Annotated in this window: 56 protein-coding genes and 1 pseudogene (1 of these 57 cut by a window edge); 31 read left to right on the top strand and 26 right to left on the bottom strand. The window is 68.6% G+C overall.

Going from position 1 to position 55,953, the window contains the following annotated elements; translation table 11 throughout:
• Positions 1-22: 22 nt before the first annotated feature.
• From BJ970_RS29095 to BJ970_RS29075, 5 genes are all read left to right on the top strand, one after another.
• Positions 23-1,309 carry a DegT/DnrJ/EryC1/StrS aminotransferase family protein gene (locus tag BJ970_RS29095; protein WP_184730159.1) on the top strand — a complete coding sequence of 429 codons (1,287 nt, stop codon included), beginning with the start codon at positions 23-25 and terminating at the stop codon, positions 1,307-1,309.
• A 68-nt stretch (positions 1,310-1,377) separates the two neighbouring features.
• On the top strand, positions 1,378-2,067 hold the full coding sequence (locus tag BJ970_RS29090) for a methyltransferase (RefSeq protein ID WP_184730156.1): 690 nt from the start codon (positions 1,378-1,380) through the stop codon (positions 2,065-2,067).
• 46 nt (positions 2,068-2,113) lie between these two features.
• Positions 2,114-2,728 (top strand): GNAT family N-acetyltransferase, encoded by a 615-nt coding sequence (locus BJ970_RS29085; protein ID WP_184730154.1) that lies wholly within the window; start codon positions 2,114-2,116, stop codon positions 2,726-2,728.
• A gap of 19 nt (positions 2,729-2,747) precedes the next feature.
• On the top strand, positions 2,748-3,806 hold the full coding sequence (locus BJ970_RS29080) for a methyltransferase (protein WP_184730152.1): 1,059 nt from the start codon (positions 2,748-2,750) through the stop codon (positions 3,804-3,806).
• 111 nt (positions 3,807-3,917) lie between these two features.
• Positions 3,918-5,306: an MFS transporter gene (locus tag BJ970_RS29075; protein WP_184730150.1), complete on the top strand. Its 1,389-nt coding sequence runs from the start codon at positions 3,918-3,920 to the stop codon at positions 5,304-5,306.
• A 22-nt stretch (positions 5,307-5,328) separates the two neighbouring features.
• Here BJ970_RS29075 and BJ970_RS29070 read toward each other — a convergent pair whose 3' ends face one another.
• From BJ970_RS29070 to BJ970_RS29060, 3 genes are read right to left on the bottom strand one after another with little or no spacing between them, the layout of a single operon-like run.
• On the bottom strand, positions 5,329-7,149 hold the full coding sequence (locus BJ970_RS29070; RefSeq protein ID WP_184732399.1) for a choline/carnitine O-acyltransferase: 1,821 nt from the start codon (positions 7,147-7,149) through the stop codon (positions 5,329-5,331).
• 2 nt (positions 7,150-7,151) lie between these two features.
• Positions 7,152-7,976 carry a class I SAM-dependent methyltransferase gene (locus BJ970_RS29065; RefSeq protein WP_184730148.1) on the bottom strand — a complete coding sequence of 275 codons (825 nt, stop codon included), beginning with the start codon at positions 7,974-7,976 and terminating at the stop codon, positions 7,152-7,154.
• Positions 7,977-8,017: 41 nt separating this feature from the next.
• Positions 8,018-8,887 (bottom strand): HalD/BesD family halogenase, encoded by an 870-nt coding sequence (locus BJ970_RS29060; protein ID WP_184730146.1) that lies wholly within the window; start codon positions 8,885-8,887, stop codon positions 8,018-8,020.
• A 219-nt stretch (positions 8,888-9,106) separates the two neighbouring features.
• On the opposite strand from BJ970_RS29060, the gene BJ970_RS29055 reads away from it, so the two are divergent.
• The 4 genes from BJ970_RS29055 (at position 9,107) to BJ970_RS29040 (ending at position 11,793) form a co-directional block, all read left to right on the top strand.
• Positions 9,107-10,264 (top strand): glycoside hydrolase family 18 protein, encoded by a 1,158-nt coding sequence (locus tag BJ970_RS29055; RefSeq protein WP_184730144.1) that lies wholly within the window; start codon positions 9,107-9,109, stop codon positions 10,262-10,264.
• Between the two features lie 85 nt (positions 10,265-10,349).
• Positions 10,350-10,544 carry a hypothetical protein gene (locus BJ970_RS29050; protein WP_184730142.1) on the top strand — a complete coding sequence of 65 codons (195 nt, stop codon included), beginning with the start codon at positions 10,350-10,352 and terminating at the stop codon, positions 10,542-10,544.
• A 393-nt stretch (positions 10,545-10,937) separates the two neighbouring features.
• A complete protein-coding gene (locus tag BJ970_RS29045; RefSeq protein WP_312864523.1) occupies positions 10,938-11,270 on the top strand; it encodes a hypothetical protein in 333 nt (110 codons plus the stop codon).
• 70 nt (positions 11,271-11,340) lie between these two features.
• A complete protein-coding gene (locus BJ970_RS29040) occupies positions 11,341-11,793 on the top strand; it encodes a phosphatase domain-containing protein (RefSeq protein WP_184730140.1) in 453 nt (150 codons plus the stop codon).
• 38 nt (positions 11,794-11,831) lie between these two features.
• Here BJ970_RS29040 and BJ970_RS29035 read toward each other — a convergent pair whose 3' ends face one another.
• On the bottom strand, positions 11,832-12,101 hold the full coding sequence (locus BJ970_RS29035) for a hypothetical protein (RefSeq protein WP_184730138.1): 270 nt from the start codon (positions 12,099-12,101) through the stop codon (positions 11,832-11,834).
• A 494-nt stretch (positions 12,102-12,595) separates the two neighbouring features.
• Here BJ970_RS29035 and BJ970_RS29030 point away from each other — a divergent pair, with 494 nt between their 5' ends.
• Positions 12,596-13,252: a hypothetical protein gene (locus BJ970_RS29030; RefSeq protein WP_184730136.1), complete on the top strand. Its 657-nt coding sequence runs from the start codon at positions 12,596-12,598 to the stop codon at positions 13,250-13,252.
• Positions 13,253-13,598: 346 nt separating this feature from the next.
• Here BJ970_RS29030 and BJ970_RS29025 read toward each other — a convergent pair whose 3' ends face one another.
• Entirely contained in the window at positions 13,599-14,396 is a 798-nt protein-coding gene (locus BJ970_RS29025) for an HpcH/HpaI aldolase/citrate lyase family protein (protein ID WP_184730134.1), read from the bottom strand.
• The gene (locus BJ970_RS29020) at positions 14,393-15,238 is read right to left on the bottom strand and encodes an HTD2 family dehydratase (RefSeq protein WP_184730132.1); all 846 of its coding nucleotides are present in this window, start codon (positions 15,236-15,238) and stop codon (positions 14,393-14,395) included. Before BJ970_RS29020 ends, BJ970_RS29025 begins: the two co-directional genes overlap by 4 nt.
• A gap of 256 nt (positions 15,239-15,494) precedes the next feature.
• Between BJ970_RS29020 and BJ970_RS29015 the strand changes: the two genes are divergently transcribed.
• From BJ970_RS29015 to BJ970_RS29005, 3 genes are all read left to right on the top strand, one after another.
• The gene (locus tag BJ970_RS29015) at positions 15,495-16,694 is read left to right on the top strand and encodes an MmgE/PrpD family protein (protein ID WP_184730130.1); all 1,200 of its coding nucleotides are present in this window, start codon (positions 15,495-15,497) and stop codon (positions 16,692-16,694) included.
• A 28-nt stretch (positions 16,695-16,722) separates the two neighbouring features.
• Positions 16,723-17,889 carry an acyl-CoA dehydrogenase family protein gene (locus BJ970_RS29010; RefSeq protein WP_184730128.1) on the top strand — a complete coding sequence of 389 codons (1,167 nt, stop codon included), beginning with the start codon at positions 16,723-16,725 and terminating at the stop codon, positions 17,887-17,889.
• Between the two features lie 114 nt (positions 17,890-18,003).
• Complete coding sequence (locus tag BJ970_RS29005) at positions 18,004-18,753, top strand: GntR family transcriptional regulator (RefSeq protein ID WP_184730126.1); 750 nt, start codon at positions 18,004-18,006, stop codon at positions 18,751-18,753.
• Between the two features lie 14 nt (positions 18,754-18,767).
• On the opposite strand, the gene BJ970_RS29000 is transcribed toward BJ970_RS29005, so the two are convergent.
• Positions 18,768-19,706 (bottom strand): RluA family pseudouridine synthase, encoded by a 939-nt coding sequence (locus tag BJ970_RS29000; protein WP_184730124.1) that lies wholly within the window; start codon positions 19,704-19,706, stop codon positions 18,768-18,770.
• A 193-nt stretch (positions 19,707-19,899) separates the two neighbouring features.
• Here BJ970_RS29000 and BJ970_RS28995 point away from each other — a divergent pair, with 193 nt between their 5' ends.
• Complete coding sequence (locus BJ970_RS28995) at positions 19,900-21,063, top strand: MFS transporter (RefSeq protein WP_184730122.1); 1,164 nt, start codon at positions 19,900-19,902, stop codon at positions 21,061-21,063.
• Positions 21,064-21,218: 155 nt separating this feature from the next.
• On the opposite strand, the gene BJ970_RS28990 is transcribed toward BJ970_RS28995, so the two are convergent.
• The gene (locus BJ970_RS28990) at positions 21,219-21,386 is read right to left on the bottom strand and encodes a hypothetical protein (protein ID WP_184730120.1); all 168 of its coding nucleotides are present in this window, start codon (positions 21,384-21,386) and stop codon (positions 21,219-21,221) included.
• Between the two features lie 140 nt (positions 21,387-21,526).
• On the opposite strand from BJ970_RS28990, the gene BJ970_RS28985 reads away from it, so the two are divergent.
• A complete protein-coding gene (locus BJ970_RS28985; RefSeq protein WP_184732641.1) occupies positions 21,527-21,703 on the top strand; it encodes a hypothetical protein in 177 nt (58 codons plus the stop codon).
• A 30-nt stretch (positions 21,704-21,733) separates the two neighbouring features.
• Here BJ970_RS28985 and BJ970_RS28980 read toward each other — a convergent pair whose 3' ends face one another.
• The 4 genes from BJ970_RS28980 to BJ970_RS28965 form a co-directional block, all read right to left on the bottom strand.
• On the bottom strand, positions 21,734-22,153 hold the full coding sequence (locus BJ970_RS28980; protein WP_312864522.1) for a MarR family winged helix-turn-helix transcriptional regulator: 420 nt from the start codon (positions 22,151-22,153) through the stop codon (positions 21,734-21,736).
• 121 nt (positions 22,154-22,274) lie between these two features.
• Positions 22,275-23,744, bottom strand: coding sequence for an MFS transporter (locus tag BJ970_RS28975; RefSeq protein WP_184730118.1), 1,470 nt, complete (start codon positions 23,742-23,744; stop codon positions 22,275-22,277).
• A gap of 217 nt (positions 23,745-23,961) precedes the next feature.
• Positions 23,962-24,396, bottom strand: coding sequence for a universal stress protein (locus BJ970_RS28970; RefSeq protein WP_184730116.1), 435 nt, complete (start codon positions 24,394-24,396; stop codon positions 23,962-23,964).
• Positions 24,397-24,434: 38 nt separating this feature from the next.
• The gene (locus BJ970_RS28965; protein WP_184730114.1) at positions 24,435-25,268 is read right to left on the bottom strand and encodes an SDR family NAD(P)-dependent oxidoreductase; all 834 of its coding nucleotides are present in this window, start codon (positions 25,266-25,268) and stop codon (positions 24,435-24,437) included.
• Positions 25,269-25,538: 270 nt separating this feature from the next.
• Between BJ970_RS28965 and BJ970_RS28960 the strand changes: the two genes are divergently transcribed.
• On the top strand, positions 25,539-26,732 hold the full coding sequence (locus BJ970_RS28960) for a S8 family serine peptidase (RefSeq protein ID WP_184730112.1): 1,194 nt from the start codon (positions 25,539-25,541) through the stop codon (positions 26,730-26,732).
• Between the two features lie 21 nt (positions 26,733-26,753).
• On the opposite strand, the gene BJ970_RS28955 is transcribed toward BJ970_RS28960, so the two are convergent.
• The 7 genes from BJ970_RS28955 to paaI form a co-directional block, all read right to left on the bottom strand.
• Entirely contained in the window at positions 26,754-27,080 is a 327-nt protein-coding gene (locus tag BJ970_RS28955) for a hypothetical protein (protein ID WP_184730110.1), read from the bottom strand.
• A gap of 150 nt (positions 27,081-27,230) precedes the next feature.
• Positions 27,231-27,566 (bottom strand): plasmid stabilization protein, encoded by a 336-nt coding sequence (locus tag BJ970_RS28950; RefSeq protein ID WP_184732393.1) that lies wholly within the window; start codon positions 27,564-27,566, stop codon positions 27,231-27,233.
• A gap of 65 nt (positions 27,567-27,631) precedes the next feature.
• The gene (locus BJ970_RS28945; RefSeq protein ID WP_184730107.1) at positions 27,632-28,600 is read right to left on the bottom strand and encodes a phytoene/squalene synthase family protein; all 969 of its coding nucleotides are present in this window, start codon (positions 28,598-28,600) and stop codon (positions 27,632-27,634) included.
• Between the two features lie 90 nt (positions 28,601-28,690).
• The gene (locus BJ970_RS28940; protein WP_184730105.1) at positions 28,691-29,326 is read right to left on the bottom strand and encodes a hypothetical protein; all 636 of its coding nucleotides are present in this window, start codon (positions 29,324-29,326) and stop codon (positions 28,691-28,693) included.
• 445 nt (positions 29,327-29,771) lie between these two features.
• On the bottom strand, positions 29,772-30,392 hold the full coding sequence (locus BJ970_RS28935) for a TetR/AcrR family transcriptional regulator (RefSeq protein WP_184730102.1): 621 nt from the start codon (positions 30,390-30,392) through the stop codon (positions 29,772-29,774).
• A 13-nt stretch (positions 30,393-30,405) separates the two neighbouring features.
• Positions 30,406-31,755, bottom strand: coding sequence for a phenylacetate--CoA ligase PaaK (gene paaK, locus BJ970_RS28930; protein WP_184730100.1), 1,350 nt, complete (start codon positions 31,753-31,755; stop codon positions 30,406-30,408).
• Positions 31,752-32,195, bottom strand: a complete 444-nt coding sequence (gene paaI / locus BJ970_RS28925; protein WP_184730098.1) for a hydroxyphenylacetyl-CoA thioesterase PaaI — start codon at positions 32,193-32,195, stop codon at positions 31,752-31,754. The genes paaK and paaI overlap by 4 nt, the downstream gene beginning before the upstream one ends.
• Before the next feature lie 203 nt (positions 32,196-32,398).
• On the opposite strand from paaI, the gene paaZ reads away from it, so the two are divergent.
• Genes paaZ through paaE form a run of 6 tightly spaced genes read left to right on the top strand, consistent with a single transcriptional unit; the run spans position 32,399 to position 38,235 of the window.
• Positions 32,399-34,441 carry a phenylacetic acid degradation bifunctional protein PaaZ gene (gene paaZ / locus BJ970_RS28920; RefSeq protein WP_184730096.1) on the top strand — a complete coding sequence of 681 codons (2,043 nt, stop codon included), beginning with the start codon at positions 32,399-32,401 and terminating at the stop codon, positions 34,439-34,441.
• 2 nt (positions 34,442-34,443) lie between these two features.
• Positions 34,444-35,409, top strand: a complete 966-nt coding sequence (gene paaA / locus BJ970_RS28915) for a 1,2-phenylacetyl-CoA epoxidase subunit PaaA (RefSeq protein WP_184730094.1) — start codon at positions 34,444-34,446, stop codon at positions 35,407-35,409.
• The gene (gene paaB / locus BJ970_RS28910; RefSeq protein WP_184730092.1) at positions 35,406-35,717 is read left to right on the top strand and encodes a 1,2-phenylacetyl-CoA epoxidase subunit PaaB; all 312 of its coding nucleotides are present in this window, start codon (positions 35,406-35,408) and stop codon (positions 35,715-35,717) included. Before paaA ends, paaB begins: the two co-directional genes overlap by 4 nt.
• 10 nt (positions 35,718-35,727) lie before the next feature.
• The gene (gene paaC, locus BJ970_RS28905; RefSeq protein WP_184730090.1) at positions 35,728-36,618 is read left to right on the top strand and encodes a 1,2-phenylacetyl-CoA epoxidase subunit PaaC; all 891 of its coding nucleotides are present in this window, start codon (positions 35,728-35,730) and stop codon (positions 36,616-36,618) included.
• Complete coding sequence (paaD, locus tag BJ970_RS28900) at positions 36,612-37,130, top strand: 1,2-phenylacetyl-CoA epoxidase subunit PaaD (protein WP_184730088.1); 519 nt, start codon at positions 36,612-36,614, stop codon at positions 37,128-37,130. Before paaC ends, paaD begins: the two co-directional genes overlap by 7 nt.
• 1 nt (position 37,131) lies before the next feature.
• Positions 37,132-38,235 carry a 1,2-phenylacetyl-CoA epoxidase subunit PaaE gene (paaE, locus tag BJ970_RS28895; protein WP_184730086.1) on the top strand — a complete coding sequence of 368 codons (1,104 nt, stop codon included), beginning with the start codon at positions 37,132-37,134 and terminating at the stop codon, positions 38,233-38,235.
• Positions 38,236-38,345: 110 nt separating this feature from the next.
• On the opposite strand, the gene ku is transcribed toward paaE, so the two are convergent.
• From ku to BJ970_RS28870, 5 genes are all read right to left on the bottom strand, one after another.
• Complete coding sequence (gene ku / locus BJ970_RS28890) at positions 38,346-39,311, bottom strand: non-homologous end joining protein Ku (protein ID WP_184730084.1); 966 nt, start codon at positions 39,309-39,311, stop codon at positions 38,346-38,348.
• Positions 39,312-39,390: 79 nt separating this feature from the next.
• Positions 39,391-41,208: a selenocysteine-specific translation elongation factor gene (gene selB / locus BJ970_RS28885; protein WP_184730082.1), complete on the bottom strand. Its 1,818-nt coding sequence runs from the start codon at positions 41,206-41,208 to the stop codon at positions 39,391-39,393.
• A complete protein-coding gene (selA, locus tag BJ970_RS28880; RefSeq protein ID WP_184730080.1) occupies positions 41,208-42,497 on the bottom strand; it encodes an L-seryl-tRNA(Sec) selenium transferase in 1,290 nt (429 codons plus the stop codon). The genes selB and selA overlap by 1 nt, the downstream gene beginning before the upstream one ends.
• Before the next feature lie 163 nt (positions 42,498-42,660).
• Positions 42,661-42,861: a hypothetical protein gene (locus BJ970_RS28875; RefSeq protein ID WP_184730078.1), complete on the bottom strand. Its 201-nt coding sequence runs from the start codon at positions 42,859-42,861 to the stop codon at positions 42,661-42,663.
• A gap of 2 nt (positions 42,862-42,863) precedes the next feature.
• The gene (locus BJ970_RS28870) at positions 42,864-43,358 is read right to left on the bottom strand and encodes a DJ-1/PfpI family protein (protein WP_246472018.1); all 495 of its coding nucleotides are present in this window, start codon (positions 43,356-43,358) and stop codon (positions 42,864-42,866) included.
• Between BJ970_RS28870 and BJ970_RS28865 the strand changes: the two are divergent.
• A pseudogene (locus BJ970_RS28865) lies at positions 43,245-43,679 on the top strand (helix-turn-helix domain-containing protein); the annotation flags it as partial. The gene BJ970_RS28870 and the pseudogene BJ970_RS28865 sit on opposite strands and share 114 nt — an antisense overlap.
• Before the next feature lie 216 nt (positions 43,680-43,895).
• Here BJ970_RS28865 and BJ970_RS28860 read toward each other — a convergent pair.
• Positions 43,896-44,558 (bottom strand): TetR family transcriptional regulator, encoded by a 663-nt coding sequence (locus BJ970_RS28860; protein WP_184730076.1) that lies wholly within the window; start codon positions 44,556-44,558, stop codon positions 43,896-43,898.
• Positions 44,559-44,774: 216 nt separating this feature from the next.
• Here BJ970_RS28860 and fdh point away from each other — a divergent pair, with 216 nt between their 5' ends.
• From fdh to BJ970_RS28825, 7 genes are all read left to right on the top strand, one after another.
• Complete coding sequence (gene fdh / locus BJ970_RS28855) at positions 44,775-48,050, top strand: formate dehydrogenase (protein ID WP_184730074.1); 3,276 nt, start codon at positions 44,775-44,777, stop codon at positions 48,048-48,050.
• Positions 48,051-48,054: 4 nt separating this feature from the next.
• Positions 48,055-48,915, top strand: a complete 861-nt coding sequence (locus BJ970_RS28850; RefSeq protein WP_312864521.1) for a 4Fe-4S dicluster domain-containing protein — start codon at positions 48,055-48,057, stop codon at positions 48,913-48,915.
• A gap of 267 nt (positions 48,916-49,182) precedes the next feature.
• Entirely contained in the window at positions 49,183-50,034 is an 852-nt protein-coding gene (locus tag BJ970_RS28845) for a siderophore-interacting protein (protein ID WP_184730070.1), read from the top strand.
• A 476-nt stretch (positions 50,035-50,510) separates the two neighbouring features.
• Complete coding sequence (locus tag BJ970_RS28840; protein ID WP_184730068.1) at positions 50,511-51,149, top strand: LysM peptidoglycan-binding domain-containing protein; 639 nt, start codon at positions 50,511-50,513, stop codon at positions 51,147-51,149.
• 451 nt (positions 51,150-51,600) lie between these two features.
• A complete protein-coding gene (locus tag BJ970_RS28835; protein ID WP_184730065.1) occupies positions 51,601-51,891 on the top strand; it encodes a hypothetical protein in 291 nt (96 codons plus the stop codon).
• 62 nt (positions 51,892-51,953) lie between these two features.
• On the top strand, positions 51,954-53,297 hold the full coding sequence (locus BJ970_RS28830) for a Mur ligase family protein (protein ID WP_184730063.1): 1,344 nt from the start codon (positions 51,954-51,956) through the stop codon (positions 53,295-53,297).
• On the top strand, positions 53,294-54,019 hold the full coding sequence (locus tag BJ970_RS28825) for a type 1 glutamine amidotransferase (RefSeq protein WP_376775144.1): 726 nt from the start codon (positions 53,294-53,296) through the stop codon (positions 54,017-54,019). The genes BJ970_RS28830 and BJ970_RS28825 overlap by 4 nt, the downstream gene beginning before the upstream one ends.
• A 3-nt stretch (positions 54,020-54,022) precedes the next feature.
• Here the strand turns inward: BJ970_RS28825 and murJ are convergent, their stop codons facing one another.
• Positions 54,023-55,651 (bottom strand): murein biosynthesis integral membrane protein MurJ, encoded by a 1,629-nt coding sequence (gene murJ, locus BJ970_RS28820; protein WP_184730061.1) that lies wholly within the window; start codon positions 55,649-55,651, stop codon positions 54,023-54,025.
• A gap of 132 nt (positions 55,652-55,783) precedes the next feature.
• Between murJ and BJ970_RS28815 the strand changes: the two genes are divergently transcribed.
• Positions 55,784-55,953 carry the beginning of a YkvA family protein gene (locus tag BJ970_RS28815; protein ID WP_184730059.1) on the top strand. It continues 304 nt past the right edge of the window, so only the first 170 of its 474 coding nucleotides appear in the window; it begins with the start codon at positions 55,784-55,786; its stop codon lies beyond the right edge, outside the window.

Genomic DNA, 55,953 nt, shown 5'->3' with positions numbered 1-55,953 from the left:
GGCCATAGCGAAAGGACTGCCGATGACCGACGTCCGCGACGAACTTGCCCTGCTGGGGGGTCCCACGGCGATTTCCAAGCCCCGGCCTCACGAGATCTGGCCGCCCGATGCGGACGAGCCCGAGCTGATCGAGCTGGCCGACCAGCGCAACGACGACATCTCCATCCGCGGCAGCAGCGGCCCAATCCGCGCACTGGAGAACGACTTTCTGCGTTTCCTGGAGCACCGCGTCCAGTGGGCGGTCACCTTCAACTCTGGTACCAGTGCGCTGTTGGCTGCCTACTTCGCGCTCGGGGTCCGCGAGGACACGGAGGTGGTGGGCCCCGCATTGACCTACCACGCCGCGCTCAGCCCGGTTTTCGCGCTTCATGGCGAGGTCGTTCTCGCCGACATCGATCTGCGGACCAGGTGTATAGACCCGGCCGGCCTGGAGCGGGCGATCACCCCACGCTCGAAGGTGATCACTGCCGTCCACCAGTGGGGTCATCCGTGCGACATGGACGCCATCCTGGACATCGCCTCCCGCCACGACCTGCGGGTACTGGAAGACTGTTCACACGCCCACGGGAGCCGGTACAAGGGGCGCCTCTGCGGCACCTTCGGCGACGCCGCGGTTTTCTCCCTCCAAGCCAACAAAGCGATCTACGCCGGGGAAGGCGGCATCCTGGTCACAAACGACTCGGAGGTTCACGACCGGGCGACCCTGCTGGGGCACTATCGCGACCGCTGCCGCGAGGACCTGATCGACGGTCGACTGCGCGACTACTGGGTAACCGGGTTCGGGCTCAAGCTGCGCATGTCGCCCTTTAACGCGATCGTGGCCCGCCACTCGCTGGCGGCCTTCCCCACCCGCAAGGAGAACCGCCACAAATGCTTGCAGTACCTGGGTGAGCGGCTGAGCGAGGTGACCTACATCGAACCCGCGTACGTGGCCGACGACGTCGACATGGGCGCGTGGTACGGCTACAAGCCGCTGTACCTGCCGGACTCCCTGGACGCAATCACACGAGAAGTCTTGATCAAGGCGCTGCGAGCCGAGGGCATGGAAATAGGCGCACCCTCCGGCCCCGACCTGGCGACGCTGCCGTTGTACTCCGAAGCAGAGAGCCCGCTCTTCCCCGGCCTCCCGAAGGTCGCCAACGTACCCGCGGCAGATTCCAACGCCGCTCGGGTCCAGCGCCAAGCGCTTTCGCTGCCGACCTTCAACAACTGGCCGGAGGACAAGTCGTTGATCGACGACTACATCGTGGCGTTCCAAAAAATCTATCAAAACCATTCAGCACTCGTCGATTACGCCCGGAGCGCGTAGGGCATAGCGGCCTGAACGATCGCCCCGAGTGATCTGTGGTTGGGTCGGCACAACATCAAGGAGAAACCATGGCCATTCGCGAAGAACCGGAAGCCGCCGAGCAGGTTCTCACCCGAACGATGGACGAACCGGATTACCCCGACTCCTTCTTCCTGCTGGGACGGGAATGGGACCTGCACCGAGACGTGTTCCCGGGAACCATCACCGCCGCAACCGAGGTGATGGCGTCAATCCTGCCCTACCCACCGGGCGGCTCCTTCCTGGAGGTCGGCTCAGGAACCGGTGTCATCTCGGTGACCGCCGCGCTGTCCGGCTGCGCCCACGTCACGGCGGTGGACATCAACCCCCGGGCCGTCGCCAACACCGCGGCCAATGCACGGCGCCACGGGGTGGAGGACATCGTGCGCGCTTTGCACAGCGACCTATTCCAGGCACTTCAGCCGGCTGATCGCTACGACGCCATCTTCTGGAATGTCCCGTGGACCTATGTGGCAGAGGACTTCCCGATGTCCTCCGAACTCCACGGCGCCGTATTCGATCCCGGTTACAAGGGCCAGGAAGCCTACATCTCCGGCGCCCGATGCCACCTGGCCGAGGGCGGGCGGTTGCTGATCGGCACCGCCGACCTAGGCGACCGGCAGCTGCTCGACCAGTTCGCAGCGAAAGCCGGGATGCGCGTCGAGTTGTTACGCCGGGTTCGCCGGATCGAGGTGCAGCGCGTCATGGAATACCATCTCTTGGACCTCCACGAAAAGTGACCATAGACAGTACTCAGCAACACCCCTACAACCAAGGGAGTCCATTATGGATAACGAGGAAGTATCCGTGCGCCTAGCGACCCGGTCAGATCTCCCCGACTCGGTACGCACGCTTGCCCGCGCGTTCCGCGACTACCCCTACACCCGGCACACCCTCTCCGCCGACGACCACGAACGGCGCGTGGGGGAGGCCCAACAGCTGCTGGTAGACCGGATCGGCCTGGAACACGGCCAAGTCTGGATCGTCAACGACGGCGACGCGGTCGCGGTCTGGACTACCCCAGAAAGCACCGGAGTCGGCGCCGCCTTCGCCGAACTCGCGCCACGAATGGCCACGCTTGCCGGAGAACGAGCCGAGGCCGCACTCCAGGCAGAGCAGACCCTGGGGCCACATCGGCCGACCGAGCCTGTCTGGTTCCTGGCCACCGTAGGCGTCGACCCAGAGTTGCAGGGGCGTGGGCTGGGCAGCGCGGTCCTCCGCCCCGGTTTGGACCAGGCCGACCAGGCTGGAGTGCCCGCTTACCTGGAGACTTCCGACAAGCGCAACCTTGCCATCTACCGGCGCCTCGGCTTCGAGGTCACCGCTGAAGTCGCCTTGCCGGAAGGCGGGCCACTGACCTGGAGCATGGTGCGACAGCCTCAGCGCGGAGCGCGCTCGTGAGTGTGCGGAGGTTGGGGATTTGACCGAGACGAATAGGAGCGGGACGCAGTCTTCCCGTGACTTCACCAGCCACCGGACACTACTGGAGTTGACCTGGAGCTACATCAACTCCGAGCTCGTGGAGGTGATGATCGAGCTACGGCTGGCCGACCTGTTGGGCTCGACACCGCTGAGCAGTGCCGAGGTAGCGGCCCAGACGGATACGCACCCGCCCTCCATGCGCCGGTTGCTCCGGGCATTGACCGCAGTGGGCCTGCTCGTCGAGGCCGAGCCCGACCGGTTCTTCCTGACCCCGGCGGGAAAGCGACTGCGGACCGACACCCCAGACTCGCTGTATGCCTTCGTTGCCCAGGGCGGCGGGATCTTCCGACAGGCGTGGACACAGCTGCGCCACAGCTTGCGAACCGGAAGTCCCGCATTCGACCGCGTCTTCGGCGTGGACCTTTTTCACTACCTGACCGCCAGACCCGAGCTGTCGACCCTGTTCAACGAAGCCATGAGCCAGGGCACCCGGAGCCTGACCGCCGAGTTGGCCACGGAGTACGAGTTCTCCCGGTACTCGACCGTTGTCGATGTTGGAGGTGGCAACGGAACCCTGCTGGCCGGGGTCTTGAGCGCTCACCCAGGCATACGGGGCGTCCTCTTCGACACCGCCGAGGGCGTCAAGAACGCGAGGACGATTCTTAAGCAAGCCAATGTGGCGGAACGGTGCGAAATCCGGACCGGTGACTTCTTCGCCTCGATACCTGACGGCGGCGACCTTTACTTACTGAAAAGCATCATCCACGACTGGGACGACCAGCGCAGTGTCACGATTTTGGCCAACTGCCGCAAGGTCATGGGCGCTACCTCCAGGCTGCTGATCCTGGAGGTAGCTCTCCCGCCGACCGCAGAGGATCCCGCCGACGCGCTGCGACTGGCCTACCTGAGCGATCTTCACATGCTGGTGAGTTTCGGCGGAGCGGAGCGATCCCTGTCGGACTTCGAGACCCTGCTCTCTTCGGCGGATTTGCGACTCACCCGGTTGATAAGACCGGAAACGCTATGCCCATTCACGCTCATTGAGGCCGCTCCCTAGTATAACCGACGCATCAGGAAGCGTCCGGTTTTCCGCAGCAGTTAGGAGTTTCCGTACATGGGGGAGACACCAGAACCACATCGGTGGCGCGCTCTTGCGGTGCTCGGGGTCATGCAGTTCATGGTGTTGGTCGACACCACGATCGTGAACGTCGCCCTTCCCTCGATCCAACGGGACCTTGTCGCCACCGCCAGCCAGCTCACCTGGGTCGTCAACGGCTACCTGCTCGCGGGCGGCGGATTGCTGCTCCTCGGCGGCCGGGTGGCTGACCTCGCAGGTCGTCGCCGCGTATTCCTAATCGGAACCGCACTGTTCGCTCTTGGCTCTCTGGTCAGCGGTGCCGCCGTGAGCATCGAGATGCTCATCGCAGGCCGCCTCATTCAAGGCGCCGGCGAGGCATTCGCCTCCCCTGCGGCGCTGTCTTTGGTCGCCCTGCTGTTCACGGAGCCGACCGAGCGGGCCAAGGCGTTCGCGATCTGGGGCGGTCTGGCCGGTGTCGGCGCCACGGCCGGTGTCGTCCTTTCCGGCATCCTGACCAGTCTTATCCACTGGCGGTGGATCTTCTTCATCAACCTGCCGCTGGCATTCGTGCCGCTGATTCTGGTGCCCCGCCTGGTCGGAATGGGCCGAAGGGCAAGCGCGAAGCCCGGCAGCTCGCTCGACCTGGTCGGCGCTGTCCTGATCACCGGGGGCCTGGGCTGCGTGGTTTACGGGCTGGTTGAGGCCGGCCATCAGCCTTCGGGATCTCTCGGACCGATTCTCGTTGGTGTGACCGCTATTGCCGGTTTCGTCCTGGTCGAGTCACGGATCGCCGCACCGCTGGTCCCCCTGCGCTTTTTTGCCAATCCAGTGCGCCTCATGGGCAACTTCTCCGCGGCGTTCCTGGTTTCCACCACCACGGCGATGTTCTTCCTTGCCACCCTCCACATGCAACAGGTCCTGGGATACTCCCCGGTGGCTGCGGGCTTGGCGTATCTGCCTCTTTGCCTGATGATCCTGCCGGGCCTGGCGGCCTCGGCCAGGCTCACCACTCGCGTTGGCCCCCTGGCTGCCGCCTCGGCCGGGCTTGCCTGCTGCTGCCTGGGGGCGCTTCTGTACAGTCGGCTGAGCGTCGGTGGATCCTACGTAGCGGACCTGCTCCCAGCCATGATTCTTGTCGGGCTCGGAATGGGAATCACCAACCCCGCCATGCAAAACGCAATGCTGCACGGTGTCTCCGAACGGGATGCCGGGCTCGGTTCCGGCGTCGGCTACACCGTCGGGCAACTCAGTGGCGCACTGGGTGTAGCGATCCTGGCCACCCTGGCCATACGACGACAACAGACAGACCTCGCCACCGGCGTCGATAGCCTCATCGCACAAGTCAACGGTTACAAGCTCGGGTTCACCGTAGCCGCAGTCGCACTGGCCGCCAGTGCGATCCTGGTCGCCGTACTGGCCCTCCTACACAAACAGCGGCGGCAATCGACAGCCGCACATCACCCAGCCAGACCACTGTGATAGAGCCGAGAGCAGCGTCGAGTCACCGTGGCAAGCCCTCGGTGGACTCGGCGGCGAGGAGTTCTTGGAGTTCGCGGACCGCTTGGGTGAGGTTCGCGGCGAAGCCGAACATCTCGTCGGCCACCGGCCGTGGCGTGCTCAGGTAGAGGTTGAAGTGGTCCGGCAGCAGCACGTAGGCGACGCCGATGCACTGGCTGCTGGTCGAGCCGAAACCGAAGTACCGGATGTTGGTCGACGGTGCCGAGCTGGTGCTCAGGTAGTCGTTGCGCATCGTGAGCCAGCCCGGCGTCTCGTACAGATCGAGCGGCTCGCTAGCGCCCAGTTCCGCGCCGCGCCGCCGCTGGATCAGCTGTAGCTCCAACAAGTGCTGCTCGGGCGCTTGCCCCACCTGGCACTCTTTCACGCGCGCCACGTGCTTTTCCGCGGCGGCGCGAAACGCCGCGCGGCGAGTCGCCGCGTCCGCCTCGGGGTCATCCATGGCGGCCACGAAGCGCAGCACCTCGGGCGTGACGACACGCATCGCTTCCGTGCGTCCGTTCTGGTACTGGCGGGTCGCGATGGACTCGTAGGTGGCGCCCGTCAGGCCCTTGGTGCTCTTGTGCGCTAGCTGGAACGCCATCTGCACGAAAGCGTCAGGTGACATGCCCAGCTGCTTGATCCGGTTCGCCCCGAAGTCCTCGAACCATAGGGTAGTGGTGGCCGTTTCGTCGACGTGCTCCGCGAACGACGTGGCCGCTGCCTGGACATCCGCGCGCAGGTCGGCGTCGAGCGCGAATTCGATCGCATCCACGGCGGATAATCCCCGCGACTCGTGCCCGGCCTCGGGCGCATGGTGCAGCAGCGTGTCGACGAAGTTGAGGATCGTGGTCCCGTCCAGGCAACAGTGCTCCACATTGATACCGGCCGTGCCGTCTCCGAAGACGACCAGGGACACGGCCTTGTCGAACCACCGGTTGCCGCTGTCGCCGTGCAGCAGCCGGTCGCAAGCATCCTTGGTGTCCTTGGGCGAGAAATCCTCCAGGCACAGGCAGAACAGCGCGGTCTCGATCGCGTCGAGCGCGTCCGCGTTGCCGGGGTCGCAGGCTAGTAGCGCCTGCCGACTGGCGGCCCACTCCGCTCGGGCCTTGGTGGTCAGGTGGCCGACGGCCGTGTCCGTCGGGGCCCGCACCGCACCGGCCTTCATGATCGCGCGCAGGCCGCCCGTGAGATCGGCATGCGGGTTCGGTTGCCCGTCCGGGCCGAGTACCTCCATGCGGAACACGTTGCCTCGGAAGAAAACGGCGATGTGGCGGGCCGGGGACGGTCCTGGCCATTCCGCGGAGTACGGCGCGCGGACCGTGTCCTGCACCGGGCCGGGTATGCGGGTGGTGGAGAACAGGAACTTCTGTTGCTCCATCGAGTGCGGCTGTCCATGTTGGACGATCGGCGGGATGCGTTCCTCGTCGAGCAGTCGTTTGTAGTCGACCGCTGCGGCGACGAGTCCGGCCGCCCGTTCCACCTGCTCCTGCGCCGCTTCCTTGAACAGGAAGAAAAAGTTCGCGTTGAGTGCGATCCGGTCGCGGCGGCCCAGGTATCGGTACGGCCAGAAAGCGTCGAGCCAGCTGCGCACGCCCTCCTCGGCGTCGTACTGCTCCAGCGCTGCTTGCAGGGCGCGGGCCGGGCTGTCCGGGCGCAGAAACCTGGACACCGCGGCCTCTGTGGTGGCCAGCTCGTCCGCACTCAGCAGCGGCGCGCACCACTCGACGAACCGTTCGCAGCTGCGCTCCAAGGTCGGCAACGGCACGCGGGGCAGCCGGTCCTCGTTGCCGAAGGTGCGGGTGGACCACGCTTGAGTGCTGTTCACTGTCACCCTCGAATTCCATAACTTGCTGGTCGGTTTCGCGGGCGGGAGATGTGCAGCCTGGCGTAAAGCCAGCCGTCGGCTTCCAGGCCCCTCGGATCCACTCCGACGGCCGACAGCGTGTCCAGCACCAACGACTGCTCCTGCGGGGAGACGAAGCGGCGCTGCTTGAATAGGCCGACGGTCGGCCCGGTCTCGTATCCTAACTCTGCCAGTCGCCGTGCTATCGGGCCGAACGGGAACATCCGCAGCACGTAATGCGCCATCCACGGCTTATTGCTTGCGTCCGCGATTCTTGTGAGGGTTTTTTCGCCGACATAGCCGATGCAGCCCGTCGAGATGACCAGATCCACCTTGGCGAGCTGTTCGCGTTGCTGCTCGGTGGGGGCATGTTCTTCCAGGTCGGCGTGCACCGCATCGTCGATGAACCCGGCCGCGAGCGCGTACGAGAGGGCCGGTTTCGAGTTGTCGAGGCCGACGAACCGGATCCTTTTCGGCTGCCTGCGCGAACTGATCCAATCCCGGTCTCTGGCCAGCAGCCCACTGCGGTCCGGTGCGTCAGCGCCGCAGTAGTGCGCGTAGAGCTCGTCGATCGTCGCGTCGCATCGCAGCAGGGCGGCATTGATGCCGTAGGAACAGCCGATGTCCAGGACGGTCGGCACGTCGATCCCGGTGGCGTGCCGGTATTCCTGGATCAGCTTCAGGAAATGCGGTTTGGCGAGCTGCGGGATGCGGTATTCGAGTTCGCGCAAAGTACCGAAGTACGGGCGCGGGTCGGGTTGCGTGTAGATCTGTTCGAGCGAGACTTTGCCGGTGGCATCGAATTGCATGGACGGTGCTCCTCTCGGCTCTCTCGATCGGTCGAATGTCCTTAGTCCAGCAGCTGGTCGCCCCGCACCTCTCGTCCTTCGGCGGCCAGGTGCTCGGGCAGTACTCGGCCGAAGATCTGCTTGGTCCGCGCCACACTGCCGATCACGCCGGGGCGCTCGCTGTAGGCGAATATCGCTGAATGGCGCGCCGCACGGCCCTGCACGGTGGTCACCCGGTGCAGCGAGAAGCGGCCCTTGAAAAGCTGGAGGTCGCCGGGTCGCAGCGTGCGCCGCCGGATCAGGTGCTCGCCGCGACCGTCCAGCACCGCCCGGACGTCGGCGAAGTTCTCCGCCTGCGCGGACCGGATGTTGGGGCAGTACTCGAAGATCCCGTCCGCCTCCGGTTGCTGGGTGAGCATGCTGACCGCGAACTCGTTGGTGTCGAAGTGCCACGGGTGATCCATGCCGGGGCGCACCACGTTGAGGCAGAGCCCGGCCAGCGGATCGGCCAGCTCGTGTATCTCGGGCAGCTCGACGCAGTCGGCGACGAAGCGCTGGAAGAGCGGGCTGGTGTAGAGCCGCTGAATGATGCAGCGCTGCGGGATGTTGTCGCGGGCCACGAACGCGTTGCCGCGCGTCATCGTGGTGCGAGCGGGATGGTCGTCGGGCAGCACGGCATTCGTGTCGGTGTTGTAGACGTTGACGAGTTCGACGTCGTAATGCGCCAGCGGCGCGATTTCGGCACCTTCCCTGCGCAGGTCGTCCCGCCGGGACGAGCGGATGAAGCCGGACAGCACGCTGCATCCGTCCTGCCGGAGGGCGTGCCGGGCCTGGCGGACCGCAGCCTGCCGTGCGGCGCTGTCCGGATCCGACAGCGGGTAGCGCGCCGTGTCGACAACCTGCTCCAAGGACCGAGCTCCCAGTTCGCTCATGAAAGTCCTCTCGGTGCGGAGTTCTCGGGGCGGATTGGACGCCGCCCTTGCGCCCGCCGGTTCTACGGCCGTGACCTCTCGGTTCCTCCTCCACGCGTCGATGAATGCCGGATTACTTGACGCTGGCCATATTCGCGTGCTGCGCCGTTCGCGGCAATGGCGGAGAATCTGTGGCGCGGCGGGCGAACGGACGGCAGCTTGGGAGCTCGATGATCGGTCATGGTGGATCGGAGGCGACGACGCACCGTCGGGTACTTCACGTCGTGGGGCGTCTACGGGTCCGCCGACCGCCCCCGCTACACGGCGCGGGATGCGCGCATTAGCGGCACGGCGGCGCGCCTGGACCACCTGGTGTACTGCTTCGCCAACATCTCGGCGGGCCTCCGGGTCGTGCTCGGCGACCCATGGGCCGATGCGGAGATGCCGTTTCCGGCGGTCGATTCGGTGGACGGCGTCGCCGATGATCCGGGCCAGCCCTTGCGGGGCAACCTGAACCAGCTGCGGAAGCTGAAGGTCGCGTACCCGAGGCTGCGGATATCGGTGGCCATCGGCGGCCCCCACTGGTCGGGTCGGTTCCCGCAGGCAGCCACGGCGAAATCGCGAGACGAATTCATATCCTCCGCGATCGACTTGTTCCTGCGCGGCAACGTGCCGGGGCTCCCGGTCGGGGCCGCCGCCGGTATCTTCGACGGGATCGACCTGGACTGGGAGTTTCCCCAGGCCGCCGACGAGGCGAACCTGGCCGCGCTGGTGGCGGAATTCCGCTGCCGGCTGGACCTGCTGACCGCCGAGTCCGGGCGGCGGTTCCTCCTGACCGCATGGGTGCCCGCCGCCGAGGAGCTGGCGGCGCACTGGGACCGCACGCAACTGGGCGACTTCGACTTCGTCGTGGTGCAGGGCTACGACCTGCACGGCCCGTGGGAATCCACGACCAACTTCGCTTCAGCGCTGTCCTCCGACGCGCCGAACCGGACCTGGTTCACGTGCGACCGGGCCGTGGCCGCCTGGCGAGCCAAGCGCGCCCGGACTCGAAACCTATTGCTGGGCATCCCGTTCTACTGTCACGGGTGGACCGAGGTCGAGCCGGGTCGCTCCGGCGACGGCCTGTGGCAACCGGGTGTCGGCATCGGCGACCCGCCCACGTACCGTGGGCTGCGGAGCGTGCCCGGCCAGATGCATCGCAGGAGCGGTATGGGTGCCTGGAAGTACGACCCGGCCGGAAAGCGGTTCTTCTCCGTCGACGACACCGCGGTGATGGCCGAGAAGGCGGCCTGGGTCGCCACGCGCGGCCTCGGCGGTGTGGCCGCCTGGGAGCTCGGCGGCGACACACCCGATGGGGAACTGCTCGCCGCGTTGCGAAGTGGCCTTTCGGTCTAGCTTCGCGCCGCGCGCCACCCGATCGTGCGGAACTCGTCGGTAGCCGCGAGGATCTGTGGAACCGAGGAGGAAGGACGGAACCGGCATGGATGACGAGATCCGCCGGCGCCTGGCGGAGGTGCATTCGTTGGCCGAGGAGTTGCATCCCGAGCAGATCGAGGCCGAGATCGGCCGCGCGCGGGTCGAGGCGTACCAGGCGGGCATGCGGTTCGCCGCCGAGTACATCGAGCACGGACCGCGGGGCGGCAAGCGCATGGAGATCCCGATGCCCCGGACCTAACTGATCCACAGTGGACCGTTCGGTCACGATCCGCGCCGGACCGCGGGTGCGCCACGTTCTCGATGTCCCGGGTGGATGGGGAGCTAGCCGCCACCGCCGATGAGCACGACAGGTTCTGCGAACGGGAACTGATCGGCTCTGTCCCGCGGCCGCTGATCGCGGGCTACGACGACCGTCAACCTGATCGGACACGGAGTGCTCGCCTGGTGGCCGCTGAGTACCAATTTGATCAAGGGTGTCATTCCCTTGGAGTCGATCGGCCCGACGCGGGCGACCCGGTCACGGAACCGAGATCAGCGCCGCAGGGGCGCGGGGGTGGGGCATCCCCCACCCCGCATCCGGTGGTCCGGCACCGGCGGTTCGGGGGGAGTGCTCCATCGAGGACTGTCAGGGGTGCGCGGGAGCATTGCGGCATCGAGAAAACGCCGGGAAGCCGAGGGGGCGACCGACATGAACCCGCACCAGCACAGCACCGACGCCCGCGACGCGCTCGGCGCCATCGACACCGTCGCGGCCGGTGACCCGGTCGCCGTGCTCGCCGACCTCGCCGCGATCGCAGAGTTGGTCGGCCGCGTTGCCGAAAGGGCTCAACAGGACCTTGCCAGCTGGGCGACCGTCGGGCCACACCTGGCGCAGGCCCGGGACCAGGCCGCGTCGCTGGCCCGCAGCTTGCATCACGCGCGCGGCACCCTCGCGTACAACATGTCGCTGCAGGCAGCGGCCTGAAGCCGAACCTGAGGCATTTTCGCAGAATCGGGGGACCGTGCCGAGCGCTGCTGGTGCATAGGGTGGCGGCGTGAACGACTCGTGGGGCCTAGGCGGAGCCGGGGTGCTTCAACTGCCATCAGGACGTCGCGTCAGGGGACGTGCTTTGCGCAAGCCGCTTCCTCCCGGAGAGATTCCGACCTTCGCCGTCTACCTGCTCGGCAAGACGCCACCGAAGGTCGAGTGGGAGAACCGTTGGCTGCGCTGGCCTGACTTCCGGCTGCCCGCCGACCGGAGGTGCGCACGCGAAGTCCTGTATGAGGCGTGGAAACGTGCCGCAACCGAGCGCGTGGAGGTCGCTTGCGGCGGAGGCCGTGGCAGGACGGGAACGGCCCTGGCCTGCCTGGCGGTTATCGACGGAGTGCCGCCGGCTGGGGCGGTTGCCTTCATCCGGCGGCACTACGACCGGCACGCAGTCGAGACTCCCTGGCAGAAGCGCTACGTCGCCCGCTTCACCGCACCAGCCGAAGAGGGCCGACCGTGATTCGCCCGGCCGCACGGTATGAAAGGGATTCGGCGCCTTCAGATCTGGTTGCGGGCTTCGGCGATCAGCTTCTCGCAGAGTTCCAGTCCGACCCGGCGGACGTCGGCGGGCAGTTCGCCGCGGCCGGCGGCGAGGGCGAGTTCGTCGAGGAAGCCAACCAGCACGTAGCGGTCGCCCGGCACGATCGGTGCTCGGCCGATCGCGCTTTCGGCCTGTTGTCGGCGCGCGTGGCGGCGGACCGCTTCGGCGGCCAGCGCGATGAGATCGTGGTCGGCGCGGCGTTGGTGGAGCTGTCGTTGCGTGACCACGGTCCTCAGCCCTGCCGACGGTCGACGCAGCGGTGGCGACCGCGCCGAACGCGTGCGTAGCGGGTGAGCCGGGCGGGACCGGACGTGCGGGTGCGGCGCAAGTAAAGTTGCGCACGCAATAATTCGAACATGCGTGCTAGTCTGGCAAAGTCCGTCCTTGATCGCATCTGGTCAGTGACGTGCCGTTTTGCCTTTGTCAAGCCGATCTTTGCGGACTGGGACGAGTTGCCCCTTGTGCTGCTCACCGCCGGGAAGTCCGGCACGGCGTGAGGGGGCGTCCGGCCCGGTCGTCCGGCTCATGGTCGGGCGACACTGCACGCAGGGGGCGGCCATGTCGGATCACGCGGCAAGGCGAAGCGGCGGCGCGGCGTTGCAAGCCGTGCTTGTCGCGTTCGTCGTGCTGACGGCCGGATGGCTCGTAGTGGGCGCGTTGGCCGCCGTCACGGAAGTACTGGACGGGCTTCCACGAACTGCTCCTGCTGGCTAACAACCGCTTGGCCGACGGGCTGCTGGCCGGCGCCCAGCACAGCGTGCCCGCGGGCCAGGCGGTCCTGGACTACCTGCTGAGCGTGCTCAACCTGGTCGTGGCCGCCGCCTTGTGGTGGTCGGGGCGGCGGGACCTGTCCACCCGGCTGCTCACGATCGCGCTCGTGGCCACAGCGGGCGCGGTCAACCCCCAGGCGCACGCTTCGGTCGCCGCGGTGCAGGCCGCCTTTGACGTCAACATCAGCTGGTGGCATGTCCTGCTGCTGCACGGCGTCGGCGGTGTCGCCTACGCGTTGGCGCTCGTGCTGTTCCCGACCGGCAGGTGGGACCGGATCGGCCCGACATCGTGGCTGGCCCGGGTCGCGGTGGGCGTCGCCGTCGCCGGAGTGCTCGGCCTGCTGGCGCTGTCGACCGCCGACTACCCGCACACGATCAGCTTCGTCATCTTCTTCGGCGTGCTCGTGCCGATCGTCGGCTTCGTCGTGCAACGGCATCACTCCCGCGCCGGGCCCACGCCGGAAATGCGGCGGGAGTCCCGGTTGCTGTGCACGGCGCTGGCGGTGGCGTTGATCCCGTGCTGCTCGCCGATCACGGCCTGGCCGCGGCGTTGTCGGCCGAGTTCGGCGCGGAGTCCACTGTGGTGCTTCGGCTGGACGAGAACGTAGTGTGTCTGCTCCAGCTCGAACAGCAAGTCGGCGCGCCTGGGATCGGCAGCGGGAAGGTCCCGGACGGCGGCCTCCAGCGCTCTCAGCACCTCACGTGTCCGGCACATGTCCGCGGTGACCGGGATGTCCGCCCGCCGGAAGTCCGCGATCACGTGATATTGCTGGGCGAGCCGGTGGATCCGGACCGGCAGCGGCGCGGTCTCATCGCTCCCGGTCCGCTGCCGGGGCCCCGGCGGCCCGGTCTCGGCGATCAACACGGTGTCGGTGCTCGACACTGCCCGCTGAAAACCGCGTTGGACCATGTGCGCTTCGGAGCGCTGGAACCCGAAGCGCGGTTTGCCGACGGTCAGGACGGGATTTGGCCGAGGATGCGGCGGGCTCGGTCGACCACCGGCTTGTCGATCATCTGTCCGTCGAGCACCGCTACCGAGCCGTCCGCGGACGCGCGGAGGACTGCGTTGGCCCACTGAACCGTCTCAGCAGACGGGGTGAACGCCGCGCGTACCGTCGGCAATTGCTTGGGGTGAATGCACAGTTTGCCGGCGAAGCCGAGGCTCGCGGCGTGCGCGCTGTCGGCGATCAGCAGCGCTTCGTCATGCACCGCAGTCGTTACGCCGTCCAGCGGCGCTGCGAGCTCCGCCGCCGCTGCGGCCAACACCAAGGCCGAACGCGCGTGCAGCAGCGCCTGCCGGTCGGTGTGGTCGACGCCCAGTTCGGCGGCGAGGTCGACGCTGCCGAACGCCGGTCGCACCACACCTTCCACGCGGCAGATCTCGGCCGCGCCGAGCACCCCGGCGGCGGTTTCGATCAGCGGGATCACCGCCGGAACCTGCCGCGAGACCGCCGCGACCTGCGCCGGATCGGCCGCCTTCGGCAGCATGATCGCGCAGGAGTGCTGCCGGACCATCGCCAGGTCCTCGGCGTGCCATGGCGTGCCGACGCCGTTGATCCGCACCACGGCCGACCGCCCGCTGCCGAGGAATTCGGCGACGTGCTCGCGGGCCGTGTCCTTCTCCTCGACGCCGACCGCGTCCTCCAGGTCGAGGACGACGGCGTCGGCACCGGCGGCCGCCGCCTTGGCGAAGCGATCCGGCCGGTGGCCGGGCACGAACAGCAGGGTGCGGGCGTGGTCGAGTTCGGTCATCGGAACGTCACCTTCGCTTCGGCCATCACGTGGTCGGGGGCGGTCCGCACGGTCAGGTTCCCGTCCGGGCCACCGCAGACCAGCGCCGGATCCCCGGTGAACACCGGGCGCCGCAGCCGGTAGTCCACGCCCGCGATCTCCCGCTCCGGCGCCTGCTGCCGGGCCAGTTCGGTCATCAGCAACACCAGGATCGGGCCGTGTACCACGAGCCCCGGATACGACTCGGCCTCGCGCGCGTATGGAGCGTCGTAGTGGATGCGGTGCGCGTTCGCGGTCAGCGCGCTGAACCGGAAGAGCCGCACCGGGTCGCCGGTGAAGGCATGCTGCCACGGCGCGTCCGAGACGGGCGGTTCGGTGGGGCGCGGCGCATCGGGGCTCTTGGCCGAGTTCTCCCCGCTGCGGTAGACGTAATCCTGCTCCTCGACGAGCCTGACTTCGCCGTCCTGCCGGTACTCGCCGCGCACCGTCACGAACGCCATCTCGCCCGAACGGCCTTGCTTGATCGACACGTTGGTCAGCGACAACGTGCGCTCGGCCGGGATGCTCAGCCGCAGCGGACCGGTGATCGCGAGGCGGCCACCGGCGAACATCCGGCGCCGGTTCGGGATCGGCGGTAAGAAGTGACCGTGCGTCGGATGCCCGTCCGCGCCTAGCTCGCTGTGCCGTGGCCAGTGCAGGAAGTGCACCCAATGCCACAGCGGCGGGAGCGACGTGGTGTCGGCGAACTTCTCGGGCGTCTCCAGCACCGCGGCCAGTGCCTGCGAGGGCTCCGGGGACATCGCGTCCGCGTCCACCAGCGGCTCGGGGCGCCAGCCCTGCAAGTAGGTCTCAAGACCGGGCACTGGTCCTCCTTCCGGTCCGGGCCGGTGCCGGCCCGGACGACGCTCTGATTGGGCCGTACAAACTGGGGCAAGTCTGTGCTCATCGCCGCGAGGCGTCAACGGCGCACTGTCATTGCGGTCGGTGATCTCGCCAACACATGCGGATTTCTGGCGCAGTCGGAGGGGCTTGACCCGGCGGCACATTTGGCCGTACAAAGGTTGCGGCTGATCGGCGTGGCGACACCGCAGGAGGTGGCGCGCTGACGGAAAGGTACCCATGGCATCCATCGCTGACTCACTCGCGCAGTGGGCGGCCGAGCTCGACCCGGGCGAGGACGATCTCGCGCTCGCCCAGCTCTCACTCGTCGACACCGCCGCCGTCGCACTGGCCGCACGGGAGCACCCGCTAAGCGAGATCGCGGCCGGGCTTCCGGATGCGGCGCGCTGGGCCGCCGTCGGACACGTGCTGGACTTCGACGACCTGCACCTCGAGTCGACCACGCACATCAGCGTCGTGACGGTCCCGGCCGTGCTGGCCACCGGCGGTGACGCGCGGGCGTACCTGGCGGGTGCGGGGGTGATGGCGAGATTGGGCACCGCGTTGGGCTGGCCGCACTACCGCGCTGGCTGGCATGCGACGTGCACCGCCGGTGCACCAGCCGCCGCAGTCGCGGCCGGAACCGCGCTGGGCCTGTCCACCGAGCAGCTGGCAACCGCGATGGCGTTGGCCGTCCCCGCCGCCGGCGGCGTGCAGAACGCCTTCGGCACCTACGCAAAGTCGTTGCAGGTCGGGTTCGCGGCCCAGGCAGGAGTGCGCGCGGCCAGGCTGGCGCAGGCGGGGGCCACCGCGGACCCGAGCGCGCTGGACGCGTGGCTGGAGCTGGTGGGCGGCGCCGGCCAACTCGACCTGGCCGGTCCGGCGGTACCCGGCGGCCGGGCCATCAAGGTCTACCCCTGCTGCTACGCGATGCAGCGGCCGATCGCCGCGCTGCGCGACATCCGCCACGACATCCGGCGCGAGGTGCGTAGCGTGCGGGTCAGCACGCCGAAACCCACCGTCAAGCCACTGATCCACGACCGCCCCGGCACCGGCCTGGAAGGCAAGTTCAGCCTGCCCTACGCCGTGGCCACGGCGCTGCTTGACGACTATCCGGACTTCGCCGCGTTCACCGACGACGCCGTCAATCGCGAGCCCGCCCAGCGACTGCTGCGGCAGGTCGAGGTGACCTACACGCCGGGCGAGGAAGGACTGCTCACCGGCGAGGTGGAGATCGAGGTCGAGCACGGAGGTCCGGCTCTGCGGGTGCGGCTGGCGCAGCCTCCGGGGGCGCCATCGCGGCCGCCGACCGACGCCGAACTGCGCGAGAAGTTCGCGGCCTGCGGTGCGGACGTGCCCACCCTGCTGGCCGAGGCGGACTGGGAATCGGTCCGGGCACTACTAGGGCGGACGTTCCCCCGCACGGGGACAGTCGAGTGAGGATCTGGCACCGCAAGGGAGCAATGCATTGAGCACATTGGACATTCTCAGCGCCGACGAGAAGCTCGCCGTGGAGACGGTGCGCGACTTCGTCGACAAGTCCGTCAAGCCGGTGGTGCAGGAGCTGGAGCACTCCAACACCTATCCCGAGGCCCTCATCGAACAGATGAAGGAGCTGGGCATCTTCGGGCTGGCGATCCCGGAGGAGTACGACGGCACGCCGGTTTCGACGCCGTGCTACGTGCTGATCACCGAGGAACTCGCCCGCGGCTGGATGAGTCTGGCCGGCGCGATGGGCGGGCACACCGTGGTGTCGAAGCTGCTGCTGCATTTCGGCACCGAGGAGCAGAAGCGCAAGTACCTGCCGAAGATGGCCACCGGCGAGATCCGCGCGACGATGGCGCTGACCGAGCCCGGCGGCGGCTCCGACCTGCAAGCGATGACCACCCATGCCCGCCGGGACGGCGACGAGTACGTGGTCAACGGCGCGAAGACCTGGATCACCAACTCGCGACGGTCCCAGCTGATCGCGCTGATGTGCAAGACCGACCCGAGCGCGCGGCCGGGACACAAGGGCATCTCGATCCTGCTCGTCGAGCACGGTCCGGGGCTGACCGTCTCCCGCGACCTGCCCAAGCTCGGCTACAAGGGAGTGGAGAGCTGCGAGGTGTCCTTTGAGGACTACCGCGCGCCGGTCACCGCGTTGCTGGGCACCGAGGAGGGCGAGGGCTTCGCGCAGATGATGAAGGGCCTGGAGACCGGCCGCATCCAGGTCGCTTCCCGTGCGCTGGGTGTGGGAAAGGCCGCTCTGGAGGACGCGCTGCGCTACGCCCAGGAGCGGGAGAGCTTCGGCAAGCCGATCTGGAAACACCAGTCGGTGGGCAACTACCTGGCGGACATGGCCACCAAGCTCACCGCGGCACGCCAGCTGACCCTGCACGCCGCGCGCGAGTACGACGCGGGCCGCCGGGTGGACATGGAAGCCGGCATGGCCAAGCTGTTCGCCTCGGAGGTGGCGATGGAGATCGCGCTGAACGCGGTGCGCATTCACGGCGGCTACGGCTACTCCACGGAGTTCGACGTGGAGCGGTACTTCCGTGACGCGCCGCTGATGATCGTCGGCGAGGGCACCAACGAGATCCAGCGCAACGTCATCGCCGCCCAGCTGGTCAACCGCGGCGGCCTCGACGCCTGACCCGATGTCGGCGATTTCACTGGAAACGGCACGTCGATCTCCAGTGAAATCGCCCCCGTCAGGGCGCTGGAACGTTTCCGCTACGGTCGGAGGCGACAGCAGCGAGGTGGTGACGTGGCACAGCGGACCGATGGTCGGGAGAGCGCATACCTGCGATTGGCGCGGGAACTGCGGGCGGCGATCCTGCAGCACGACTATCCCGAGGGCAAACGCCTGCCCACCGAGGCCGAGCTCGCCGAGACGCACCGCGTCAGCCGGCAGACGGTGCGCCGCGCCTTCCAGGACCTCGTGGCCGAGGGCATGGTGTACCGGATCCCGGGGCGCGGCACCTTCGCCGCGCCGCGCGAGGAGCAGTACCTGCGCCAGTTCGGGTCCATCGACGACCTGATGGGGCTGTCGATCGATACGACCATGGAGCTGATCCGCCCGCTGCGCCAGCAGGTCGACCTCGACGCCGCAGGCCGACTGCGGCTGCTGTCCGACCGCGTGCACACGCTGGAATTCCGGCGGCTACACGAAGACGTCCCGTTCTGCGTGACGACCGTGTTCCTGCCCCCCGCGGTGGGCAAGCTCGTCGAGTCGGTGCCGGAGCTGACCGACGTCGGCGCGCGCAGCGGCGTGACCATCATCGGGCTGCTCGACGACCGGCTGACCGACCCCATCGCGGAGGCCGAGCAGAGCATCACCGTCGGCATGGCGACGCCGGAGATCGCCGGGCACCTCGGGTGCGAGCCGCAACGGCCCCTGCTGCGCATCGACCGCATGTACCAGTCGACGACGGGCCAACCGGTGGAACTGGCGGTCAGCCACTTCCTGCCGGAGCACTACTCGTACCGGGTCCGCCTCCGCCGCAACGTGCGCTGAGCTACGCCGCGCGGCTATCGGCCGGGCGCCGAGTGACCGTCCACTTCGGTCCAGGCCGACAGGGTGCGGCGGGATTCGAAGCGGCGTTGTCGCCCGCTGATCGGGTCGGTGAACTCCAGCGACCTGGCGAGCAGCTGCAAGGGATCGCTGAAGTCGTCGGCCGCGCGATCGCGCACGGTCGGGTAGAGGTCGTCGCCGAGGATCGGGATGCCGAGGCTGTTGAGGTGCACCCGCAGCTGGTGGGTTCGGCCGGTGCGCGGCACCAGCCGGTAGCGGCCGAGGCCGTCGCGGTGCTCGACCAGCTCGATGTGCGTTTCGCTGTTCGACTCGCCGGACTCTTCCCGGGCGGCGAGCACGCCGCGGGTCTTGACGATTCGGCTGCGCACCGTGCGCGGCATCGCGAGTCGGGGATCGAAGCGGGCGATGGCTTCGTATTCCTTGCGTACCAAGCGGTCGTGGAACAGGGTTTGATACGCGCCACGCCGCTCGGGCTTGAGCACGAACATGACCAGCCCGGCGGTCAGCCGGTCCAGCCGGTGCGCCGGGCTGAGCTTGGGCAGATCCAGGTCTCGCCGCAGCCGCACAAGCGCGGTCTCCACGACATGCCCGCCGCGCGGCGTAGTGGCCATGAAATGCGGTTTGTCCACGACCAGCAGGTCGTCATCGCGGTGCACGAGGTTCAGCGCGAACGGCACCGGCGTCTCCTCCGGCAGGTCACGGTGAAACCAGATGAACGCACCGGGCGTGAACGGCGCATCGGGCCGGAGTGGACCGTCGACCCCGACGATCCGGCCGTCGCGGAGCATCGCGTCGATTCGTTCCGGAGCGAGTTTCGGTATCCGGTCGACGAGGTGGTCCCGGACGGTCGCCCAGCGGCCGTCGACGGGCAGTCGCAACCGGACGGGGTCCAGGCCGTGCCGCTGGGGCAGCGGCGATGTGAGTTTGCGTCGCATCGCCCCTCCAGCGTAACCGGCGCTCAGAGCCGCAGTTTGAAGCCCTCGTGCGAGGCATCGAACGCGAAATCGGGGAACTGAATCCGGCATGGCATCGCATGCGCCGCTGATACTCCGGCGGGGTCCGGGAAACCACGAGCCGGGTGCCCCGGTTCTTGGCATGATCGTCGGGGCTCCGGGAGAAGGGCGGAAGATGTCCGAGGTCGCGGCGGTTCGCAAGCCGGTGGCGGCGCGGTTGGCGGTGGCCACGCTGTTCCTGGTGAACGGGGCGGGCTTCGCCAACGTCGTGCCCCGCTACCCGGAACTGAAGGATGGCCTCGCCCTGTCCAACGCCGCGCTGGGCACCACGGTCGCGGCGCTGGCGCTGGGGTCGCTGGTCGCCGGGGTGCTGGCCGCGCCGATCCTGGCCCGCTGGCGCTCGGCCGGTGTCGCGGTGTGCTGTTCGGTGGTGCTGGCCGCGGATCTCGTGGCGATCGGGCTGGCGGGGCAGTGGTGGCAGTTGGCCGCCATCCTGTTCGTCGCGGGCGCGATGGACGCGATCGTCGACGTGGCGATGAACGCGCACGGGCTACGGGTGCAGCGGCGCTACGGGCGGTCGATCGTGAACTCCTTCCACGGCGTGTGGAGCGTCGGTGCGATCATCGGCGGCTTGGCGGGCTCGCTGGCCGCCGGTGCGGCGCTGCCGGTGCCCCTGCACCTCGGCATCGCCGCCTTGGTGCTGGTCGCGGTCGTGATCACGAGCAGTCGGTTCCTGTTGCCAGGGCACGACAACGCCGAACGAGCGGGCCGGGCGCGGCGAACCCGACCGCCCTTCGCGATGCTGCTCGCCCTGCTGGCGCTCGGTCTGCTGTGCGCGGCGGCAGCGCTGGCCGAGGACACTGCGGCGTCGTGGGGCGCGGTGTACATGCGCGATTCGCTGGGCGCGGCCGCGGCAATGGCGGGTCTGGTGTTCGTGGCGCTGCAAGCCGCGCAGACGACCGGTCGGCTCTTTGGCGATCGGCTGGTGGAACGGTTCGGTAACCGGGCTGTGGCGCGCAGCGGCGGCATCATGGTGCTCGTGGGGGTGGGCATGGCGCTGGTATGGCCGTCCATCCCGGCCACACTCGTCGGGTTCGCGTTGGCCGGTTGGGGAGTCGCGACAGTTATCCCGGCCGGGTTTCACGCCGCCGACGAACTGCCCGGCCTGTCCTCCGGTGCCGGACTTGCTGTCGTCAGCTGGGTCTACCGGCTGGGCGTGCTGGCCGTACCGCCCGTGGTCGGGCTGCTAGCCGACGCGGTCAGCCTGCGCTTGGGCCTGGTGGTGGTGCCGTTCGCGGGTGCGCTGATCATTGTGCTGGCATCGCGATTGCCGCGCTGAGACGTCATGTCAAGGCAGGGCGTGCGCGTGCAAGGCGGGATTGTCGTTGGTACGCAGGCAAACCGGACGCAGTTCCCGAGATCGCGCGGGCCGCGCCGGCGGGTGAGGATCGGCGCGTGTTCCCGGTGCCGCAGGACTCCGGACCACAGGCCAGATCAGCCGAGCAGCTTGGCGAAGAACCAGCCGACCCGGCTCACCTTGCGCACTCGCGGGTTGCCGGCCACGCCGTGGATCTCCCACTGCTGACCGCACACGTCGCACCGCCACAAGCCGATCCGGGAGATGTCGGGTTCGCAGGGGTGGCCTCGGCGCCCTCGTCTCATGCACCGATCACACCACACCCCGTGCGCGCATTAGTCGGAATCGGGTCCCGAAGATCGGGTGAAACCGTGACTTTTGGCCTTACTCCGAGTGCACGTGCACGCGTTACCGTCGGCGGCGGTATGTGCACGGCGGGGAGGGGATGCAGGTGACACTGCGGGAATTGGTCGAGCAGATGGAACGGCGCTGGGAGGAGCTGATGACCCTGCGCGCGAGCCCGGACATGTACGGCAGTGAAAGCCTGGATGGCCAGCTCTCCGAACTGGAGCTGTGGCTGCTGCGGATGCACCGCCTGAGCGCGGGGACTCGCGCCGCATGAGGGATACCTCGTTCGCACAAGGTGTCCGGATCAGTTGACCAGTCGCCTGCGCGCGAGCTTGCCGAGAAGCCGGTGCAACTCGGTGCGCTCGGCCGGGGTGAGCCGTTCGAGTAGTTCAATGTCCACCGCGTCGGCAACCGGTGCGACCGCGCGCAGTTCGGCCCTGCCGACGTCGGTGAGTTGTAGGAGTCGGCGGCGCCGATCGGCGTCGTCGACCGTGCGGCGGATCAGGCCGCGCTGTTCCATGCGCATCAGCAGGGACGCCAGTGTCGCTTTGTCGATCGCCGCCCGATGTCCGAGTTGAGCCTGCTCGATGCCTGGTTGTTCCCGGATCGCGGTGAGCACCGCGTACTGCGGTTTGGTCAGGTGTGGCAGGTGGGACTGCCAGCTCGCGGTGTGCTCCTGCATGGCGCGGCGCATGAGGTGGAAGACGGCCTTGTCCAGCTCCACGTGGGCGTCACTTCCGTCGAGATGGGCGACTGAGGTGTGGGCATAGTAGTGCAAATGGCCCAAATACCACGACGATCTGCGCAGCCGTGACTACTCAAAGAGGCGCACGGAGCTGCGCTCGTCACGAGGTAGTGCCTTGACCTCGTTCGACGGCGCAAGTGCAAGGGTCCTGGCAGGCGTGGTTGAGGCCCGGCAGCGGGTAGGTGGTGACTTTCCGCGTGCGGTCGATCGTCAGCCAGGCCAGCACGCCCCCGGCCGCGCACATCGCTGCCGAGATGAGCATGGCCTGGCCGAAGCCCGGGCCGAGCGGGGCGCCCGCGCCGGTATGCGACAGCCCGGTGGCCACCGGAAGCACCGCGACCGCGAAAAGCCCGGCCAGGCGGGAGACCGCGTTGTTCACACCGGAGGCCAGACCGCCGTTGTCGGGGCTGACCGAAGCGAGCACCGCCGAGGTCAGCGGCGCAACCGTGATGGACAACCCGATTCCGAACACCAGCACCCCCGGCAGCACCCCGTTCAGATAGGTGCTGCCGGGCACCGCCCACGTCAGCAACGTCAGGCCGCCGGCGCAGATGACCGGTCCGATGGTCATCAATACGCGCGGGCCGGTGCGCTGGGCGAGCGCACCCACGCGACCGGACATCAGCAGCATGATGATCGTGATCGGCAGCGTCGCGATACCGGCGGCGAGGGCCGGGTAGCCCATCGACTGCTGTAGCTGCAAGGACAACAGGAACAACGCCCCGCTCAGCGCCGCGTAAACGGCGAACGTCGTGAGGTTCGCACCGGTAAACTGCGCGGACCGGAACAGCGACAACGGCAGCAGCGGCTCCGGGTGGCGCATCTCTATCAGCGGGAACGCCACCAGCGCGGCGACACCCACGACGGCCGCCACCGCGGTGAGCCCGTCCCACCCCTTCGTGGGGACCTCGATCAGGGCGTACACGGCACCGGCCAGGCCGATGGTCACGCTGATCGCGCCGAAGATGTCCAACCGACCGCCTGCGGTCGGGTTGCGGGTTTCCGGGACGTGCCGCAGCGCGAGCAGCGCTGCGGCCGCGATGGGAACGTTGATGAAGAACACCCATCGCCAGGACGCCGTGTCTACCAACCAGCCGCCCACGAACGGCCCGATCGCCGAGGACACGCCGGTCATTCCGGCCCACCGGCCGACCGCCTCCCCGCGGTCGTCGTGCCGGATGGACGAGTTGATCAGTGCCAGGCTGCCGGGCACCAGCAACGCGCCACCGATGCCTTGCAACAGTCGCGCGATGATCAGCGCCGCACCGTTGGGGGCAAGGCCGCAACCCAGCGACGCCAGGGTGAACAGCACCAGCCCGATCGTGTACACCCGGCGACGGCCGTAGCGGTCCCCGAGCGCGCCGCCCAACAGCAGCAACGCGCTGAGCGTGAGCAGGTAGGCGTCCAGCACCCACTGCAGGACGCTGAGGCCCCCGCCGATGTCACGGCCGATCGTCGGCAACGCGACGTTGACAACCGAGCCGTCGAGGAACGCCACCCCGGAGCCGAGGATCGTGGCAACCAGGATCCAGCGGCCCGATTGGGAACGCAGGGTTACAGCGGTGGTCATCTTCCGACCATAGAAGAACATCTCCAGTTCGGCGTCGGCGAGGCCACGCCCGTCCAGCTCGGCTCGGCGGTGGCCAGCGCGGTCATCACGCCGTCCGCTGTCCGCTTACTCTCGCCGCTGTGCGGATCTCCGTCAACACATCTCAACGCCCGCCCGAAGGTCCGAAGTGGACCCGGATGAAGTGGTCAAGCGCGCGAGTACTGCGGGATCTCGGGATTCAGCGGCGGACGATCACGACCGGGCAATGGGCGTGCTGGGCGCACCGCTGGCTCACCGAACCGAGCAGCGCGCCGTAGAAACTGCCGTGGCCGCGGCTGCCGACCACCAACAGGTCGGCGTCGGCGGAGGCGTCCAGCAGCGCCTGCGCCGCATGTCCGTGCGTCAGTACGCGCTGGACCGGTGTGATCGAAACGGTGTCGTGCTCGACCTCGTCGACCGATTCGTCGAGGCTCTTGCGCGCAGACTCCTCGAAGTCGTCCGGTGGCATCGGTCCGCCCTCCCAGCTGTAGAACGCGGGAAACTCCCAAGCGGTGACCACCTGCACCGAAGCTCCGGACAACGCCGCCTGTTTCAGCGCCCACCGCAGGGCGCACTTGGACGATTTTGAGCCGTCCACCCCGACGACGATCTTGCGTTGGGATCCGCTGTTCATGGCGCCAGCCTCCGGTTCCGCGTTCAGCTGTGGCGGGCTCAGTCGCGGGCCTGCTCGATGAGCTTGTCGGACAGGTCGCGCAGCTGTGCCCGGGCCTGCGCGTCATAGGCCTGTTCGAGCGCGCGGCACGGGCGGGTTCCATGGAAGTAGCCACCGGTGACCTCGTCCAGTCCCGGATCCGCGACCAGCCGCATCGTCGCGTCGACACCTTCGGCCACGGTGCTCACCGGGCTCACGCCGGCCTCGCGGACCATCGCGGTGTTCATGTAGGTCGCCGGGTGCAGCGCGTTGACCGATACCCCGCTGCCGCGCAACTGTTCGGCGAGGTCGAAGGTGAACATGATCTGGGCGAGCTTGCTCTGCGCGTAAGCCCGGGTGCCGAAGTAGTTTCCGACCAGCATCGGATCGTCGAAGTCGATCGGGTGCTGCCCGGCCGAGGCGACGTTGACCACCCGGGCCGGGGCCGAGGCGATCAGCAGCGACTGCAACAGGCGCGTCAGGTGGTAACCGGCCAGGTAGTTCACCGCGAACCGCAGCTCGATGCCGTCCGCGCTCTCCTCCCGCCCGGCGCCGGGCGCCCCGGAGCCGGTGCCCGCGTTGTTCACCAGCACGTCCAGCCGGTCGCAGCGCAGCCGGACGTCGTTGGCCAGCCGCGCGACTTGGCGTAGCTCGGTGAGGTCCGCGAGGACAGCGTCGAGACGATCGGATCCGGTGGCCGCCGCGATCTCCGCGCGGGTCTCCTCGGTTCGCTCCGCGCTGCGCCCGTGTATCAGGACCCGGGAGCCGGCCGCGGCGAGTCGGTGGGCCAGCGCCCGGCCGAGCCCGCTGGTCGCTCCGGTGACCAGGATGGTTCGCTCGCTGGGGGTGCGCACGGATCGCTCCGAACTGTCGAGTGGCGGTCACGACCAGTGTGCGGACGAGCGCCGGAAAATGTCATCCACCCGTACGTGTCGCGACCGATCTCCCCCGACGTGAGTACCCCGAAAGTGTTGTGCAGCAAGAAGTCTCTCGCGGATGACGGGATGGCTGGTACGGAATGTGCAGTCCTTACCCGGGTGGGTGCTTGTCACTGAGGGTGACCCGCGATACACCTGGGGTCGGTGTGGCGCCTCGCCACACCGAATCTGGCCGAGGGAGCGACCATGACCACCAACGAGGAGAGCTCCACCGGACGCTATCTGGTGCTGCTGGAAGACGACTCGACCATCATCGGTACCCGCGAGTTGACGCGGCTGACCGGGCTTCGCCTCGCGAACACCGCCGATGCCGCGGGCGCAGCGCCGGGGGAACTGTTCAGCGCTGCGAGCGGGATTGTGTTGCATCAGCTCGGCATCGCCTTGATCAGCGCCGACCCGGACCAGGCGTCGGCCCTGGAACGGGCGGCGCAGGAAACCGGTCCGATCGCGGCGTTCGAGCCCGAACGCCGGGTATTCGCCATCGACGAGGACTCGCCGGAGGCCGACATCGACGCGGACGCGCCGGAGGCCGACGGCGAGTTCACCTGGGGCCTGCATGCCGTCCGCGCCGACCGCACGAAGCCCACCGGCAAGGGCATCCGGGTCGCGGTGCTCGACACCGGCCTGGACCTCAAGCATCCCGACTTCGCCGACCGCGACATCGTCACCGGTTCCTTCGTGGAGGGCCAGGACGTGCAGGACGGCCACGGGCACGGCACGCACGTGATCGGCACTTCCTGCGGGCCGCGGATCTCGGAGGCCGGTCCCGGCTACGGGATCGCCTCGCAGGCCAGCATCTACGCGGGCAAGGTGCTCGGCGATGACGGCTCCGGCGGCGACATCGGCATCCTCTCCGGCATCGAGTGGGCGATCTCCAACGGCTGCGCCGTGGTGTCGATGTCGCTCGGTGCGCCGGTGCAGGCCGGCCAGGCGTTCTCCACGGCCTACGAGCGGGTCGCGCGGCGCGCGATGGCGCGTGGCACCCTGATCATCGCCGCCGCGGGCAACGAGAGTGAGCGTTCGTCCGGGCTGATTGCGCCGGTCGGGCACCCGGCGAACTGCCCGTCCATCATGGCCGTCGGCGCGGTCGATCAGCAGACTCAGATCGCGGATTTCTCCAGCGGCACGGTCGATGAGATCGGGCAGGTGGACCTGGTCGGCCCTGGTGTCGGCGTCTACTCGAGCTGGCCGGGAGCCGAGCGCTACCGCAAGCTCAGCGGCACCAGCATGGCCACTCCGCACGTCTCCGGTGTCGCGGCGCTCTATGCGCAGCAACACCGGGAACGGGCGTGGGGCCTGTGGGCGCGGTTGTCGCAGACGGCTCGTCGCCTGTTGCTGACCTCGACCGATGTCGGTGCGGGCCTGGTTCAGGCTCCGTAGCGGTCGAAGGCCGCCGCGCGGTCATTCGTCTCCATCGATGGCCTGCGCGGCGACCTTCGCGCAGTTGCCGAGGTCTTCGGCGGCGGCTGCTGCCTGGTCGAGCGCGACGTGCACCGTCGAGGGCTCGGCGACGTTCGACGATTCGTACGCGGATGCAAGCACGTCCAGTTGCCGGGCCAACCGGGCGCCTGCCGCGGTGACGACGAGCAACGCTTCCCGCGCCGCGGTGACTTCGACCGGCGTTTGACCCACACCGCGGGCACTGCCCTCCAATTTACGGCCTGCCTGCGCGATCATTTCGGCGGTCGCGTTGACGTCTTCCCAGCGCGATGGCGTTCCGCTCTCCATCTGGTCGCCCCCAACGAGCGCTGGTTGCGGCGCTCTCTCAGAGTTTCCGCCACGTTCCGTCGTCGGCGAAACCCCATACGTCATTGGTTCCACCCACCTGAATGGTGGAACTCCGCTATCCGTGCACACGTGGACGCGAAGTTCGCGCGGTCAGCGTTGCTGCAAGGCCCGCTCCAGGTCCGCCTTGGTCATCTTCGAGCGGCCCCTGATGCCTGCGCGCTGCGCATCCGCGTAGAGCTGCTGCTTGGTCCGGCCACCCGGTCCCGATCGGCTGCCGGAACGAAGTCCGCCGCGGCGTTGCGGCGGGATGTCCTGCGTGGCGGTCCGGCTCTGCTGCTGTGACTCGCCGCGCTGTGCGCGTGTCTTGTTGACCGTTCGCGCGGCAATCTCCTCGGCGCGATCCTCGCTGCTGCCGCGTTCCAAGGCCTGGTTCTTGATGTGTTCGTACTGCCGTTCTTCCTTCTCGGTCCAGCTCTGCTGTGGCAACGTCGGCCACCTCGCTTTCTGGTGGTAGGGCACGACGCGTATCGCATACCCGCTGAGCACGGTGGTCACACGTAGGAGCGGCGGGCGCGGAGGCGGGCGGCGACCACCGAGCCGAGCGCTGCGGCCGCGACACCCAGGCGGCGCGTGCCGGAGACCGCCAGCCGCCGCCGGAACACGTCGTACCCCGACTCCACGATGCGGTCCAAGATCTCGCCGTACAGCGTGAACGCCGTGGTCACGCACGGCCGGGACAAGGGGGCGAGCAGCGCTATCCCCGGCTCCGCGGCCCGGTACTGCGCGCGGGTGCGCGCCACCTGATCGGCCAGCGCCTGACGCACTCGGCGATCCGGTCGGCCGCCCCGGCACCAGGCCAGCCGGTCCCGGCCCACCCCGAACGCCGCCAGTTCCTCCATCGGCAGATAGACCCGGCCGCGGTCGAGGTCCTCGCCGACATCGCGCAGGAAGTTGGTGAGTTGGAAAGCCCCGCCCAGGGCCGCCGCGTAGGGCTCGGCCTCGGCGGCCGGGCACACCGTGCCGAGCACCGGGAGCAGTTGGAGGCCGATCACCGCCGCAGACCCGTAAATGTAGGCGTCCAGTGCCGCCCGGGTCGGATATTCGCGGACCGTCAGATCCATCCGCATCGAGGCCATGAAGTCGGTGAACATAGCGGGGTCGATGCGGTGCCGCGCAACGGTGTCGATGAGCGCGGCCAGGATCGGGTGATCGCTGCGCCCGGTGCGCAGGCAGGCACGCAAATCGCGGTCCAGTTGGTCCAATGCCTGCTGCCGGTCCCGCACCGTTCGCGGCTGTTCCGTGTCGTCGACGATGTCGTCGACCCACCGCGCGAAGCCGTAGAGCGCGTGCACCGAGGGCCGCTGCGCCGGGGTCAGAAGGCGCGTCGCGAGGAAGTAGGTGCGGCCGTGTGCGGCGTTGAGCATCCGGCACCGCTGGTAGGCGGCGCGCAACTGCGGTGCAACGCCCGCGGCATCGAGCTCGCGGCGCGACGCTGCCTGCAGCCTGGTGCCCGTGTCCATACCGGAAATCTCAGCACACGGAGCGCCTGCGCGTGCGTACGGTAGCCGCCGCGGTGAAGCCGGTCACTGCCCGAGTCCAATGGGGACTGCTCACTCCAGGCCGCTTTCGGCCAGGGCCTCGTCCAGGCCGTCGAGCAGGACCACGCCCAGTGTCTTCGCGACGGAGCCGGTGGCCAGTTCGGAGCGCAGCCGATAGGCAAGCGGTCGCACCCGGTGTGGGTCCGGGCGATCCTGCCGTGCGGCCTCGCACAGCCGCCGGGCGATCAGTTCGATCTCGACGGTGTCACCGTAGCGAGCGTGCACCGTCGGCAAGGCCAGCAACACGACCTTGGCCACCCGGGTCAGCCCGGTGAAGTCCGGGCCGGCTGGCGAGGTCGGCGCTGCCTGCGTGGGTACGACCGGGTGCGGTGGGCGCTCGTCCAGCACGGCGACCGATTGCGCTCGTGCCCAGGAACTGACGTCGCCGCCGTGCCGCCCGGCGCAGATCAATCCGGATCCGGTCAGGCCCGCGCGGGCGGGCGCACCCTGCTGACCGGTGCCGCTGGTGGCGATCAGCTCGTGCTCGCGCAGGTTCCGCAAGACGTCGGCGAGTTCGGCCCACGACGGTTGCAACGCGGCCGCTTCGGCCGCCGGGCTGTCGAAGAAGCCCGCGACCTCCGGTCGGAAGCGGTCGTCTTCGTAGAGGTAGCGGAGGAAGGCGCGAGCGATCGACTCAAGCCTTGACAATGTCGCCTCCAGATGACTCGTCCAGGGTTCAGGGCGAGAGGGAAGGCGGGCCCGGTACGGCTGAAGACGGCCAAGACATACCGGCTCGCGGCCGGTGCCAGAAGTTGGTGCCGCTGTCCCCAGAATCAGCGGATCCGCCCTTGCAACCGCCGGGTCCGGGGCGGTCACAACGAGTCAGACTAAGGGGACCGGGGTCGAGATCGCAGGAGTCTTTTGTCACCCACAAGTTGCTGATTTCGCCGCCGCGGCGGAACAGTCCGATGTGTTCAACGCCTGGTGGCGCCCGGATCGCCGCTAACGTCTGCATGGCAAGCGGCGCGGGCACTTGCGTCTTTCGTCACATGCGTAACTAGCGCCGCCCCGGATTCTCCTGCTTCATGGGCAGGCGGCGATCCGCCCACGGGAACCGAGCCTGGAACGGTAAGACAGCAGAACCGGGAATTCGTTACGCCTGTTTTCCCGGAATGGTGCGCAGCCCGTCGAAGGCGATCTTGGTGACGGCGTCGGCCACCTGCGCGGCCCGCAGACCGCGGCTCGGCTTGTACCACTCGATGACCGAGTTGACCATGCCGAACAGCAGCCTGCTGGTCAGCGCCGGATCGACATCCGGCCGGATGCTGCCCTCCGCCTCGGCCTGCTTGACCAGTTCGCTGACCACGTGATCGAATTCGCGGCGCCGGGTCAGCGCCTGCCGCTCGACCCTGGTGTTGCCCCGAACCCGCAGCAGCAGCGTGACGAACGGCAGCTCCTCGACCAACACCTCGATGCTGCGCCGGACCACGTGTTCCAGCCGGTCGATGGCCTTTCCGGTATTCGACGCCTCTTCCTCGGTGACCGCGAACAGCGCGTCCAGCGCCCGGTTGACGCTCAGCCGCAGCAGCTCGTCCTTGCTGGAGACGTGGTAGTAGATCGCCGATTTGGTGATGCCCAGCCGCTGGGAGAGGTCCTCCATGCTGGTGCCCTCGTAGCCGCGCTCGTTGAACACCCGGACGGTGACATCCAGCAGTCGGCCGAGGTCGTAGCCCGGCCGTCCTCGGCGGTTCGCACGCCCAGCGGTTTCCGACATGGCTTGCAGTATTTCAGTCCGCGGATCGGGATTCGCGCCGGTCCACGAGCCGGCGCAGCTTGCCGACCGAGCGCTCCAGCGTGTCCGGATCCACCACGGTGACCTCGGTGCTGATGCCGACGCCGTCCTTGATCGCGCGGACCAGTTCGATGCCGGCCGGTTCCCGGCGGCTGCCGGGGCAGTCGATGCGGGCCTCGACCCGCACGGTCATCTTGTCCATCCGGCCTTCGCGGGTGAGCACCAGCTGGAAGTGCGGCGACAGCCCCTCGGTGCGCAGCACCAGCTCCTCGATCTGGGTGGGGTAGACGTTCACGCCGCGCAGGATGATCATGTCGTCGCTGCGACCGGTGATCTTGGTCATCCGGCGCATCGGCCGAGCCGTGCCGGGCAGCAGCCTGGTCAGGTCCCGCGTGCGGTAGCGGATGATCGGCATCGCCTGTTTGGTCAGCGAGGTGAACACCAGCTCGCCCTCGACGCCGTCCGGCACCGCCTCTTCGGTGAGCGGATCGATCACCTCGGGGTAGAAGTGGTCCTCCCAGATGTGCAGCCCGTCCTTGGTCTCCACGCACTCATTGGCCACACCGGGGCCCATCACCTCGGACAGGCCGTAGATATCGACCGCGTCGATGTCCAACCGTTCTTCGATCTCCGCCCGCATCTGCTCGGTCCACGGCTCGGCGCCGAAGATGCCGATTCGCAGCGAGGTGCCGCGCGGGTCGATGCCCTGCCGCTCGAACTCGTCGATGAGGGTGAGCATGTACGACGGCGTGACCATGATGATCTCGGGCCGGAAGTCCTGGATGATCTGTACCTGCCGGGCGGTCATCCCGCCGGAGGCCGGGATCACGGTGCAACCAAGCCGCTCGGCCCCGTAGTGCGCGCCGAGCCCGCCGGTGAACAGGCCGTAGCCGTAGGAGACATGCACCTTGTGGCCCGGGCGCCCGCCGGCCGCGCGGATGGAGCGCGCCACCATGTCGGCCCAGACCTCCAGGTCCCGCTCGGTGTAGCCGACGACGGTCGGCTTGCCGGTCGTTCCGCTGGAGGCGTGCAGGCGGCGGACCTGCTGCATGGGCACCGCGAACATGCCGAAGGGGTAATTGTCCCGCAGGTCCTGCTTGGTGGTGTGCGGGAACTTCGCCAGGTCGGCCAGGCTGCGGCAGTCCTCCGGCCGGACGGCCGCGGCGTCGAACTTGTCACGGTAGAGCGCCACGTTGTCGTAGGCGTGGCGCAGGGTCCGTTGCAGGCGCTCCAACTGCACCGCGGCGAGCTCGTCGGCGGAATACCGCTCGGCGGCGTCGAGATCGGCCGGGTTTGGCGCGGCTCCGAGCCGGCGCGGCGAGGTCAGCGCCGTTCGCCCGGTCATGGTCTGGCCCCCTCGGGCTGATTGATCTGTTCGCCGTGCAGCGATCGGCTGTGGCCGCGGAATTCGGCGATCAGTTCGTCGCCGCGCTGCACGGATACGTCGTAGATCCCGCTGCGGCCGAACCGGGTTCGTTCCTCGGCGCGGGCGACCAGCAGGTCGCCGCCCCGCGCGGGACGGATGAAGGTGATGTCCGCGCGCGCCGCCACTGTCGTCGGGCCGTGGCTGTTGCAGGCGCAGGCGAAGGTCGTGTCGGCCAGCAGGAAGATGTAGCCCCCGTGAGCGATCCCGTGGCCGTTGACCATCGCGTCGGTGATCCGCATCCGGGTCCGGGCGAATCCGTTGCCGGTCTCGACGAGCTCGATGCCGAGGGCCTGCGAGGCGCGGTCGTCACCGAAGATGGCCCGCGCCGGGTCGTGCGTTCTCGCGCCGGTCTCCTGCACTGGTCCACCGCCTCGTAACCGAACGAATAGTCGGTAATTAAGACGCCGTTGCCGGGTGCTGTCAAGGGGGTCCGGTGCAGCCGTCCCAGCTGGCTCGGCAACGCGGAATTCCGGCGTGTCGGGTGATGCGCGGATGCGGCCGGAAGTGCTACTTTTTTGAACGAACGGTCAGTTAAAGAACCAGCCGGAGGAGGTCGGGGTGCATGGCTGCCCTGCGGAGCTACGTCAACGGTGCCTGGCACGCCCCATCGGACGACGGGGTGCCGCTGCGCGATGCCGTGACCGGTGAGGAGGTCGCGCGGGTTTCCTCGGCCGGGATCGACATGGCCGCGGTGCTGGCGCACGGGCGCGGCCGGGGCGGCCCGGCGCTGGCGGAGCTGACCTTCCACCAGCGAGCCGCGTTGCTGAAGAGCCTGGCGTCGTACCTGCGTGAGCATCGCGAGGAGCTGTACGCGCTGTCGGCTCGAACCGGTGCCACGCTCGGTGACTCCAAATTCGACATCGACGGCGGTATCGGGGTGCTGTTCGGCTACTCCAGCAAGGGCCGCCGGGAACTGCCCAACGACACCGTGTACGCCGATGGCGCGGTCGAGCCGCTGAGCAAGGGCGGCACGTTCGTCGGGCAGCACATCTGCACACCGTTGCGAGGCGTCGCGGTGCAGATCAACGCGTTCAACTTCCCGGTGTGGGGGCCGCTGGAAAAGTTCGCGCCCGCCTTTCTGGCCGGGGTGCCCAGCCTGATCAAGCCGGCCAGCCAGACCGCGTATCTCACGCACCGACTGGTGGAGCTGATGGTCGATTCGGGACTGTTGCCCGTGGGCTCGCTACAACTGATCTGCGGCGGCGTGGGCGACCTCTTCGAGCACCTGACGGACCAGGACCTGGTGTCGTTCACCGGCTCCGCCTCGACGGGCCAGCGGTTGCGCACCCATCCGGTGGTGGCGGCGAACTCGGTGCGGTTCAACGTGGAGGCCGATTCGCTGAACTGCTCGATCCTCGGTCCGGACGCCGCGCCCGGCACCGACGAGTTCGACCTGTTCGTCAAGCAGCTGGTCACCGAGATGACGGTCAAGGCCGGGCAGAAGTGCACCGCGATCCGGCGGGCGCTGGTGCCGGCGAACCGCATCGACGACGTGGTGGCGGCGGCCAAGGCGCGACTGGACAAGGTCGTCGTCGGCAATCCTTCCTCGCCGGAGGTGCGGATGGGCGCGCTGGCCAGCCTGGAGCAGCGCGAGGAGGTCCGGCGGTCGCTCAAGGCGTTGCTGGAGGCCGGGACCCTGGTGCACGGCGATCCCGAGCGGGTCGAGGTCGTCGACGCCGATCCGGAGCGCGGCGCGTTTCTGCCGCCGCTGCTGGTCCGCTGCGACGATCCGGACCAGCCGCAGCCGCACGAGGTCGAGGCGTTCGGCCCGGTCAGCACGGTGCTGCCGTACGAGACCACCGCGCAGGCCGTGGAGCTGGCCCGGCGCGGCAAGGGCAGTCTCGCCGGTTCCGTGGTGACCGCCGACCGGGAGTTCGCGCGCGACGTGGTGCTGGGCGCGGCGTCCCGGCACGGCCGGATGTTGGTGCTTAACCGGGACAACGCCGCGGAGAACACCGGGCACGGCTCGCCGCTGCCCGCATTGGTCCACGGTGGACCGGGCCGGGCCGGTGGCGGCGAGGAGATGGGCGGCGTGCGCGGCGTGCTGCACCACATGCAGCGGACCGCGGTACAGGCCGACCCGGCGACGCTGACCGCGATCACCGGACGGTGGGTGACCGGATCTCCGCGCAACGTCACCGAAAAGCACCCGTTCCGCAAGTACCTCGAGGAACTACGCATCGGCGACACGGTGGTCGCCGGGCCGCGCGCGGTGACTTTGCCGGACGTCGAGCACTTCGCCGACTTCACCGGCGACACCTTCTACGCGCACACCGACGAGGAAGCGGCGCGGGCCAACCCGTTCTTCGACGGCCGGGTCGCGCACGGCTACCTGGTGGTGTCCTTCGCCGCCGGGCTGTTCGTCGACCCGGACCCGGGTCCGGTGCTGGCCAACTACGGCCTGGAGAACCTCCGGTTCCTCACGCCGACCTACCCCGGTGACGAGATCACCGTGACGATGACCGCGAAGCAGATCACGCCGCGGGTCGGCGCCGAGCACGGCGAGGTTCGCTGGGATGTGGACGTGACCAACCAGGACGGCGCTTCGGTGGCCAAGTACGACGTGCTCACGCTGGTGGCCAAGCGGCCGGGGGAGCAGGAGTGACCATGACGAGCACGGTGGACCGCCTCGGCGACGCCGAGCTGCAGCGGCACTTCGAGGAGCGGATCGCGCACGACCAGCGCATCGAACCGCGCGACTGGATGCCCGAGGGCTACCGCAAGACCCTGGTGCGCCAGATCGCCCAGCACGCGCACTCCGAGATCATCGGCATGCAGCCGGAGGGCAACTGGCTGAGCAGGGCCCCGAGCCTGCGGCGCAAGGCGATCCTGCTGGCCAAGGTGCAGGACGAGGCAGGGCACGGGCTCTACCTGTACTCCGCGGCCGAAACGCTCGGCGTGGACCGGTCGGAGCTGACCGAGAAGCTCATCGAACGGCGGCAGAAGTACTCGTCGATCTTCAACTACCCGACGCTGACCTTCGCCGACATCGGCGTCATCGGCTGGCTGGTCGACGGGGCGGCGATCTGCAACCAGGTGCCGTTATGCCGCAGCTCCTTCGGGCCCTACGCGCGCGCCATGGTGCGGATCTGCAAAGAGGAGTCGTTCCACCAGCGGCAGGGCTATGAGCTGCTGCTCACGATGATGCGCGGCACCGACGAGCAGCGGGAGATGGTGCAGGAGGCGACGAATCGCTGGTGGTGGCCGTCGCTGATGATGTTCGGCCCGCCCGATGGCGACTCGCCCAATACCCAGCAGTCCATGGCGTGGCGGATCAAGCGGCACACTAATGACGAACTGCGGCAGCGGTTCGTCGACATGACCGTGCCGCAGGCCGAGGCGCTGGGCGTCACGCTGCCCGACCCGGCGCTGCGCTGGAATGACGGCCGCGGGCGCTACGACTTCGGGGAGCCGGACTGGTCCGAGCTCAAGCGGGTCATCGCCGGGCACGGGCCGTGCAACGAGGAGCGGCTCGCCCGCCGCCGGGCCGCGCACGAGGAAGGGCAGTGGGTGCGCGACGCGGCAGCCGCCTATGCCGAAAAGCAGACCGCACGCAAGGAGGTCGCGCGATGAGTTCGGACACCGAAGCTGGCGCGCCGCGGTCCTCGTGGCCGTTATTCGAGGTTTTCGTCCGCGGCAAGCGGGGTTTGAACCACGTGCACGTGGGCTCGCTGCACGCCGCGGACGAGGAGATGGCGCTGCACAACGCGCGCAATCTCTACACCCGCCGCAACGAGGGCGTGAGCATCTGGGTGGTGCGGGCGGATTCGATCACCGCGTCCAGCCCGGACGAGAAGGACCCGTTCTTCGCGCCCAGCGGCGACAAGGTGTACCGCCATCCCACGTTCTACCGCATCCCCGACGACGTTCCGCACATGTGAGGCCGGCCCCATGTCGTTCGACAACGCCTACGAGGCGCTGACCACCACCGAGCCCGGCGGCGAGTCCCGCTGGGCCTTCGGCACCGGCTTCGACGACCCGCTGTCCGGAGTGGACACCGCGCTGCCCGACGGCGTCGACGGCACGGCGCTCGCCCGGTACTGCCTGATGCTCGGCGACGATGCCCTGATCGCCTCGCAGCGGCTCACCGAGTGGGTCACCCGCTCGCCGGAGCTCGAGGACGAGCTGGCCCTTGCCAACATCGCGCTGGACCTGCTGGGGCAGGCGCGGTTGCTGCTGGCCCGCGCCGGGCAGTCCGATGGCAGCGGGCGCAGCGAGGACGAGCTGGCGTACTTCCGCGACGAGCGCGAGTTCCGCAACGTGCGACTGGTCGAGCCGCCCAACGGCGATTTCGCGCAGACCATCGCCCGGCTGCTGGTGTTCTCGACGTGGCGTCTCGCGCTGTTGGCCGGGCTGACCGAGTCGCGCGACCCGGTACTGGCGGCGATCGCGGCCAAGGGCGTCAAGGAGTTGGCGTACCACCGCGAGTACGCGGCACGGTGGACGGTTCGGCTCGGCGACGGCACGGCGGTGTCGCACGTGCGGATGCAGCACGGGCTCGACCAGGTGTGGCCGCTGGTCGACGAGCTGTTCGTGCCGAACGCGACCGACCGGGAGATGGTCGGGGCCGGTGTCGGCATCGACCCGGCGCAGACGCGCGCGGAGTTCGACGACGTCCTGGAACAGGTCTTTGCGGCGGCCACCCTGCGGCGGCCCGACAGATCGGGGCTCGCCGGTGTGGCGGGGCGAACCGGCCGGGACGGCATCCACACCGAGCATCTGGGCTTTCTGCTTGCCGAGTTGCAGAGCCTGGCCCGAGCGCACCCGGAGGCGACATGGTGACGAGTACCGAGCCGGACCTCCGGCACGCCCGCGCGGTCGCCGAGTCGGTCACCGACCCGGAGCTGCCGGTGCTGACGCTGGCCGACCTCGGGGTCCTGCGCGATGTCGAACTGGCCGGCCACGGCAAGGTGGTCGTGTCGATCACGCCCACCTACTCGGGCTGCCCGGCAATGCACGAGATGCGCACCGACCTCAGCCGCCGGCTGCACGCAGCGGGCTTTGGCGAGGTCGAGGTGCGTACGGTGCTGGACCCACCGTGGACCACCGATTGGATCAGCGCAGCCGGTCGGCGGAAGCTGGCGGAGTACGGCATCGCCCCGCCGGGCGCCGCCCCGCAGCGTGCATCCGGCCCCGTGCCGCTCACGCTGACCCCGCCGCGCGCCCGAGTTCACTGCCCCCAGTGCGGTTCACCGGACACCGAGCAGGTCTCGCAGTTCAGTTCGACCGCGTGCAAGGCGTTGCGCCGATGCCGCTCGTGTCGCGAACCTTTCGAGCACATCAAGGAGATCTGACGTGGTCCGTCCCGCCCCCGCGCCCGCACCGGCCGCGGTCCGCCGCCGTCGCACGTCGTTTCACGCATTGCGTGTCAGCCACGTGGAGCGGCTGTGCGAGGACGCGGTCGCGGTCAGCTTCGACGTCCCGCCAGAGCTGGCAGACGAGTTCGCCTTCCAACCGGGACAGTCGCTGACGCTGCGGCGACAGGTGGACGGCCGCGAGGAACGCCGGTCCTATTCGATCTGCGCGCCCTGGGGATCGGCGCCGCGGATCGGCGTGCGCCACGTACCCGGCGGGCTGCTCTCCAGCTGGTTGGTGCGGGAGGTGCGGCCCGGCGACGAGATCGAGGTGCTGCCGCCCAACGGTGGCTTCACCCCGAATCTGACCACCGACGAACGGCACGTGTGCATCGCCGCCGGGTCGGGGATCACGCCGGTGCTGTCCATCGTGGCTTCGGTCCTGCGTGAGACGGAGGCGACGGTCACGCTGCTCTACGGCAACCGGAGAAGTGACACGGTGATGTTCGCCGACGAGCTCGCCGACCTGAAGGACCGTTACCCGACGCGGCTGGAACTGGTGCACGTACTCTCGCGAGAACCGCGCGAGTCGGAGCTGTTCACCGGCCGATTGGACGCGGCGAAGCTCCGCGCGATCCTGTCCACAGTGCTCGAAGCGGCCGCGGTGGACCAATGGTGGCTGTGCGGACCGTTCGGCATGGTCAGCGACGCCCAAGACGTGCTGCACGAAAGCGGTGTCGCCACCGAACGGGTTCACCAGGAGCTGTTCTACGTCGAGGACGTGCCGCCGGAACCGGCGCGCCACGAGGAACCGGCGACCGAGGGCCCGACCAGTGAGGTCACGGTGGTGCTCGATGGTCGGTCGACGCCGATGTCGCTGCCCCGCGACGTCCCGGTCCTCGACGCGGCCCAGCGCATCCGCCCCGACCTGCCCTTCGCTTGCAAGGGCGGTGTATGCGGCACCTGCCGGGCGAAGGTCACTTGCGGCGAGGTCCGCATGCGCCGCAACTTCGCCCTGGAGGAATCGGAAGTGGCCGAGGGCTTCGTCCTGACCTGCCAATCGCTGCCGATCACCGACAACGTGACGGTCGACTTCGACGTCTGACCACCGCTGGCCACCCGGCGCCGGTGCGGAGTGGTCGAAGGCCCCGTTGGCCGGGTGACTTGACGCCGCACCCGGAGGGATCGTTGCCAGGGTGATCGGTCCCTTGTGGATCAGGACGCTCGGCGGGAGCGGCGGCCCGCGGTGCCGGTGGGTTTTTGGGTGGCGGCCGCGACGGCTTCTTCGAGTTCGGCTCGCTTCATTTTGGACCGGCCCTTGATCCCCAGCTGCTTGGCCCGGTCGTCGAGTTCGGCCTTGCTCAGCTCCGACAGGTCCTCTTCGGCGCGCTTGGGCTTGCGGCCCTTGCGGGCCTCGTCAACGCTGCGACGCAGCGCCTCGGTGAGATCGATGACGTCGGTCGGTTGCGGGGGTGCCTCCGCGGCCTTCACCTCGCCGCCGCGCGCCTTCTCCGCCAGCAACTCCTCGACCCTCGCGGCGTAGGTGTCCTCGTACTGCTCGGGCTCCCACGGCCCGCTCATCGACTCGATGATCGTGGTCGCCATCTGCAATTCCTTGTCCGACGGCGTCACCTGCTCGGGGCCCTCGCCAACCAGCTCGCGGGGGTCGCGAATTTCGTCCTCGAAGTAGAGCGTGTTCAGCGCCAGCACGTCGTCGTCGGCGCGCACCGCGGTGAGGTACTGCTTGCCGCGGAGCACGAAGGTCGCGATCCCCGCCTGGCTGGTTTCGCGCATCGCCTCGCGCAACAGGTTGTAGGGCCGGAAGTGCTCCTTGCTGTTGGGCGCCAGCCAGTAGGTCTTCTGGAAGAACACCGGGTCGATCTCGGAGATATCGACGAACGTGGCGATGTCGATCGTGCGGGAGCGGCCGGGGGCGATCTCGTCGAGTTCGGACGGCTCCACGGTGATGATCATGCCATCGGACTCGCGGCCCTTGACGATGTCGTTGTAGCCGACTTCCTTGCCGGTGCGCTCGTTGACCCGCTTGTAGCGGATCCGGTCGGCGGTCCCGCGCTCGTACTGGTGGAATTGGATGGTGTGGTCCTCGGTCGCGGCGTAGAGCCCGACCGGGATGGTGACCAGACCGAAGTTGATCGAGCCGGTCCAGATCTTCCGCGGCATGGCTGCCTCCCATCGCCCCGGCGCCCGGGCGCCAGGTGTTCACCATGCGGCGGTGGGCGCAAGATCGCAGAATTCCTGCTCATCGCCGTGGCGTCGGGTTGTCCTCGGTATTTCCCGGCGCTGGGGGTGGAGAAACAACGCGATGGGTGCCATCGGGTAGCCGCCGCGTGCGGCCGTGGCGAGCGAGCAGTTCAAGCAAGGGAACCGCAACGCGACGCGAAGTGTCCAGTGCCTGCCTGGCTTGGCTGAGGGTGAACGGCTCGGGCAGCAGCACCAGGCGCGCCACGGCGGACTCCTCGGCGTCCGGCAAGAGCACTAGGCCGGGCGCCAAGCGAAGAAGAGCTCCGGTGCGCGCGGCGGCGGCGAGTTCCTTGTCCCCGATGCCGAGTTCGGCGAGGTCCTCGGCGGTTGGGGCTTGGAACGGGTGGTCGATGAGTGCCCGCCGAATCGCCTCCACTGCGCGCTCCACGTGTTCGGGCAGCGCTGCGTGCCCCTTGTGGAGCCTTCCGTCCCGCATGGAAACCCCGGCGGCATGCGCGATCATGGGCAGCAGCGCGAGATCGGGTAGTTGCAGCGCGCGGCGCGCTGCTTCGGCGGGCATGCCGTTCGCTAGCGGGTGTGTCCGCTGATGTTGGTCCAGCAATCCCTTGAGCCGATTGCCGAGCTCGTCACGGTGCGCTTCGTCCACCAGCCACTGCCCGGGTCCCGGCGGTGTCGCGCCCATCGCACGCAATTCATCGGCCCTGATCAGCCGGCGTCGGCGAAGCTCGGCCACGCCGTCCGGCCGTCCGTCCATGGTGTCCAGTTCGGCTGCCCGCGCGCGGGCAGCGCCACGCCTGGCCAGCGGCGGTGGGCGGACGTCGAGCACCACCAGTCCACCGCAGACCCGCCGACTTCCCGGATCGCGGAGCAGCGCCCGGTCGCCGATGCGTAGGGGCAGCGGGGTGCGCAAGGTGAGTCGCGCGGTGTCGTGGCCGAGCGGCCGCACGCGCGCCTTGACCGCCGCCGCGCCGATGTGGAACATCAATTCCGCGGCGATTTCCATGGAAATCGCCGCGTTCGTTTCCCTTGAAATCGCCCGATGAATCCGGACGTCGAGGGCATCCGTGGTCAGCCAACGGTCCGGGGTCAGCAATGCGTCGCCACGCCGCACCTGGTCGAGGTCCACACCGCGGAGGTTGACCGCGACTCGCGCGACGGCGCCGATCTGCGGTTCGGACGATCCGAGCGCCTGGAGGCCGCGAACCGTCACCTCAGCGTCGGCGGGGTGCAGGTGCAGACGGTCATCCTTGCGGAGGGTGCCCGCCGAGAGGGTTCCGGTCACGACCGTTCCGGCACCGTGAATGGTGAACGCACGATCGACCCAAAGCCGCACATCGGCAGCCCGCTCCGCCGCCGGCAGCCGGTGAAGGAGCGCGTCGATCTCGTGCCGCAGCTCGTCGAGACCGGCGCCGGTGCGCCCGCTGACGTGCACCACTGGGATGTCGGCCAGCGTGGTTTCGCGGAGCCGTTCGCGCGCTTGTTCGGTGGCGGGCCGGGGATCGGCCAGATCGCAGCGGGTAACGGCGAGCAGGCCGTGCCGCACTCCGAGGGCGGCCAAGGCGTCCAGGTGCTCGGCGGATTGCGGCATCCAGCCTTCATCGGCGGCGACCACGAACAGCACTGCGGGGACCGGGCCGATCCCGGCCAGCATGTTGGGCACGAAGCGCTCGTGACCCGGCACATCGACGAAGGCCGCGGTGCAGCCGTCGGGTAGCCGCATCCACGCGAAGCCGAGGTCGATGGTCAGGCCCCGACGGCGTTCTTCGGCCCAGCGATCCGGCTCCATCCCGGTGAGCATGCGGATCAGCGTGGACTTGCCGTGATCCACGTGCCCGGCGGTGGCGATGACGTGCATCAGTCCACCGCCAGCACCGCGTGTCTCAGGTCGTCGTCGTGTTCGGGCGCGAGCGCGGCCAGATCCAGCAGGCAGCGATCGCGTTCGGTGCGTGCGAGGACAGGAGGGCGTCCTTCACGCAGCAGCTTCGCGAAGCGTTCGGGCAGCGCGACCGCCGCGCTGCGCAGTGCGATGCCGGGGGCGCCGCCGCCACCGACGGTTGCCTCGCTGCACTGCGCGGAGGCTGGGATGCCGACCGCGTTGAGCGCATCGGCGAGCCGCTCGGCGCGGCGCAGGAGATCGGCTTGATCCTGTTGAAGCTGCCGCGCGGTCGGCGTGCTCGGGCCGCGCACGGTGGCTTCCAAGGCGGCGAGCGTGAGCTTGTCGACACGCATCGCGCGGGCTAGTGGGTGGCGCCGCAGGCGGTGCACGAGCTCGCGGCCGCCCAGCAACAGTCCTGCCTGCGGGCCGCCGAGCAGCTTGTCGCCGCTGGCGATGACCAGATCCGCTCCGTCGGCAAGAGTCGTGGTCGCGTCCGGCTCTTGCGGTAGCACCGGATGCGGGTGCAGCAACCCCGAACCGATGTCGACCACCACGGGCACCCCGAGGTCACGCAGTGCGGAGACGGGCACGGAAGCGGTGAAACCGCTGATCACGAAGTTCGACGGGTGCACCTTGAGGACGAAGCCGGTGTTCGTGTTCAACGCTTGCCGGTAGTCGTCGAGCCGGACCCGGTTGGTGGTCCCGACCTCGCGAAGTCGAGCGCCGGTGGCGCTGAGCAGTTCGGGAATGCGGAACCCGTCACCGATCTCGACCATTTCGCCGCGCGCCAGCACGATTTCGCGACCTTGTGCGAGCGCGGTCGCCGCCAGGGAAAGCGCTGCGGCGCCGTTGTTGACCACGTGCGCGGCTTCTGCGCCTGGCACGGCGGCCAGCAGCGCGGCGATGGCGGCCGCACCGCGTGGGCCGCGTCGGCCGGTATGCAGGTCGAGTTCCACGTTCGTAGTTCCGGCGGCCTCGCGCAACGCGTGGATCGCCGCGTCCGACAACGGTGCACGACCGAGATTGGTGTGCAGCAGAACGCCGGTCGCATTGAGCACGGGCCGGATGCTCGACGCAGAATCCGGCAGTGCGGCCAGGGTTTCCGCGACAACCCGGGCAGGCTCGATTTCGCCGTTGCGAGCGCGTTCCTGCGCTGCATGCACCGCATGCTTGACCAACTGGTGGCCCAGGCGCGCGGTCGCGGCAGCCACCTCTGGATCGGCCAGTACCCGGTCGGTGCCCGGTACAAGCTGGCGCGGATCGGCCATGGCCGCACTATAAGGCCGTTGCGATCGTCGGGCTGATCACCGATACGGGTCTCCCGCCGGGCAGTTGGAGAGGCTTGAGAACGATCATTCGCGACCGCGCCGGAGAACGAGTAGGCCGCCGATCCCGGGAATCGCCGCGGTCGCCCGCAGCCGCGCGGTCTGGTCACGCGATCGCTCCCCGGAGAGTCGGCTCGGCGCGGTGCCGAATCAACATTCCGATGAGGCCGATTTCAACGCCGCGCCGCCGACTTCGGGCCGCGCCGCGTTTGTCGTCCTGTGCGTGCAGTTCGCGGACGGCGAGTCGCCCGCCACACGGCTTGGCGAGGCCGGATGTCCAGGTTCCGGCAGCGGGTGTCTCGGCCATGTTCAGACTCCAGCTGTCGGCTCGGTTCCGGCGTTGCGCCAGACGGTGCCGCGGCGTTCGTGGGCGAAGAGACGCTCCACAGCCAGTGCCACGCGCGGTCCCAGTTCGCGTTCCAGTAAGTACAGCCCGAGGTCCAGACCCGAGGTCACGCCCGCACCGGTCACCAGGTCTCCGTCGTCGACGACCCGGGCCCGGATTGGGATCGCCCCGGTGGCCCGGAGCAGGTCGAGTCCTGCGTGGAGGGTCGTCGCGGGGCGGCCCTCGATCAGATCGGCCATCGCAAGCACCATCGAACCGCCGCACACGGTGGCCACGGTCAGCCCCGGACGGTCGAGGGCCTCCTTGAGCAGAGCGGGCAGCGCGGTGTCGACCGTGCGATGGAGGCTGGCCAGGACGTTTTCGTCGGTGGCCACGTTTTCGTCCGCGACCACGGTTCCGCGGTCGCGGCCGACGCCGCCCGCCTGTCGGTGATGCCCCTGGAACGGGAGGGAGGCCAGGCCCAGTTCATCGTCCACGACCAACCACCGACCCCACGCGGATCGGTCCTGGAACCCCTACTGCGCTGGATGGAGGACAACAGCGCGAAAGACCTCGCGCTTGAGGACATCGCCGCCCGGTGGCTGCACCGGACCCGGATCCGCCAGGCACAGTACCTGCTGGAAGCCACCGGCCACCCGGTCGATCGGATCGCGACGCAGGTCGGATTCGGCTCACCCACGGCCTTCCGCGACCGCTTCAAGCGCATCGTCGGCACCAGCCCCAACGCCTACCGCGCCGCCTTCCACGGGCTTGAAGCCGAACCGGCCCCGAGCCCGTGAGCGGTGCTGGGAGCGAGTTCCATTCCGCGCGAGGACATGAAGTTGCTCAGCGTCACGACCGAAGCCGGTCGCCCGCTGCTGGAAATGCGTCCGAGTTGAAACGTCGCCACGTGGCGTGGCAGGCCGTCGAAGCGAGTCGCAACGAGGGCTCCCGGCGCCGTCGAGCCACGATGGGCATCCGTGAGGGTGCATGAGGCCACACGATCCCTGAACGACTCATCCGCCGTTGCGGATCGCCGAACCGACCACGTCGGCGGCCTGCGTCAGGCCGTCCGCGGTCTCACTGAACACCGCGGCCAGGATCTCGCGCAGCGGCCGGTCGTCCGCACGGACCAGCCAGGCGTGCATGGCCGAACCGAAGCAGCTCAGCAGAGCGATCGACCAGGCGATCGTCCGCGGATCGTCGGCTGCGGTGCCCGCCCGTTCGGCGACGAGAATCGTCATGTCCTGGACCCACCGGTGTTTGATGAGGTGCAGTTCGTACTCGCCGGTGTTCGCCAGGCTGTCGAGCAGCTCCGCGCGCATCAGGTGCCGGGCGCGGTCCAGTTCGATGCGTTCGGCCAAGTCGAGCAGCGCCACCGCCAGCGAGCACATCGGGTGCTCGTCGGCGGGGCGGGTGGCCAGTACTTCGCGCATCCGCTCGGTTTCCCGTGACGGGTCGCCGAACAGCACGGCGTCCTTGCTGGGGAAGTGGCGGAAGAACGTGCGCGGGGCGATGTCGGCGGCTTCGGCGATCTGGTCCACGGTGGTGTTGGCGAAGCCCCGCTCCGTGAAGAGTTCCAGGGCCGCTGCCTCGATGGCCGCACGGGTGCGCAGGGTCCGGCGATGGCGCCGGTCTTGGGGCTGGGAAGCGGGGTTGTGCGCCGCAGCGGCCGTCATACCTGCCAGATTCGTCCCGGCTCAAGGCCCGGTCAAGCGCGCTCACGCGTCATGGCCGCCGCACTGATCGCCTGGGGTTCGGATGCCCGCGCGGCGAGCCTGGGCTTGCAGCGCCACGCCGACGGGTTTCTCCTGTAGCCAGGTGGTTGGTCGCGCAGGCGGGGAGTTCCCAGATGCGCGCCAGCCAAGACGGTTCTCGTTCGCTCGGGAGATCCGATGGTCGAGTGGCTGCGTTGGCCGGTGGTGCGCCAGCTGACCGGGACGGATCCGCTGGGCAGGGGCCCGGCGGCCCGCTCCCGGCGCACCGATGCTCGGCGGTCGCGCACCGAGGACGCCGACGCCGTGGTTGCGTCGGTGTGCCCGTACTGCGCGGTGGGCTGCGGTCAGCGGGTCTTCGTCCAGAACGGGAAGGTCACCCAGATCGAGGGCGATCCCGATTCGCCGATCAGCCGGGGCCGGCTGTGCCCGAAGGGCTCGGCCAGCCGCGAACTGGTGAGTTCACCGCTGCGGCAGACCAAGGTTCGGTATCGCCGTCCGCACGGCACCGAATGGGAGGACCTGGACCTCGGCACCGCGGTGGACATGATCGCCGACCGGGTGCTGGCCACCCGGGCCGCCACCTGGCAGGACACCGACGCCGACGGCCGACCGCTGCGGCGAACGATGGGCATCGCGAGCCTCGGAGGAGCGACCCTCGACAACGAGGAGAACTACCTCATGAAGAAGCTCTACACCGCCCTCGGTGCGATCCAGGTGGAGAACCAGGCCCGCATTTGACACTCCTCCACGGTGCCCGGTCTGGGCACCTCGTTCGGTCGCGGCGGCGCCACCACGTTCCAGCAGGACCTCGCCAATGCCGACTGCATCCTCATCCAGGGGTCCAACATGGCCGAGGCGCACCCGGTCGGTTTCCAGTGGGTGATGGAAGCCAAGCGGCGCGGCGCCACGATCATCCACGTCGACCCGCGGTTCACCCGCACCTCGGCGCTGGCGCACCGGCACGTCGCCCTGCGCGCGGGCAGCGACATCGCGTTCCTTGGCGCGCTGATCAACCACGTGCTGACCAATGACGCCTACTTCCGCGACTACGTCGTGGCCTATACCAACGCCTCGATGATCGTCGGCGAGGACTTCCGCGACACCGAGGACCTCGACGGCGTCTTCTCCGGCTTCGATGCCGAGGTCGGCAGCTACGACACGACGACCTGGCAGTACGAGGGCAGCACCGCGGTCCCGTCGGTCGGCGGCCACGGACTGGAGACGGCGCCACCGACGAAACTGCACGGACGCGAACGCGAGACCAGTCGCCCCGAACGCGCCGGGGCGGGCGGGCCCGTTTATCACGGGGTGCCTGAAACCGACCCGACGCTGCAACATCCGCGCTGCGTGTTCCAGCTGCTCAAGCGGCATTACGCCCGCTACACGCCGGAGATGGTGGAGCAGGTCTGCGGGGTGCCGCGCGAGGAATTCCGGTGGGTGGCCGAGCAGCTGGTGGCCAACTCGGGCCGGGAGCGCACCACGGCCATCGCCTACGCAGTCGGCTGGACGCACCACACCGTGGGCGTGCAGTACATCCGCGCCGCGTCGATCCTGCAGCTGCTGCTGGGCAACATCGGCCGGCCGGGCGGCGGAATCCTGGCGCTGCGCGGGCACGCCAGCATCCAGGGCTCGACCGACATCCCGACCCTGTTCAACCTGCTGCCGGGCTACATCCCAATGCCGCACGCGCATGTCGACTTCGACCTGGACTCGTTCGTCTCGCAGGACGAATTGTCCCGTGGCTACTGGGGAAACATGCGTTCCTACCTGGTGAGCCTGCTCAAGGCGTGGTGGGGCGAGCACGCCACGGCCGACAACGACTTCTGCTTCGACCGGTTGCCGCGGCTGACGGGCGACCACGGCACCTTCCAGACCGTGATCGACCAGATCGAGGGGCGGGTGAAGGGCTACTTCGTCGTCGGCGAGAACCCGGCCGTGGGCACCGCGAATGCCCGCCAGCAACGGATGGGCCTGGCGAACCTGGACTGGCTGGTGGTGCGGGATCTCAACCTGATCGAGACGGCCACCTTCTGGCGGGACGGTCCCGAGATCGAGACCGGGGAGATGCGCACCGAGGACATCGGCACGGAGGTGTTCTTCCTGCCCGCCGCCGCGCACACGGAAAAGGACGGCACCTTCACCAACACCCAACGCCTGCTGCAGTGGCACCACAAAGCCGTCGAACCGCAGGGGGACCAGCGCAGCGATCTGTGGTTCTTCTACCACCTGGGGCGGCGGCTGCGGGAGAAGCTAAAGCCGGACGGCGAGCGAGACCGCGCGTTGCTCGATCTGACCTGGGATTACCCGACGGAGGGCGACATCGATGAACCGAGCGCGGCGGCCGTGCTCCAGGAGATCAACGGCTTCGACAGCGCCGGGAACCCGCTGTCGTCCTACACACAGTTGCGATCGGACGGTTCGACCCGTTGCGGATGCTGGATCTACTGCGGCGTTTTCGCCGACGGCATCAACCAGTCGGCCCGGCGGCGCCCAGGCCGGGAGCAATCGTGGGTCGCGCCGGAGTGGGGCTGGGCCTGGCCCGCCAATCGCCGGTTGCTCTACAACCGCGCATCGGCCGACACGGACGGTCGGCCGTGGAGCGACCGCAAGGCATACGTGTGGTGGGACCGGGATCTGGGGGAGTGGACCGGCCACGACATCCCGGATTTCGACAAGGCCAAGCGCCCGGACTACGTGCCCGACCCCGACGCCACGGGCCCGGAGGGCATCGCGGGCACCGAACCGTTCATCATGCAAAGCGACGGACGGGGCTGGCTCTACGTTCCGGCGGGTCTGGTCGACGGACCGATGCCGACGCACTACGAGCCGCAGGAATCTCCGCTGGAGAACCGGATCCACGCCGCACAGCAGCGGAATCCGGCGCGGCAGGTGTACTCGCGGCCGGAGAACCGGTACCAGCCCAGCGGTGCCGAGCCGGGCAGCGAGGTCTTCCCGTACGTGTTCACCACCTTCCGGCTCACCGAACACCACACCGCGGGCGGGATGAGCCGGTGGCTGGCGCACCTGTCCGAGCTCGCCCCGGCGATGTTCCTGGAGGTCTCGCCGGAACTTGCCGCCGAACGCGGGCTTCGGCACCTGGAGTGGGCGACCGTGGTCACCGCCCGCAGCGCCATCGAAGGCCGGGTCCTGGTGACCTCCCGAATGCGGTCGCTTCGCCACGGCGAGCGCACGATCCACCAGATCGGCATCCCGTGGCACTGGGGCCCCAACGGCCTGACCGCCGGGGACGCGGCCAACGAACTGATCAACGTGGCGCTGGATCCGAACGTGCACATCATGGATACCAAGGCGGGCGCCTGCGACATCCGGCCCGGCCGCCGTCCGCGCGGTGCGGCGTTGGTCCGCTATGTCGAGGAGTACCGCAGGCGCGCCGGGATCACCGAACGTACCGGCACGGAACATGCCGACGATCCGCGTCGGGAAGGAGAGTGAGGTCGTGGACCTGAACCGGTTGAGCGGCCCGCTGGCCGACCCGGCGGGGGAGGCAGGGTACCCGCCAGAGCATCCCGAACGTGCCGGGTTTTTCACCGACACCAGCGTTTGCATCGGCTGCAAGGCGTGCGAGGTCGCCTGCAAGGAGTGGAACCTGCTGCCCGAGGACGGTCTTGATCTCACCGGGATGTCCTACGACAACACCGGAGCGCTCGGCGCGACGACCTGGCGACATGTGGCGTTCATCGAGCAGCGCGGCTCCACTGTGGACCTCGGTATGCCGGGCATGGGCGAGGACCAGGTGCGCTGGTTGATGTCTTCGGACGTCTGCAAGCACTGCACGCATGCGGCGTGCCTCGACGTGTGCCCGACGGGGGCACTGATCCGCACCGAGTACGGCACGGTCCTGGTGCAGGACGATGTGTGCAACGGCTGCGGGTATTGCGTGCCCGCCTGCCCGTACGGGGTGATCGACGTGCGGCCGGACACCGGCGGCGCGGCGAAGTGCACGCTGTGCCAGGACCGCCTTGGCGCCGGGCTGATGCCTGCCTGCGCGACGGCGTGCCCGACGGAGTCGATCCAGTACGGCCCGCTCGACGAACTCCGCCAACGGGCCGAACAACGCGTTGCGGAGTTGCACGAACAGGGCGTCACCGAGGCCCGGTTGTACGGTCACGATCCGGCCGACGGGGTCGGTGGCGACGGCGCGTTCTTCCTGTTGCTGGACGAACCCGAGGTTTACGGGCTGCCACCGGACCCGGTGGTGACGACGCGCGATCTGCCGTCGATGTGGCGGCACGCCGCGGGCGCGGCGGTGACCGCGGCGGCACTGATCGCCGGTTGTTTCCTCGGACGCAAGCGGTGAAATAGCCCGCGACCGGTGACGCCGCGGGGAAAACACTCGTTAGCGACTGTCAGCGGTGGCTGCATGTGCATCTCATGCTGGCCTGCTCGCGGGGCAGAGGGAATGTCAAAGATGCCTATCTGTTCAGTTCAGATCGAAAATGATCTCTATCGAGTGGTGCGCGCCACGCGGGGCTGCGGAAAGTTGACCAAGACGATTAGGTTAGCCTTCGTTAAGGTATTGCCTGTTTGATCGCCGCGCTGACGAGTGTTGATCCGGAGCCCCCGCATGACGATCTTGAGCCCGCCACGGCCCGAGCTGGTCGCCGAAGCCTCGCCGTTCCGGCTGTTCCGGATCGAGGTGGCCGGCGTGCGGCGGTTGAGTTGGCACCTGGTCCGGATCACCTTCACCGGTCCAGAGTTGTCGGCGATGGCCAGTGGCGGGCTCGACCAGCGGGTCAAGCTGATTTTCCCGCTGCCCGGGCAGCGGGAACCGGTGGTGCCTGACGGGGCGCGGCCGTATCAGGCGCTGCGGTCGCTGCCGTTGGAGGTCCGGCCGAAGCTGCGCAGTTACACGGTCCGCGCGCACCGTCCCGAGCACGGAGAGTTCGACGTCGACTTCGTGCTGCATGGGGACACGGGCCCGGCCTCGGAGTTCGCCGGCCGCGCCAGGGCAGGGGACCGGTTGCTCGTGTACGCACCGAACGCCGAATGCCCGGCAGTCCAGGGGCGCTGCGGAGTCGAGTTCCGCCTGGATGCGGTTCGCGACCGCGTGCTGCTCATCGGCGACGAGACCGCACTTCCGGCGATCGGCAACATCCTCGCGGCGCTGCCCGGAGGAGTGCGGGCCAGGGTCTATGTCGAGATCCCGGACGCTTCCGACGCCCAATACCTGGCCAGCGCTGCGCAGCTGGAACTGCATTGGCTGCCACGGCACGATCGTCGTCCGGGCGATGCGTTGGGTTCCGCGATCCGCGCCGCTTCGCTGCCCGGCGAGTGGTACGCGTGGCTTGCGGGGGAGACCGGGACGGTCGCCTCGCTCCGGCGTCACCTGATCGACGAGCGGGGATTCGACCGGGCCGCTGTGACATTTATGGGCTATTGGCGCCACGGCCGGTCCGAGGACGAACCGAGGGCATGAAAGGCGGGCCGCGGGCCTTCGAATTGCCGCAGTCTTCGCAGTGCCGAGAAAAACCGATCGAGCATGCCCTAAAACGCTCCGTAAACCCTCATTCAGGTGAGTGGTGGCTCATGTCTCACATTGCGTGATTGGATTTGGGGAAATGATCTCGTCGGCGATCAAGGAATGAGCTGGGGAAACATCGAAATCGCGTCGATCTTGCTGGTGTTGCTATGATGATGGTCACTCTTGGATGGTTTGGTCTTCGCTTGTCTGCTACGTAGCGTGGCCCCTCGTCGGCGCCCCCGAAGCCGACGAGCAAGACCGGAAGTCCGTTTCGCCGAACTCTGCCCTGCGGACTTCCCGACCCCCGACGCGTGCATAGGGGCAGGGACCTGACGACGACGGCGAGACCGGCGTCGGGCCGAGTCCGCTCGGCCGCACGTCGCGTTATCGCCGGCGCAGCGTCAGCGCAGGCGTTGCTGGAGACGAAGAACATGGCTAGCTCCCGAGGCAAGCACCGCAAACCCTCTAACGGCCGCAACGTCGCGCGGGTGGCTCTCGCCGGTGCGGTGGTCGCCGCTCCGTTCGCCCTGGCCCTGCCGGCCAGCGCCGCCTCGCAGTCCAGTTGGGACGCCGTCGCGAAGTGCGAGAGCGGCGGCAACTGGCAGATCAGCACCGGCAACGGCTACTACGGCGGTCTGCAGTTCAACCAGTCCACCTGGGCCGCCTACGGCGGAACCTCCTACGCCTCGAACGCTTCGCAGGCCAGCCGCGAGCAGCAGATCGCGGTGGCCGAGCGGGTGCTGCAGGCGCAGGGGCCGGGCGCTTGGCCGGTGTGCTCGAAGAAGGCCGGTCTGTCGGCCGGCGGCGGTCTGCAGAACCAGGCCGTCTCTTCGGGCGCCACCGCCAAGAAGGCCACTCCGAAGCCCAAGACCGAGGTCAAGGCCCAGGTCAAGGCCCAGGTCAAGAAGACCGTGAAGGTCGAGGGCACCTACACCGTGCAGGCTGGTGATTCGCTGAGCACGATCGGCTCGAGGTTCGACGCCAGCTGGCAGTCGATCTTCGCGAAGAATCGGGGCGTCGTCGGCGACGCCAACCGGATCTTCCCGGGGCAGCAGCTGACCGTGAAGTGACTCGCTCGGTCCGCGCGACCGGGCGATACGCAAGGGACCCCGCCTGCCTCTCTCCGGCGGGGTTTCTTGCCTTTCCGGTCAAAGCTCATTTCAGCTTGCGGCGGCGCATGTCGCAGCGAATGTCCCACGCGGTCCAGCTGATGCCACCGAGGGCAAGGCCGGTCATCAGGATCAGCACCAAGGCTTCGGTCACGGCGGGCTCCCTTCGGATGGCGCGGGGACCATCGGGATCGCTTTCCGAGCCTTAATGACCGCAGTCTTGATCGCCGAATGGGTTGAGTTATCCAACCATATTGGGTGACTTTCTCGAATCTGCCTCATGTGCTGCCGATGACGAATTCGACGCTCCGAAGCCAAACCGGCACCCCGAGCGAATATCTCACTCTCGGCGCTCCGTGCCATCAGATGATCACCAAGGGTGAAGGGGCCCTCGGCGGGGTGAATCCCCGGCATGTTGGTACGGGAGCTTCTCGCGTTGCCCTGGATCATGGCGGTGATCGAGCCCGGCGGAGTTCCCAGTGCTGGGAACGAAAAGGCTCGTTGCCACCGGAGGGAGGGCACCGCGATGTACGCCGGCCAGCACCTTGCACTCGTCGACATGACCACACCGCAAGGTTGGGTGGGCCCGGCGGCGATCGTCGCCGGTGTCCTGCTGTTGATCGTCGCGCTGTTTCGCCGATCCCGCGCCACACTGGCGAAGAAGCGACGGGCGACGCATCCAGGTGGGGCCGACTGGTGGTGATGCGTTGTACCGAGCTGACCTAGGCGCGATGCGCGCCGACGTGCACCGAGGGGGAGGGATGCATGACCGACACCACGCGGGACATCCAGGAAACAGCCTCGGATTGTCCGACCGGGAACTCGTCGACTGACCACAGATGGCAGGTTGTCCCTGGTCCGACGCTGCCTCCGACGCGTCGCGCGCACCGCCAAGACCTGCGCACCGCGGTCGCGGTCGATCTGGGCCGACTGGCGGCGTCGATGTCGAGAAGACTCGGCATGGGCAGCGGCGGGATGATCGGCGGCCGACTCGCGCTGAGCGTACAACCGCGGGCGCTGCACAAGCTGGCAATCGGTCGGCGTGTCGTGATGGTCACCGGCACGAACGGCAAAACGACGACCACGCAGATGGTGGCCGAGGCGCTGCGTTCCCAGGCGCCGGCGGTCAGCAACGGCACCGGCGCGAACATGCTCGACGGCCACGTCGCGGCGCTGATGACCCGGCCCGACGCCCCATTCGCCGCCCTGGAGGTCGACGAACTTCACCTGGCGCAGGTCACAGCCCAGTTCGAGCCGGCGGTGATCCTGCTGCTCAACCTCAGCCGGGACCAGCTTGACCGGGTCGGCGAGATCCGCACCGTCGCCGCGAGCCTGCGGCGTGCCTTGGCGCAGGCCCCCGGAGCGCAGGTGATCGCGAACCGCGACGACCCCAACATCGTGTTCGCGGCGGCCGATCATCCGGCGGCCACGTGGGTGTCCGGTGGCGTGCGTTGGAAGGACGACGCGCTGAACTGTCCTAACTGCGGCACGTTCATCGGTGACACCGACCGGGACTGGCGCTGCACCTGTGGGCTTGCGCGTCCCGCCGCGGACTGGACGGTCACCGAGACCGGGGTGGCGAGTGCTAACGGCACCCACCACGAGTTGGCGCTGTCGCTGCCGGGCCACGTCAACCGGGTCAACGCGACGTTCGCGCTGGCTGCGGCCTTGCAACTGGGCTGTGACAAGGAGAGCGCACTGACTCGGATCTGCCGGGTCTCGCAGGCCGCTGGGCGCTATCAAACGGTTCGCTTGGCTCGCAGGCAGGTCCGGCTGCTGCTGGCGAAGAACCCGGCCAGCTGGCTGGAGATGCTCGACCTGGTCGGCGGCAATGACCACCCGCTGGTGCTGGTGGTCAACAGCAGGGAAGCCGACGGCTACGACGTCTCCTGGTTGTGGGACGTCGATTTCGAGGTACTGCGCGGCCGGCCGGTGCGGGTGGCGGGGGACCGGGCGCTGGATCTGGCGGTGCGGCTGCGCTACGCCGATGTGCCCTGCGCGGTGGCGTCCAGTGTGGACGATGCGCTGATCGGATCGGGCGATGGCGTGCCCGACGTGGTAGCCAACTACACGGCATTCCGCGACCTCGTCGCCAGGAGCCGGCGATGATGCGTGACCGGGTTCGCCTCGCCTTGGTGCTGCCCGACCTGCTGGGCACCTACGGAGACCGCGGCAATGTCCTGGTGCTCGCCCAGCGGTTGAAGTGGCGCAACATCGACAGCGAAACGGTCACGGTGCTCTCCTCCGCCGAAGCGGTACCGGAATACTGCGACCTGTACCTGATCGGCGGGGGTGAGGACGTCGCGCAGGTCGCAGCCGTGCGGTTCCTGCGCCGTGGCCCGGGGCTGCGGCGCGCGGTGGACCGCGGCTCGCCGGTGTTGGGCATCTGCGGAGGGCTGCAGGTGCTAGGGACGAGTTTCGTCACTGGCGACGGCGTCCGGCACGCCGGCCTCGGCTTCGTCGAGGCGGACACCGAGCCGGGCAACGGGCGCGCGATCGGCGAGGTGACCACGCAGTCCACCGTGGGCGGCATCGGGATGCTCACCGGGTTCGAGAACCACCTCGGTCGAACCCGCGTCGGGCCCGGTTCTCAGCCGCTAGGCCGCGTGACGCGCGGCGTCGGGAACGGCTATGACGACGCCGAGGGCGCGGTCAGCGGGCGTGTCGTGTGTACGTACATGCATGGCCCGGTGCTCGCGCGTAACCCGAAGCTGGCCGACCTGCTGCTGGAGTGGGTGGTCGGCGAGCCGCTGGAAACACTCCCGGACCCGCCTGAGCTGCGTGCACTGCGCGCGGAACGGACCCGTGTGCACGTTCGCAACCGCAAGTGACCCTCAGCGGCGGCGGATGATCCGGCTCAGCCGGTCCAGTGCCGGCTTGAGTTCTGGGGCGCGGAAGATCGCCAGCACGCCGAAGCTGACCGCCAGCACCACGACCGTGTGCCCGCCGAGCGAGAACCACGCGTTGGCGAGTGGTCCGGCCGGCTCGAACGCGCTGCGCAGGCCGGCGAGGACAGCGATGCTGCAGCCGCAGCCAAGCAGCGAGGCTGCGAGCGTGCGCGTAATGCCGACGAGGGTGCGGCGGGTGTGCACGCGTCCGACTCGCAAGTGCAACCAGATCTGACCGGTGATCGCGCCGACCACGAAGCTGACCGACATCGCACCGGTCACGCCGATGACCAGGTCGCGCGGATCCAGCGCCGCGAGCGCGACGTAGCACAGCACGCTGCGGACCACGACCATGATCACGTTGATCCAGGTGGGCGTGCGCGCGTCCTTCAACGCGTAGAACGCACGCAACTGGAGCATCGTGATCGCGAAGGGCACGACGCCCAGGGCAGCGGCGGCCAGCGCCCAGCCGAGCCGGTCGGCCGCGGCAACATCGCTGGCGCCCAACGAGAAGAACGCCACGCCGATCGGACCACCGGCCACCGCCAGCAGTGCGCTGATCGGCATCAGCAGCACCGCACTCATCTGGCTGCCCAGCGATACGTCTGCGACGAATCCGGAGGTGTCCTTGGCCGCCGCGGCGCGGCTGATGCGGGGCATCAGCGCGGTCAGCAGCGAGACACCGAGCACGCCGTACGGGACCTGGGACAGCAACCACGCGTAGTTGAAGGTCGCGACGCTGCCGGTGGTGCCTTGCCCGGTGACACGGGTGATCACCACCATGCCGGCCTGGCTGATCAGCGTGTAGAGCACGACCCAGCCGGCCAGGCCGCCGAATTCCGAGAGCCTGCGGTCCCAGCCCCACCGCCAGCGGAAGCGGAACCCGCTGCGTCGCAGCGAAACGGCCATGATCAGCATCTGGACGGTGATTCCCAGCGCGGTGCCGATGCCAAGGACCAGCAGTTTCGGCTCGCCCATGCGTACCGGGTGGGTGGAGATCTCGCCCGGCACCACTGCATACACCACAACTGTGGTGATGACGACAACGTTGTTGAGCACTGGCGCCCAGGCGGGGGTGCCGAACACGCTGCGGACGTTGAGGATCGCTTGCAGCAGCGCGGACATCCCGTAACAGATGATGCCGGGCAGCAGCAGGTATGCGAAGGCGGTGGTCAGCGTGGCGTTGGCGCGGGTGTCGGGGCCGAGGTAGAGCTCGGTGAGCAGGGGGGCGGCGACTACCGCAGTTGTGGTGGCCGCGACCAGCAGCACCCCACCCATGGTGATCATCCACTGGGCGTACGCCTCGCCCTGACGTGCGCCGTCCTGCTGCGCCCGGACCAATAGCGGTACAGCGATGCTCGTAAGCACTCCGCCGAGAAGTAGTTCGTTGACCACGGTCGGCAGCGTGTTGGCGACGGTGTAGGAGTCGTTGATCATGCCCAGGCCGAGCGCCGCCACGAGCGACACCTTTGCCAGCAGACCGCTGACCCGGCTGACCGCGGTGGCCACCGCCATCGCGGCGCTGGCACGGGCCACGGAAGTATCGCGCACGCGGGATTCAGCCCGATCGACCACGTCGCTCCCCAGTTCTCAGCCTCCGCCTGCGCCGACGGTGCCACGAAATCCCCGCCTGCGCCGCGCGACGCTCCACTGCGGCTGGATTCATGGCAAGCTGATCGCACAGGTGGGAAAGGGGGAGACGCGGCGATGATTGTGCTCGGCGGGCTGTTGCTGGTGGCCGGGGTGGTCGTGGCCATCGTTACCGGCGGCGATGCCGCGGGCGGCTGGCTGCTTCCGGTCGGCCTTGTCGCCGCTGGCGTCGGCATGCTCGTTGCGGGAACCGTTGCGGCGGCTCGACGACGGATCCCGCTGCGGGC

The sequence above is a fragment of the Saccharopolyspora phatthalungensis genome (assembly GCF_014203395.1).
In the GTDB taxonomy this organism is placed as follows: domain Bacteria; phylum Actinomycetota; class Actinomycetes; order Mycobacteriales; family Pseudonocardiaceae; genus Saccharopolyspora; species Saccharopolyspora phatthalungensis.
This window is presented reverse-complemented; position numbering and strand designations above follow the sequence as displayed.

What these genes read in the sequence shown, in the direction of transcription:
- paaA (WP_184730094.1), top strand. Translation starts at nt 34,444, where the DNA reads ATGACGAGCACGGTGGACCGCCTCGGCGACGCCGAGCTGCAGCGGCAC.
- BJ970_RS29090 (WP_184730156.1), top strand. Translation starts at nt 1,378, where the DNA reads ATGGCCATTCGCGAAGAACCGGAAGCCGCCGAGCAGGTTCTCACCCGA.
- BJ970_RS28840 (WP_184730068.1), top strand. Translation starts at nt 50,511, where the DNA reads ATGGCTAGCTCCCGAGGCAAGCACCGCAAACCCTCTAACGGCCGCAAC.
- BJ970_RS28845 (WP_184730070.1), top strand. Translation starts at nt 49,183, where the DNA reads ATGACGATCTTGAGCCCGCCACGGCCCGAGCTGGTCGCCGAAGCCTCG.
- BJ970_RS28990 (WP_184730120.1), bottom strand. Translation starts at nt 21,386, where the DNA reads ATGAGACGAGGGCGCCGAGGCCACCCCTGCGAACCCGACATCTCCCGG.
- BJ970_RS29085 (WP_184730154.1), top strand. Translation starts at nt 2,114, where the DNA reads ATGGATAACGAGGAAGTATCCGTGCGCCTAGCGACCCGGTCAGATCTC.
- BJ970_RS28835 (WP_184730065.1), top strand. Translation starts at nt 51,601, where the DNA reads ATGTTGGTACGGGAGCTTCTCGCGTTGCCCTGGATCATGGCGGTGATC.
- BJ970_RS29000 (WP_184730124.1), bottom strand. Translation starts at nt 19,706, where the DNA reads ATGCGACGCAAACTCACATCGCCGCTGCCCCAGCGGCACGGCCTGGAC.
- selA (WP_184730080.1), bottom strand. Translation starts at nt 42,497, where the DNA reads ATGGCCGATCCGCGCCAGCTTGTACCGGGCACCGACCGGGTACTGGCC.
- BJ970_RS28975 (WP_184730118.1), bottom strand. Translation starts at nt 23,744, where the DNA reads ATGACCACCGCTGTAACCCTGCGTTCCCAATCGGGCCGCTGGATCCTG.
- BJ970_RS28970 (WP_184730116.1), bottom strand. Translation starts at nt 24,396, where the DNA reads ATGAACAGCGGATCCCAACGCAAGATCGTCGTCGGGGTGGACGGCTCA.
- ku (WP_184730084.1), bottom strand. Translation starts at nt 39,311, where the DNA reads ATGCCGCGGAAGATCTGGACCGGCTCGATCAACTTCGGTCTGGTCACC.
- BJ970_RS28995 (WP_184730122.1), top strand. Translation starts at nt 19,900, where the DNA reads ATGTCCGAGGTCGCGGCGGTTCGCAAGCCGGTGGCGGCGCGGTTGGCG.
- BJ970_RS29050 (WP_184730142.1), top strand. Translation starts at nt 10,350, where the DNA reads ATGGATGACGAGATCCGCCGGCGCCTGGCGGAGGTGCATTCGTTGGCC.
- BJ970_RS28935 (WP_184730102.1), bottom strand. Translation starts at nt 30,392, where the DNA reads ATGTCGGAAACCGCTGGGCGTGCGAACCGCCGAGGACGGCCGGGCTAC.
- paaK (WP_184730100.1), bottom strand. Translation starts at nt 31,755, where the DNA reads ATGACCGGGCGAACGGCGCTGACCTCGCCGCGCCGGCTCGGAGCCGCG.
- BJ970_RS29095 (WP_184730159.1), top strand. Translation starts at nt 23, where the DNA reads ATGACCGACGTCCGCGACGAACTTGCCCTGCTGGGGGGTCCCACGGCG.
- BJ970_RS28875 (WP_184730078.1), bottom strand. Translation starts at nt 42,861, where the DNA reads ATGGCCGAGACACCCGCTGCCGGAACCTGGACATCCGGCCTCGCCAAG.
- BJ970_RS28860 (WP_184730076.1), bottom strand. Translation starts at nt 44,558, where the DNA reads ATGACGGCCGCTGCGGCGCACAACCCCGCTTCCCAGCCCCAAGACCGG.
- BJ970_RS28985 (WP_184732641.1), top strand. Translation starts at nt 21,527, where the DNA reads ATGCAGGTGACACTGCGGGAATTGGTCGAGCAGATGGAACGGCGCTGG.
- BJ970_RS29015 (WP_184730130.1), top strand. Translation starts at nt 15,495, where the DNA reads ATGGCATCCATCGCTGACTCACTCGCGCAGTGGGCGGCCGAGCTCGAC.
- BJ970_RS28825 (WP_376775144.1), top strand. Translation starts at nt 53,294, where the DNA reads ATGATGCGTGACCGGGTTCGCCTCGCCTTGGTGCTGCCCGACCTGCTG.
- selB (WP_184730082.1), bottom strand. Translation starts at nt 41,208, where the DNA reads ATGCACGTCATCGCCACCGCCGGGCACGTGGATCACGGCAAGTCCACG.
- BJ970_RS29055 (WP_184730144.1), top strand. Translation starts at nt 9,107, where the DNA reads ATGGTGGATCGGAGGCGACGACGCACCGTCGGGTACTTCACGTCGTGG.
- BJ970_RS28955 (WP_184730110.1), bottom strand. Translation starts at nt 27,080, where the DNA reads ATGGAGAGCGGAACGCCATCGCGCTGGGAAGACGTCAACGCGACCGCC.
- BJ970_RS29025 (WP_184730134.1), bottom strand. Translation starts at nt 14,396, where the DNA reads ATGACCGAACTCGACCACGCCCGCACCCTGCTGTTCGTGCCCGGCCAC.
- BJ970_RS28960 (WP_184730112.1), top strand. Translation starts at nt 25,539, where the DNA reads ATGACCACCAACGAGGAGAGCTCCACCGGACGCTATCTGGTGCTGCTG.
- BJ970_RS29065 (WP_184730148.1), bottom strand. Translation starts at nt 7,976, where the DNA reads ATGCAATTCGATGCCACCGGCAAAGTCTCGCTCGAACAGATCTACACG.
- paaB (WP_184730092.1), top strand. Translation starts at nt 35,406, where the DNA reads ATGAGTTCGGACACCGAAGCTGGCGCGCCGCGGTCCTCGTGGCCGTTA.
- paaZ (WP_184730096.1), top strand. Translation starts at nt 32,399, where the DNA reads ATGGCTGCCCTGCGGAGCTACGTCAACGGTGCCTGGCACGCCCCATCG.
- paaC (WP_184730090.1), top strand. Translation starts at nt 35,728, where the DNA reads ATGTCGTTCGACAACGCCTACGAGGCGCTGACCACCACCGAGCCCGGC.
- BJ970_RS29075 (WP_184730150.1), top strand. Translation starts at nt 3,918, where the DNA reads ATGCAGTTCATGGTGTTGGTCGACACCACGATCGTGAACGTCGCCCTT.
- BJ970_RS28945 (WP_184730107.1), bottom strand. Translation starts at nt 28,600, where the DNA reads ATGGACACGGGCACCAGGCTGCAGGCAGCGTCGCGCCGCGAGCTCGAT.
- BJ970_RS28830 (WP_184730063.1), top strand. Translation starts at nt 51,954, where the DNA reads ATGACCGACACCACGCGGGACATCCAGGAAACAGCCTCGGATTGTCCG.
- BJ970_RS29060 (WP_184730146.1), bottom strand. Translation starts at nt 8,887, where the DNA reads ATGAGCGAACTGGGAGCTCGGTCCTTGGAGCAGGTTGTCGACACGGCG.
- paaD (WP_184730088.1), top strand. Translation starts at nt 36,612, where the DNA reads ATGGTGACGAGTACCGAGCCGGACCTCCGGCACGCCCGCGCGGTCGCC.